This is a genomic window from Streptomyces sp. NPDC007983, from assembly GCF_042958345.1.
Lineage (GTDB): Bacteria > Actinomycetota > Actinomycetes > Streptomycetales > Streptomycetaceae > Streptomyces.
In genome coordinates this window covers 1-57,671 of the sequence record NZ_JBIBJI010000010.1, presented here as the reverse complement: position 1 = coordinate 57,671, position 57,671 = coordinate 1, and the positions used below count along the sequence as shown (strand labels likewise).

Below are 57,671 nucleotides of genomic sequence, written 5' to 3'. Positions count from 1 at the left end.
GTCGTACGAGGCTCCGCGCATTCCGATCGTGTCGAATCTGACCGGGGATGTCGTCTCCGCGCAGGAGATCACCAGCCCGGAGTTCTGGGTGCGGCATGTCCGTGAGGCCGTGCGGTTCCTCGATGGTGTGCGGGTGTTGGAGGCCAAGGGTGTCTCGACGTTCATCGAGCTGGGTCCGGACGGTGTCCTCACCGCCATGGCCCAGGAGTGCGTGACCGGTGACGACGCCGCCTTCGTATCCGCCCTCCGCAAGGACCGGCCCGAGGCCGAGGCGCTGACGGCCGCCATCGCGCGGGCGCACGTCCGTGGCGTGGCGGTGGACTGGGCGGCCTACTACGCCCACACCCATGCCACGGCCATCGACCCCGCCGAGTTGCCGACGTACCCCTTCCAGCGGCAGCGCTACTGGCCGAAGGTCTCGTCGCTGTTCCTCGGCGACGTGGCCGCGGTGGGTCTGGGCGAGGCCGAGCACCCGCTGCTCGGCGCGAGCGCCGAACTGCCCAGTGCGGACGGGGTGTTGTTCACCGGCCGCCTGGCGCTGTCGACGCACCCGTGGCTCGCCGACCACACGATCATGGACACCGTGCTGCTGCCGGGTACCGCCTTCGTGGAGCTGGCGGTCCGCGCCGGTGACCACGTCGGCTGTGACGTGCTGGAGGAGCTGACCCTCGAAGCGCCGCTGGTCCTGCCTGCGGAGGGCGGCGTACAGCTGCGGCTGTGGGTCGGCGCGGCCGACGACACGGCCCGTCGCCCGCTGGAACTGCACTCGCGCGCCGAGAGCGCGTCGGCCGAGGAGCCGTGGACCCGGCACGCGGCCGGTGTGCTGGCGTCCGGTGGCCCGGCGGAGGCGTCGTTCGAGCTGAGCGCCTGGCCTCCGGCGGACGCGGCCGAGGTGGAGGTCGGCGACCGTTACGCCGACCTGCGTGATGTCGGATTCGCGTACGGGCCCTCGTTCCAGGGGCTGCGCAGGGCGTGGCGGCGCGGCGGCGAGGTGTTCGCCGAAGTGGCGCTGGACGAGGGGGCGGCCGAGGACGCCGCCGCGTTTGCCCTGCACCCTGCGCTGCTGGACTCCGCCCTGCACGCGCTCGGCCTCGCCGGGCTCGGCGGCACCGAGACCGAGGGGCGGCTGCCGTTCGCGTGGACCGGGACGTCGCTGTACGCGAGCGGCGCGGCCGGCCTGCGCGTACGGATGGCCGCTGCGAGCGGCGACGGCGTACGGCTGGAGATCGCGGACACGACAGGTGCGCCGGTCGCGGCCGTGGAGTCGCTGGTGCTGCGCCCGGTTTCGGCCGAGCAGTTGCGGAGCGCGCGTACGGCGTACCACGAGTCGCTGTACCGCGTGGAGTGGACGACGGCCGCCCCTGCGGATGTGGCCGACGGCCGCTGGGCAGTGCTGGGCGCGGACGGGTTCGGGCTGGGCGCCAAGGCGTACCCGGACCTGGCCACGCTGGGCGAGGCTGTCGATTCCGGAACGCCACTGCCGGAGTACGTAGTGGTGTCCTTGGCATCCGACGGCGCGGTACTTGAAGGCCCGGGTGCGGTATCTCCAGCCCGTCCGGCGTTTGAGGACACGCCCGAAGGGCGTCCGGAGCCGCACCCGGACGGTGCGGCACTTGCAGCCCGTCCGGCGTTTGAGGACCGGGGCCTTGGGGCGGAGCCCCAAGTTGCGGGAAGGGGCGGGCTAGGGGAAAACCCCACCCAAGCCGCACACGGCGCCATCACCCAAGCCCTCCACCTCCTCCAGACCTGGCTGGCCGACGACCGTTTCGCGAACTCCCGTCTCGTCCTGCTGACCTCGGGGGCCGTGGCCACCGAGGCCGGTGAGCCGGTGGCGGACCTGGCGGGCGCCGCCGTACGCGGTCTGCTGCGCTCCGCGCAGGCCGAGAACCCGGACCGCTTCTTCCTGATCGACCTCGACGGCGATGAGGACTCGCGGGCCGCGCTGCCCGCCGCCCTCGCGAGCGGCGAGGCCGAGGTCGCGGTGCGGCAGGGCGTCGTCAAGACGCCACGGCTGGCGCGCGCGGCGTCCACCGCCGACGGCGCGGCCCCGGAGTGGAACCCGGACGGGACGGTGCTGGTGACCGGTGCGTCCGGTTCGCTGGGCGGCCTGTTCGCCCGCCATCTGGTGGCGGAGCGTGGCGTACGGCATCTGCTGCTGGTGAGCCGCCGTGGCGATCAGGCGCCGGGTGCCGTCGAACTAGGCGCTGAGCTGCGCGAGTTGGGTGCTCAGGTGCGCTGGGCGGCCTGCGATGTGGCCGACCGGGACGCGCTCGCCGCGACCCTCGCCGCCGTCCCCGCCGAACACCCCCTGACGGCCGTGGTGCACACGGCGGGCGTCCTGGACGACGGTGTGATCGGCTCGCTGACGCCCGAGCGCATCGACCACGTCCTGCGCCCGAAGGCGGACGCGGCGTGGAACCTGCACGAGCTGACTCGCGAGCTGGACCTGTCCGCGTTCGTGCTCTTCTCCTCGGCCGCTGGTGTCTTCGGCGGTCCAGGGCAGGGCAACTACGCCGCCGCCAACGTCTTCCTGGATGCGCTCGCCCAGCACCGTACGGCCAAGGGTCTGCCCGCCACCTCGCTGGCGTGGGGCCTGTGGGCCGGTGGCGGCATGGGCGACACCCTGGACGAGGCCGACATCACCCGGATGCGACGGGCCGGAGTGCCCCCGCTGCCGGTGGCGGAAGGACTGCGGCTCTTCGACGCCGCGCTGACCGTCGACGAGGCATCGCTGGTGCCGATGCGGCTGGACCTGACGGCGCTGCGCAACCAGCCCGCCATCTCGCCGCTGCTGCGCGGCCTGGTGCGCATCCCGGTGCGGCGCGCGGTGGACGCGGTCGCGGCCGGGGGCGATGCGGGGCCGGCCGGTCGGCTGGCGGGGTTGAGCGTGGCGGAGCAGGAACGGCTGCTGCTGGACCTGGTCCGTGCGCAGGTGGCGACCGTGCTCGGCTACGCGGGTGCGGACACCATTGGCACCGGGCGGGCGTTCAAGGATCTGGGCTTCGACTCGTTGACGGCGGTTGAGCTGCGTAATCAGCTCAATTCCGTGACCGGTCTGCGGCTGCCCGCGACGCTCATCTTCGACTACCCGGACCCGCAGGTCCTGGCCCGCCATCTGCGGACCGAGCTGGTGGGCGAGGACACGGCGGAGGTGCACACGCCGGTGCCGATGGCGGCCGCCGCCACCGACGACGATCCGATCGTCATCGTCGGCATGAGCTGCCGCTACCCCGGCGGGGTCACCACCCCCGAGGAGCTGTGGCAGCTCGTCACGGGCGCCACCGACGCCATCTCCCCGTTCCCCGCCGACCGTGGCTGGGACCTCGACGCGCTCTACAGCGACGACCCCGACCAGGTGGGCACCAGCTACACCCGCGAGGGCGGCTTCCTGCACGACGCGGCCGAGTTCGACCCGGACTTCTTCGGCATCAACCCGCGCGAGGCCCTGGCGATGGACCCGCAGCAGCGGCTGCTGCTGGAGACGTCCTGGGAGGCGTTCGAGCGGGCGGGCATCGACCCGTCGTCGGTACGCGGCAGCCGGACCGGTGTGTTCGCGGGCGTCATGTACCACGACTACCTGACGCGGCTGACCGCCGTCCCCGAGGGGCTTGAGGGCTACCTCGGCACGGGTGGCGCGGGCAGCATCGCGTCGGGCCGGGTCGCGTACACCTTCGGCCTGGAGGGCCCGGCGGTCACCATCGACACGGCGTGCTCGTCGTCGCTGGTGGCGCTGCACCTGGCCGCGCAGGCGCTGCGCAACGGCGAGTGCTCGCTCGCGCTGGCCGGTGGTGTCACCGTCATGGCCACCCCGGACACGTTCGTCGACTTCAGCCGCCAGCAGGGCCTGTCCAGCGATGGCCGCTGCAAGTCGTTCGCCGCGTCGGCGGACGGCACGGGCTGGGCCGAGGGCGCGGGCATGCTGCTCGTCGAGCGGCTGTCGGACGCCCGGAAGAACGGCCACCAGGTGCTGGCGGTCGTACGCGGTTCCGCCATCAACCAGGACGGCGCGTCGAACGGTCTGACGGCGCCGAACGGCCCGTCCCAGCAGCGCGTCATCCGCGAAGCGCTCAGCAGCGCACGGCTCACCACCGCCGACGTCGACGTGGTGGAGGCGCACGGTACCGGTACGACGCTGGGCGACCCGATCGAGGCGCAGGCGCTGCTCGCCACGTACGGCCGCGAACGGCCGGAGGGGCAGCCGCTGTGGCTCGGCTCCCTCAAGTCGAACATCGGCCACACGCAGGCCGCCGCCGGTGTCGCGGGCATCATCAAGATGATCATGGCGATGCGCCACGGGGTGCTGCCGCAGACGCTGCACGTGGACGAGCCCACCCCGCACGTCGACTGGGCGTCGGGCGACCTCGAGCTGCTGGCCGACGCCCGGCCCTGGCCGGAACTCGGCCGACCGCGCCGGGCGGCCGTGTCGTCGTTCGGCGTGAGCGGGACGAACGCGCACACCATCCTGGAGCAGCCCCCGGCTCCGGTCCCGGCCCCGGCCCCCGCCCCGCAGACTCCCGGTGTGGAGCTGCCGACGGTGCCGTGGGTGCTCTCGGGCAAGACCGAGGCCGCCCTGCGCGGCCAGGCCGAACGGCTCCTGGCCCACCTCGGCACCCACCCCGACTTGGACGCCACGGACGTCGGCTACGCGCTGGCGACCGGCAGGGCGGCCCTGGACCACCGCGCCGTGGTGGTCGGCGAGGACCGCGCCGGGCTGGTGACGGCCCTGGAGGCGCTGGCGCGCGGCGAGTCCGCCGCTGGGCTGGTCGAGGGCTCGGTGGCGAGCGGCAAGGTGGCGTTCCTGTTCACGGGTCAGGGCAGCCAGCGGCTGGAGATGGGCCGTGAGCTGTACGGCGCGTACCCGGTGTTCGCGGAGGCGCTGGACACGGTGTGCGATGCGCTGGACCAGCACCTTGAGCAGCCGCTCAAGACGGTGCTGTTCGGGGATGACGCCTCGGTGCTCGACCAGACGGCGTTTACTCAGCCTGCGCTGTTCGCGGTTGAGGTGGCGCTGTTCCGGCTGGTGGAGGCGTGGGGTCTGCGTGCGGACTTCCTGTCCGGGCACTCCATTGGTGAGTTGGCTGCTGCCCATGTGGCGGGTGTGTTGTCGCTCGCGGACGCGGCGAAGTTGGTGGCGGCGCGTGGGCGTTTGATGCAGGAGCTGCCTGCCGGTGGCGCGATGATCGCCGTCCAGGCCGCCGAGGACGAGGTGCTGCCGCTGCTCACCGAGCGCGTCAGCATCGCCGCCCTCAACGGTCCGATGTCCGTGGTCGTCGCGGGTGATGAGGATGCGGCTCTGGAGATCGCCGCCGGTTTCGAGGCGCAGGGTCGTAAGACCAAGCGGCTCACCGTCAGCCACGCCTTCCACTCGCCGCGCATGGACGGGATGCTGGACGCGTTCCGTGAGGTGGCGCAGGGGCTGTCGTACGAGGCGCCTCGCATCCCGATCGTCTCCGACCTGACCGGTGCCGTGGTGTCCGCTGAGGAGATCACGACTGCCGACTTCTGGGTGCGCCACGTCCGCGAGGCGGTCCGCTTCCTCGACGGTGTGCGCACCCTGGAGGCTCAGGGCGTTACGACGTACGTCGAGCTGGGCCCGGACGGTGTGCTCACCGCCATGGCCCAGGAGTGCGTGACCGGCGATGACGACACCACCGCCTTCGTCCCGGCCCTGCGCAAGGGCCGTACCGAGCCGGAGTCGCTGACCGGTGCGCTGGCCGCGCTGCACACCCGGGGCGTCGCCCCGGACTGGCGGGCCTTCTTCGCCGGTACGGGCGCCGCGCAGGTCGAACTGCCGACGTACGCCTTCCAGCGGCAGCGCTTCTGGGTGGAGAACCCGGAGGAGGTGCGCGAGGCGGTGGCGGCCATGGATTCCGTGGACGCCCGGTTCTGGGAGGCCGTGGAGCGCGAGGACGTGGCGGCGCTCGCCGGGGCGCTGCAGTCGGAGGACGCGGACGAGCTGTCCTCGCTGAGCGCCGTCCTGCCGATGCTGTCGTCGTGGCGGCGCAGGCAGAGCGAGCTGTCGACCGTCGACGCGTGGCGCTACCAGGTGACGTGGAAGCCGGTGACCGCCCGTGGCGCGGGGACGCTGAGCGGCCGGTGGCTGGTCGTCACACCCGCCGCACCCGCCGCACCCGCCGACGGAACAACCGACGCGTGGGCCGAGGGGATCGTACGGACGCTGTCCGCGCGTGGCGCCGAGGCCCGGCGGGTCGAGCTGGCCGCCGAGGACCGCGCGGGCATGGCCGAGGAGCTGCGCGAGACGGTCGCGGAGAAAGGTCCGGTGGCGGGTGTGTTCGCGCTGCCGTCCGTCGCCGCGGGCGCCGATGGCTTGCTCCGTACGGCCGCCCTGACGCAGGCGCTGGTCGACCTGAGCGTGGACGCGCCGCTGTGGGTCGCCACGCGCGGCGCGGTCTCCACCGGCCGGTCCGACGGTCTGGTGGACGCGTGGCAGGCGCGGGTGTGGGGCCTGGGGCGGGTTGCCGCCCTGGAGCTTCCCGAGCAGTGGGGCGGTCTCGTCGATCTGCCGGAGACGGTGGACGACCGGGCGCTGTCCCGTCTGGTGAATGTGCTCGCCGGGGGCGGCGGCGAGGACCAGGTGGCGGTGCGCGCCTCCGGTGCCTTCGGCCGCCGCCTGACCCGCGCCGCCGTGTCCTCGCGCGGCCGCACCTGGCAGCCGGGCGCGGGATCCGTGCTGGTCACCGGCGGTACGGGTGCGCTGGGCGCGCACGTGGCCCGTTGGCTGGCCGACAACGGCGCGCAGCATGTGGTGCTCACGAGCCGCCGTGGCCTCGACGCGCCCGGCGCGGCCGAGCTGCGGGACGAACTCGCCGCCTCCGGGGCCCGGATCACGGTCGCGGCCTGCGACGCCGCCGACCGTGACGCGCTGGCCGCCCTGGTGGCCGGGCTTCCGGCCGAGCTGCCGCTGACGGCCGTCATCCACGCGGCCGGAGTGCTGGACGACGGCGTACTGGAGTCGCTGACCCCCGAGCGTTTCGCCACCGTGCTGCGCGCGAAGGCCGACGCCGCCGCCAATCTGCACGAGGTGACGCGGGACCTGGACCTCACGGCGTTCGTCCTCTTCTCCTCGTTCGCCGGTTCCATGGGCGCCGCGGGCCAGGCCAACTACGCCGCCGCGAACGCCTTCCTGGACGCGCTGGCCGAGCGGCGCCGGGCCGAGGGCCTGCCCGCCACCTCCGTGGCGTGGGGCCCGTGGGCCGAGGGCGGCATGGCCGCGGACGACGCGCTGGAGCAGCGCATGCGCCGCGCCGGTGTGCCGCCGATGGCGGCCGACCTGGCCGTCGCCGCGCTGCAGCGGGCCCTGGACCTGGACGAGACGGCCGTGATGGTCGCGGACATCGACTGGGAGCGGCTGGCCCCCGGCTTCGCCGCGTCCCGGCCGAGCCCGCTGCTGCGGGATCTGCCCGAGGCCCGTACGGCGCTGGAGGCCGAGGCCGGGCAGACGGCCCGTACGGCGGCCGGTGGCGGCGGCGCGGACGAGTCGTCGCTCGCGCAGCGGCTCGCGGGCGTTCCGGCGGCGGAGCGCGAACGCGTCCTGCTGGACCTGGTGCGTTCCGCCGTGGCGGACGTACTCGGCCACGCCGACGCGGAGGCGGTGGAGGCGAGCCGGGCGTTCAGCGAGCTGGGCTTCGACTCGCTGACCGCCGTCGAACTGCGCAACCGGCTGAACACCGTGACCGGGCTGCGGCTGCCGCCCACCCTGGTCTACGACTACCCGACGGCCTCGGCGCTCGCCGGCCACCTCCGTACGGAGTTCCTGGGCGACGAGGCCGCCACCACGGCCTCGACCGTGGACGTGGCCGTGGCCGCCGACGACGATCCGATCGCGATCGTGGGCATGAGCTGCCGCTTCCCGGGCGGGGTGGACTCGCCCGAGGAGCTGTGGCGGCTGCTGTCCTCCGGGCAGGACGCGGTGACGGACTTCCCGGCCGACCGTGGCTGGGACGTCGAGTCGCTGTACGACCCGGAGCCCGGCGCGGAGAACACCACCTACGTCCGCGAGGGCGGATTCCTGGCGGACGCCGGGGACTTCGACGCGGCGTTCTTCGGGATCTCGCCGCGTGAGGCGATGGCGATGGACCCGCAGCAGCGGCTGCTGCTGGAGACCTCCTGGGAGGCGTTCGAGCGGGCGGGCATCGACCCGACGACGCTGCGCGGCCGGCAGGTCGGCGTGTTCGCCGGTACCAACGGCCAGGACTACATGTCCCTCGTCCTCCACTCGCACGACGGCGGCGACGGGTTCATGGGGACGGGCAACGCGGCCAGTGTGATGTCCGGTCGGGTGTCGTACGCGCTGGGTCTTGAGGGTCCGGCGGTGACGGTGGACACGGCGTGCTCGTCGTCGCTGGTGGCGTTGCACTGGGCGATTCAGGCGTTGCGGGCGGGTGAGTGCTCGTTGGCGCTGGCCGGTGGTGTGACGGTGATGTCGACGCCGGGTTCGTTCGTGGACTTCAGTCGTCAGCGTGGGCTGGCGGCGGATGGCCGTATCAAGGCGTTCGCGGCCGGTGCGGATGGCACCGGTTGGGGTGAGGGCGTGGGCATGCTGCTGGTGGAGCGGCTGTCGGACGCGCGGCGCAACGGGCACACCGTGCTGGCGACCGTGCGTGGCAGCGCGATCAACCAGGATGGCGCGTCGAACGGCCTGACGGCGCCGAACGGTCCGTCGCAGCAGCGGGTGATCCGCCAGGCGCTGGCCGGTGCCGGTCTCTCCGCGTCCGAGGTGGACGCGGTCGAGGCCCATGGCACCGGTACGACGCTGGGCGACCCGATCGAGGCGCAGGCGCTGCTCGCCACGTACGGCCGGGACCGCGACGCGGACCGGCCCCTGCTGCTCGGCTCCATCAAGTCCAACATCGGCCACACCCAGGCGGCCGCCGGTGTGGCGGGCGTGATGAAGATGGTGCTGGCGCTGCAGCACGGTGTGCTGCCGCAGACGCTGCACGTGGACGAGCCGACGCCGCACGTCGACTGGTCCGCCGGTGAGCTGGAGCTGCTGACCGAGGCGCGGAAGTGGCCGGAGACCGGCCGTCCGCGCCGGGCCGCCGTGTCGGCGTTCGGCATCAGCGGTACGAACGCGCACACCGTGCTGGAGCAGGCCCCGGTCCCGGCCCCGGCCCTGGAGGAGACACCTGCCACCGATGTGGCGGAGCTGCCGACCGTGCCGTGGGTGCTGTCCGGCAAGTCCCGGGCCGCCGTGCGCGGTCAGGCCGAACGGCTGCTGGCCCACCTCGGCGGCGACCCCGCATCGGACGCCACCGACGTGCCCCACACCGATGTAGCTTTCTCGCTGGCCACGACCCGCACCGCCATGGACCACCGGGCCGTGCTCACCGCGGACGGCGCCGACGGGCTGCTGGCCGGTCTCGCGGCGCTGGCGCGTGGCGAGTCCGAGGTGCCGGGCGTGGTCGAGGGCTCGGTGGCGAGCGGCAAGGTGGCGTTCCTGTTCACGGGCCAGGGCAGCCAGCGGCTGGGGATGGGCCGTGAGCTGTACGAGGCGTACCCGGTGTTCGCGGAGGCGCTGGACGAGGTATGCGATGCGCTGGATGCGCACCTGGAACGGCCGCTGAAGTCGGTGCTGTTCGGGGATGACGCCTCGGTGCTGGACCGGACCGCTTTCACCCAGCCTGCGTTGTTCGCGGTTGAGGTGGCGCTGTTCCGGCTGGTCGAGGCGTGGGGTCTGCGCCCGGACTTCCTGTCCGGGCACTCCATCGGTGAGCTGGTCGCCGCGCATGTGTCTGGCGTGCTCTCGCTCGCGGACGCCGCGAAGTTGGTGGCGGCGCGTGGGCGTCTGATGCAGGAGCTGCCCGCCGGTGGCGCGATGATCGCCGTCCAGGCCGCCGAGGACGAGGTGTTGCCGCTGCTCACCGAGCGCGTCAGCATCGCCGCCCTCAACGGGCCCACCTCCGTGGTCATCGCGGGCGACGAGGACGCCGCCGTGCAGATCGCGGCGTTCTTCGAGGCGCAGGGTCGTAAGACCAAGCGGCTCACGGTGAGCCATGCGTTCCACTCGCCGCGCATGGACGGGATGCTGGAGGCGTTCCGTGAGGTGGCGCAGGGGCTGTCGTACGAGGCGCCTCGCATTCCGATCGTGTCGAACCTGACCGGCGAGCTGGTCTCCGCCGAAGACATCACCAGCCCGGACTTCTGGGTGCGCCACGTCCGCGAAGCCGTCCGCTTCCTCGATGGCGTACGCACCCTCCAAGCCCAGGGCGTCACCACCTACGTCGAGCTGGGCCCGGACGGTGTGCTCACCGCCATGGCACAGGACTGCGTGACCGGTGACGACATCGCCTTCGCCGCGACCTGCCGCAAGGACCGTCCCGAGGCCGAGACGCTGACGACGGCCCTCGCGCGGGCGCACGTCCGTGGCGTGGCGGTGGACTGGGAGGCGTTCTTCGCCGGTACGGGCGCGCGGAAGGTCGGCCTGCCGACGTACGCGTTCCAGCGCAGCCGCTACTGGGTCGACGCGCTGCTCACCCTGGACGAGGTGGCCTCGGCCGGGCTCGGCTCGGCCGGTCACCCGCTGCTGGGTGCGGCGGTGGAGCTGCCCGACGCGGACGCGTTCCTCTTCTCCGGGCGCCTTGCGCTCTCCTCGCACTCCTGGCTGGCGGACCACACGGTCGCCGATACGGCCGTGCTGCCGGGCTCCGCGTTCGTGGAGCTGGCGGTGCGCGCCGGGGACCATGTGGGCTGTGCGCTGCTGGAGGAGCTGGCTCTCGAGGAGCCGCTGATCCTGCCGGAGCGCGGCGGGGTTCAGCTGCGGGTGTCGGTCGGTGAGCCCGACGGCGAGGGCCGCCGCCCGCTGGCGGTGTACTCGCGCCCGGAGGGTGCGGAGGCCGGCCGGCCGTGGACGCGGCACGCCGGTGGCGTCCTCGCGTCCGCCGGGGCCCGGGCGCCCGCCGCTGCCGACGAGTTCGCCGTATGGCCGCCCGCCGGCGCGGAGCCGGTGGACACCGGCGCGCTGTACGCGGGCATGGCCCGCGCCGGGCTGCTGCACGGTCCGGCGTTCCAGAGCCTGCGCCACGTCTGGCGGCGTGGCGAGGAGCTGTACGCGGAGGTCCGTATCGGCGAGGCGCAGCAGGCGGACGCCGCCCGCTTCGCGCTGCATCCGGCCCTGCTGGACGGTGCGCTCCAGCCGCTGGGGCTCGGCGTGGACGGTGCCGCGGTGGCGGCCTCGTGGCGGGGGCTGAGCCTGTACGGGGCGGGCGCCGAGGCGCTGCGCGTCAGCCTCAAGCCGGCCGCGGACGGCACGGTGTCGCTGGTGGCGGCCGATGAGGCGGGTGCGCTCGTCGCGTCGGTGGACGCGCTGGCCGTCGAGCCGCTGGACGCGGACCGGATCGCCGGAGCGGCGGCGACTTCCGGGCGGCGGGACACGCTGTTCCGGGTCGACTGGGCCCCGGTGACGGCGCCTTCGGAAGCGGCTTCGGCGGGCTTCGCCGTGGTCGGCGGCGACGACCTCAAGCTGAGCGTGGGCCTCGACGCGGCCGGGCACACCGCCACGGTCCACGACGATCTGGCGGCGCTGGGATTGGCCGTCGCGGTGGACGGGACGGCGCCGGACACGGTGCTCGTGCCCTTCCTGCCCGAGCCCGGCACCGACGGCGGTGACGGCCTTGCCGCGGACGTACACGCGGCCACCCACCGGGCCCTGGGCCTGGTGCAGGAGTGGCTGAACGGCGGCAGGCCCGGCAGCGCCCGGCTGGTGCTGGTCACGCGCGGCGCGGTCGCCGCGGCCGGGGACACCGAGGTCGCGGACCTGGTGAACGCGCCCGTGTGGGGGCTGCTGCGGTCCGCGCAGACGGAGAACCCGGGCCAGTTCGTGCTGCTCGACGTCGACGGCGAGGTGTCGTACCCGGCGATCGCCGCCGCGCTGGACTCGGGCGAGCCCGAACTCGCGCTGCGCGCGGGGACGGCGTACGCACCGAGGCTGGCCCGGGTCGAGGCCCCGGCCGCCGAGCCGGTACGCGACACCCTCGACCCCGGGGGGACCGTCCTGATCACCGGCGCCACCGGTGGTCTGGGCAGGCTGGTCGCCCGCCATCTGGCCACCGCGCACGGCGTCCGCCATCTGCTGCTGACCAGCCGGAGCGGCCCCGCCGCCGAGGGCATGGCCGAACTGACCGCCGAGCTGGCCCAGTTGGGCGCCGAGGCCGCCGTCGTCGCGTGCGACGCGGCCGACCGGGAGGCGCTGGTCGGGCTGCTGGCCGGGATTCCGGCGGACCGTCCGCTGACGGCCGTGGTGCACACCGCGGGCGTCCTCGACGACGGTGTGATCGACATGCTGACGCCGGAGCGGGTGGACCGCGTCCTGCGGCCGAAGGTCGACGCGGCGGTCAATCTGCACGAGCTGACCCGCGATCTGGACCTGTCCGCGTTCGTGCTCTTCTCGGCCGCGGCCGGCACGATCGGCGGCGCGGGCCAGGGCGGTTACGCGGCGGCGAACGTGTTCCTCGACGCGCTCGCCGGACACCGCCGCGCCACCGGCCGCACCGCGCGGTCCCTCGTGTGGGGCATGTGGGCCGAGGAGCGGGGCATGGGCGGCCGGATCGGCGAGGCCGACCTGAAGCGGGCGGCGCGCGGCGGTGTGCTGCCGCTGTCCGCCGAGGAGGGCCTGGCCCTGTTCGACGCGGCCCGCACCGTGCCCGACGAGGCGGTGCTGGTGCCCGTACGGCTGGACCTGGCGGCGCTGCGCGGCGCCGCCTCCGCCGGGGAGCTGCTGCCGCTCTACCGCGGCCTGGTGCGCACCCCGGTGCGCCGTGCCGGCGACAGCGGCGGCCCGGCCGTGTCCGAAACGGCGGAAGGGGCGGACACCCTGGCGCAGCAGCTGGCGCGGCAGTCGGAGGCCCAGCAGGAGCGGACCGTGCTCGACCTGGTGCGCCGCCAGGTGGCCGCCGTCCTGGGCTACGCGTCGAAGGACCAGGTGGGCGCCGAGCAGGCGTTCAAGGAGCTGGGCTTCGACTCGCTGACGGCCGTGGAACTGCGGAACCGGCTGAACGCGGCCACCGGGCTGAAGCTGACGGCGACGCTGGTGTACGACTACCCGACGCCGGTGGCGCTCGCCCGGCAGCTCCGCCACGAGGTGGCGCCGGAGGCCGCGGACAGCGGAATGTCCGTACTGGAGGAGCTGGAGCGGTTGGAGAACAGCCTGTCCTCGCTGGCGCCGGAGGAGCTGGCGGTGGTCGCGGCGGACGAGGCCGCGCACGCGAACGTCACGGTGCGCCTGCAGACGCTGCTGGCGAAGTGGCACGACGTGCGTCGCACCGCGGACGACGACGGGGCGGACGCCGAGGCGGACGCGTTCGAAGAGGTCAGCGATGACGAACTCTTCGACTTCATCGACAAGAGGTTCGGCAACGGCTGAGCGCGAACGGCACCCACTCCCGGACCCCCGACGAACCAGAGCACTGCGAATAGGTGAACGTCCATGGCGACTGCGAACGAAGCCAAGCTCCGCGAATATCTGAAGAAGGTCACCACCGACCTCACCGCCGCCCATCGGCGTCTGCAGGAGGTCGACGAACAGGCCCATGAGCCCATCGCGATCGTGGGCATGAGCTGTCGCTTCCCCGGCGGTGTGCACACGCCCGAGGAGCTGTGGCAGCTCATGGCCTCCGGTGGCGAGGCGCAGACGGCGTTCCCGGCCGACCGGGGCTGGGACCTGCGGAACCTGTTCGACCCGGACCCGGACACCCCCGACACCACGTACACCCGCGAGGGCGGATTCCTCAGCGACGCCACCCGGTTCGACGCGGCGTTCTTCGGGATCTCGCCGCGTGAGGCGATGGCGATGGACCCGCAGCAGCGGCTGCTGCTGGAGACGTCGTGGGAGGCGTTCGAGCGGGCGGGCATCGACCCGGCCACCCTGCGCGGCAGCCGTACCGGTGTGTTCGCGGGCATGAACGCCTCCGACTATCTGACGGTCGCGCTCGACGCCGACGACGACTTCGGCGGGCACCTGGGCACGGGCAACGCCGGCAGCGTCGTCTCCGGCCGCCTCAGTTACGCCTTCGGCCTGGAGGGCCCGGCCGTCACCGTGGACACGGCCTGCTCCGCGTCCCTGGTGGCGCTGCATCTGGCCGTGCAGTCGCTGCGGCTCGACGAGTGCTCGCTCGCGCTGGCGGGCGGCGTCCACGTGATGTCCACGCCCGGTCTGTTCATCGAGTTCAGCCGTCAGCGCGGGCTGTCCCGGGACGGCCGCTGCAAGGCGTTCTCGGCCGACGCCGACGGCTTCGGCCCGGCCGAGGGCGTGGGCGTCCTGCTGCTGGAGCGGCTGTCGGACGCGCGGAAGAACGGCCACCAGGTGCTCGCGGTCGTCCGCGGTTCCGCCGTCAACCAGGACGGCGCGTCCAACGGCCTGACGGCGCCCAACGGCCCCTCCCAAAGGCGCGTCATCCAGCAGGCGCTGGCCAACGCGCGGCTGTCCGGCGCCGATGTGGACGTGGTCGAGGCGCACGGCACGGGGACGTCGCTGGGCGATCCGATCGAGGCGCAGGCGCTGCTCGCCACCTACGGCGCGGACCGCCCCGGGGAACTGCCGCTGCTGCTGGGGTCGGTGAAGTCCAACATCGGCCACACCCAGGGCGCAGCGGGCATCGCGGGCGTGATGAAGATGGTGCTGGCCATGCGGTACGGCGTGGTGCCGGAGTCGCTGCACATCGCCGAGCCGTCCCCGCACATCGACTGGTCCTCGGGCGCGGTCTCGCTGGTCACCTCGGCCACGCCGTGGCCCGAGACGGGCCGCCCGCGCCGCGCGGGCATCTCCTCGTTCGGCTTCAGCGGCACCAACGCCCACACCATCATCGAGCAGGCGCCCGCCGAGGAGCGGGAGCCCGCCGAGCTGGTGTCCAAGCAGCCGGGCGTGGTGCCGTGGGTGGTGTCCGGCAAGAGCGAGGCCGCGCTGCGCGCCCAGGCCCGGCGGCTGCTGGACCGCTTCCACGACGAACCGGCGCTGCGCCTGGTGGACGTGGGCCTGTCGCTGGCCACGACCCGCGCCGCGCTGGACGTACGCGGCGTGGTCCAGGGCCGGGACCGCGACGAACTGGTGGCCGGGCTGACCGCCCTCGCTGACGGCGGCATGGCGGCGGGCGTGGAGCGGGGCTCCGTGGTCGCGGGGCAGACGGCGTTCGTCTTCCCCGGCCAGGGGTCCCAGTGGGTGCGGATGGGCGTGGGGCTCATGGACGCCTCACCGGTGTTCGCCGCCCGCATCGAGGAGTGCGCCGCCGCGCTCGCGGAGTTCACCGACTGGTCGCTGGTCGATGTGCTGCGCGGGGTGGACGGGGCGCCGTCGCTGGACCGGGTGGATGTGGTCCAGCCGGCGCTGTTCGCGGTGATGGTGTCCCTGGCGGAGGTGTGGCGTTCGCTCGGCGTCGAACCGTCCGCCGTGGTCGGCCACTCGCAGGGCGAGATCGCCGCCGCGTGCGTGGCGGGCGCCCTGTCGCTGCGGGACGCGGCCCGAGTGGTGGCGCTGCGCAGCCAGGCGATCGGCCGGGTGCTGGCGGGCAAGGGCGCCATGGTGTCCGTGGCCCTGCCGGTGTCCCAGGTACGGCAGCGGATCGCACCCTGGGGCGAGGAGCGCATCTCGGTGGCCGCCGTCAACGGGCCCTCGGCCGTGGTGGTCTCGGGCGAACCCGCCGCGCTGGATGAGCTGCTGGCGTCCTGCGAGGCGGACGAGGTCCGGGCGCGCCGGGTGCCGGTGGACTACGCCTCGCACTCCGCGCAGGTCGAGCTGTTGCGCGATGAACTCCTCACGCTGCTGGCCCCCGTACAGCCCAGGACCGCGCAGGTGCCGTTCCTGTCCACCGTGACGGGAGAGTGGGCCGAGGGGCCGGAGCTGGACGCCGAGTACTGGTTCACCAACCTGCGCCGCACCGTCGAACTCGAAGGCGCCGTCCGGCGTCTGCTGGACGAGGGCTTCGGCGTGTTCATCGAGTCCAGCGCGCATCCGGTGCTGACGATGGCCGTGCAGGAGACCGCCGAGGACGCCGGGGTGGACGCGGCCGCGATCGGGTCGCTGCGCCGCGACGAGGGCGGCCTCGACCGCTTCTGGGCCTCCGTCGGCGAGGCGTGGTCGCGCGGTGTCGCCGTGGACTGGCACGCGGTGTTCGACGGCACCGGAGCCCGCCGTGTCGAGCTGCCCACGTACGCCTTCCAGCACCAGCGCTACTGGCCCGAGGCCGGGCCCGGGCGCGCGGCGGGGGAGACCCGGCACGACGCCGTGGAGGCCACGTTCTGGGCGGCGGTGGAGGCCGAGGACTGGCAGGCCCTGGCCGCCGAGCTGACCGTCGACGGCGACCAGCCGATGAGCGCCGTCCTGCCCGCCCTCGCGTCCTGGCGCAAGCAGGCCCGCGAGCAGTCCACGGTGGACGGCTGGCGCTACCGCGTGACGTGGCGGCCGCTCGCCGAGGCGCGGTCAGCGCGCCCGGACGGGCGCTGGCTCGTCATCGCGGCCGGCACCGACGACGCCTGGACGGCCGCCGTGACCGGCGCGCTGACCGGGCGCGGCGCCGACGTCCAGCAGATCGTGGCGGACCCCGGCGCGGACGGCCGTGAGCAGCTGGCCGATTGGCTGCGCACCGCGCACACCGAGGCGGGCGGGGACTTCGCCGGGGTGCTGTCGCTGCTGCCCCCGGCCGGGGACGCGCACCCCGGGCACCCCTCGCTGCCCGCCGGAGCCGCCGCCCAGCTCGCGCTGATCCAGGCGCTCGGCGACGCCGGAATCGGCGCCCCGCTGTGGTGCCTGACGCGGGGCGCGGTCTCCACCGGCGACGGCGACCGGCCGGAGCACCCCGAACAGGCCCTCGTGTGGGGCCTGGGCCGGGTGGCCGCGCTGGAGCACCTGGAGCGCTGGGGCGGTCTGATCGACCTGCCCCGGGCGCCCGACGAGCAGGCGCTGTCCCGGCTCATGGGCGTCCTCGCCGCCGACCACGACGAGGACCAGGTCGCGATCCGCGAGGCGGGCGTCTTCGGGCCCCGCCTGGTGCGCGCCCCGCTCGCCGACACGCCCCCCGTACGGTCCTGGAAGCCGTCCGGCACCACGCTGGTCACCGGCGGTACGGGACGCCTCGGCGCGGAGGTCGCCCGCTGGCTGGCTCGTAGTGGCGCCGAACACCTGGTGCTGGCGAGCCGCCGGGGCGCGGACGCCCCCGGCGCGGTGGAGCTGGAGGCCGAACTGACCGGGCTCGGTGCCAAGGTCACCCTCGCCGCGTGCGATGTGACCGACCGGGCGGCGCTCGCCGAAACCCTCGCGGCCATCCCGGCCGACCAGCCGCTGACGGCCGTCATGCACACCGCCGCCGTCATCGAGGACGGGGTGATCGAGGGGCTGACCCCGGACCGGGCGGAGCGTGTGCTGCGGCTCAAGGTGGACGCCACGCGCCATCTGCACGAGCTGACGCGGGAGCTGGACCTGACCGCGTTCGTGCTGTTCTCGCACTTCTCCGCGACGTTCGGCGCACCGGGCCAGGGCAACCAGGCGCCCGGCAACGCGTTCCTGCACACCTTCGCCGAGCAGCGCCGTGCGGACGGGCTGCCCGCCACCACCGTGTCCTGGGGCCCGTGGGGCGACGGCGGCACGGTGGACGGCGCCACCGGCGACCGGATGCGCCGCCACGGCATCAACGAGATGGCGCCCGCACCGGCCACCGCGGCGCTCCAGCACGCCCTGGACCGGGACGAGACGGCGCTCACCGTCATCGACATGGACTGGCGCCGCTTCACGCTCGCCTTCACCGCCGACCGGCCGCGTCCGCTGCTCGACGAACTGCCCGAGGCCCGCGAGGTCGTCGAGGAGGCGCGGGCCGACGCCACCGGGGACACCTCCGCGGGGGAGGCGCTGGCCGGGCAGCTGGCGACGCTGCCCGAGACCGAACGGGAGCGGGTGCTGCTGGAGCTGGTGCGTAGCGCGGTCGCCGCCGTGCTGGGACACTCCGGGGCCGAGGCGATCGAGGCGGGCCGGGCGTTCAAGGACCTGGGCTTCGACTCGCTCACCGCCGTCGAACTCCGCAACCGGCTGGGCGCGGCCAGCGGGCTCAAGCTGCCGCCGACCCTGATCTTCGACCACCCGACCCCGGCCGCCGTGGCGGCCCACATGCGGGCCGAGATCGCGCCCGACGCGGCGGCCACCGGCGCCCCGGTGCTCGAAGAACTCGACAGGCTGGAGACCGTGCTCGCGGGCAGCGCGCCCGACAACATCACCCGGGCGCGCATCACCATGCGCCTCCAGTCGCTGCTGGCGAAGTGGAACGAGTCGGACGACACCGCCGCCCCGGCCGAGCCCGCGGCGGCCCCGTCCGAAGCCCTCGCGCAGGGCGCGGCCGACGCCGATCAGCTCCAGTCGGCCAGTGACGAAGAGCTGTTCGCATTCATCAACAAGGGACTCGGAAGGGCGTGAAGCGAATTCTGCTATTGACGTCGTTCTCGATGTCGGACAGGATTTTCCCCACCCTTGAATAGAGTTCTCCAATACCGGCTGCCCCCTATCGAGTCCCTGGGTCACCAGGGGGTCGTAGGGGGCAGCTAGGGGTTGTCGGAAGGGTTAACGCGGACATAGCCTCTCGTGGAGAAGTCGACTAATTGGTTGTTGGTTACCGGCTCCCCTGTTGAGGATCTGTGGAGCATTTCCGATGCCGTCTGCCGTAAATGGATTGCGTAAATGGCGAATGAAGAGACGCTGCGGGACTACCTCAAGCTGGTAACGGCGGATCTGCATCAGACTCGCCTCCGCCTGCAAGAGGCCGAGGCGAAGAACCACGACCCCATCGCCATCGTGGGGATCGGCTGCCGTTATCCCGGAGGCGTCCGGTCGCCCGAGGACCTGTGGCGCATCGTCAGCGAAGGCGTCGACGCGGTCAGCGACTTCCCCGTGGACCGCGGGTGGAATGTCGACAGGATGTACCACCCGGACCCGGACCACCCCGGCACCAGTTATGTGCACGAGGGTGGATTCGTCGACGGAATCGCCGATTTCGACCCGTCGCTCTTCGGCATCAGCCCCCGTGAAGCGCTCGGCATGGACCCCCAGCAGCGCATGCTGCTGGAAACCTCCTGGGAAGCCTTCGAACGGGCCGGAATCGACCCGCTTTCGGCGCGCGGCAAGCAGGTCGGCGTCTTCGTCGGCACCAGCAATCACGACTACCTCGGGGCGATCCTCAGCTCCAACGAGAACTTCGAGGGTTATTTCGGTACCGGCAACGCCGCGAGCGTCGCCTCCGGCCGCCTCTCGTACACCTTCGGCTTCGAGGGCCCGGCGGTCACCGTCGACACCGCCTGCTCCTCCTCGCTGGTGGCGCTCCACCTCGCCGTGCAGGCGCTGCGGCAGGGCGAATGCTCGCTCGCCCTGGCCGGCGGCGCGACCCTGATGTGCGCGCCCGGCGTGTTCGTCGACTACAGCAAGATGCGCGGACTGGCCCTCGACGGCCGCTCCAAGCCGTTCGCCCCGGAGGCCGACGGCTTCTGCCTCGGCGAGGGCGTCGGCATCCTGCTGGTCGAGCGGCTGTCGGACGCCCAGCGCAAGGGCCACCCGGTGCTCGCCGTGGTCCGCGGCTCCGCCGTCAACCAGGACGGCGCCAGCAACGGCCTCACCTCCCCCAACGGCCCCTCCCAGCAGCGCGTCATCCTCCAGGCGCTCGCCAACGCCCGGCTCTCCCCCGACCAGGTCGACGCCGTCGAAGCCCACGGCACCGGCACCGCCCTGGGCGACCCGATCGAGGCGCAGGCGCTGCTCGCCACCTACGGCCAGGACCGGCCCGCGGGCAAGCCGCTGCTGATCGGCTCCATCAAGTCCAACATCGGCCACGCGCAGGCGGGCGCCGGTGTCGGCGGCGTCATCAAGATGGTCATGGCCATGCGCCACGGGGCGCTGCCCAAGACCCTCCACCTCACCGAGCCCACCCCGCACGTCGACTGGACCGCCGGGGACGTCGAACTGCTCACCGCCACCCGCGCCTGGCCGCACGACCCCGAGGGCGCCGAGCCGCGCCGCGCGGGCGTGTCGTCGTTCGGCATGAGTGGCACCAATGTGCACACCATCCTGGAGGAGGCCCCCGCCCCGGCCGCCCCCACGGACCTCGTGGCCGAGCCCGTGGCAGCCCGGGAAACGCTGACGCCCGTCGCGCTGTCCGGCAAGAACCAGGACGCGCTGCGCGCCCAGGCCGCCCAACTGCACGCCCACCTCACCGCGCACCCCGGCCACCGGCCCGCCGACGTCGCCTACTCACAGGCCGTCACCCGCGCCGCCCTCGACCGCCGCGCCGTGGTCGCCGCCGCCGACCGGGACGAACTCCTCGCGGGCCTCGCGGCGCTCGCCGAAGGCCGCCACCACCCCGAGGTCACCGAGGGCCTGGCCGTCGAGGGCAACATCGCGTTCCTCTTCACCGGCCAGGGCAGCCAGCGGCTCGGCATGGGCCGCGAACTGTACGAGAGCCACCCGGTGTTCGCCGAGGCGCTCGACGCGGTCTGCGCCCAGCTCGACCGCTTCCTCGACCGGCCGCTGAAGGACGTGCTGTTCGGCGACGACGCCGCGGCGCTCGACCGGACCGGCTACACCCAGCCCGCCCTGTTCGCCGTCGAGGTGGCGCTGTTCCGCCTCGTCGAGTCGTGGGGCCTGCTGCCCGACTTCCTGTCCGGCCACTCCATCGGCGAGATCGCCGCCGCCCACGTGGCCGGGGTGCTGTCCCTCACCCACGCGTCCGCGCTGGTCGCCGCGCGCAGCCAGCTGATGGAGCAACTCCCCGGCGGCGGCGCGATGATCGCCGTACAGGCCGCCGAGGACGAGGTGCTGCCGCTGCTGACCGACCGCGTGAGCATTGCCGCCGTGAACGGCCCGACGTCGGTCGTCATCGCGGGCGACGAGGACGCGGCTGTCGCCATCGCGGCGTCGTTCGAGGAGCGGGGCCGCAAGACCAAGCGGCTCAACGTCAGCCACGCGTTCCACTCCCCGCACATGGACGCGATGCTGGACAACTTCCGCCAGGTCGCGCAGCGCCTCACCTACGAGGCCCCGCAGATCCCGATCGTCTCCAACCTCACCGGCGATCTGGTGAGCGCCGACGAGATCACCACGCCCGAGTTCTGGGTCCGCCACGTCCGCGAGGCCGTCCGCTTCCTCGACGGCGTGCGCCGCATGGAAGACCTCGGCGTGACCACCTTCGTCGAACTCGGCCCCGACGGCGTGCTCTCGGCCATGGCCCAGGAGTGCGTAACCGAGGGCAGGACCAGGACGTTCGCGTTCCTGCCCGCCCTGCGCCCCGGCCGCCCCGAGACCCGCACCGTCCACCAGGCGCTCGCCCACGCCCACGTCCGCGGCGTACCCGTCGACTGGAACACGTACTACGCGGGCACCGGCGCCCGCCGCGTCGACCTGCCCACGTACGCCTTCCAGCGGCAGCGCTACTGGCCCGCCAACCCCTTCTCGTACGGGGACGAATCCGCCGCCGAGACGAGCGCACCGGCCCTCGCCGACGCCCGGTTCTGGGAGGTCGTCCACAGCGAGGACCTGGCCGCCCTCGTCGACACCCTCGGGCTCGACGGCGACCAGCCGCTCAGCGAGGTGCTGCCCGCGCTGTCCGCGTGGCGCCACCGCAACCACGTCGACACCACCGTCAACGGCTCGCGCTACCGCACCACCTGGAAGCCGCTGCCGCCGTATCCGGCCACGCCGCTCACCGGCACCTGGCTCGTCGCCACCCCCGCCGCACACGCCGACCACCCCTGGGTCGCGGGACCGCTGCGGACCCTGGCCGAACGCGGCATACGCGTCCACCACCTCACCGTCGACGGCACCACCGACGACCGCGCCACGGTCACCGAACAGCTCCGCGCCACCCTGAATTCGGGCGACGCGGCGGGCGTCGACGGCGTGCTGTCCCTCCTCGGCCTCGACGAGCGCCCCCACACCGCACACCCCTCGCTCACCGCCGGACTCGCGGGCACCCTCGCCCTCGTCCAGGCCCTCGGCGACGCCGGTACGGACGCCCCCCTGTGGTCCGCCACCCGCGGCGCCGTCTCCGTCAGCCGCTCCGACCGGCTCACCAGCGCCCACCAGGCCCAGATCTGGGGCCTCGGCCGCACCGTCGCCCTCGAACAGCCCGACCGCTGGGCCGGGTCGATCGACCTCCCCGAGACCGCCGACGACCGCGCCCTCGCCCGGCTCGCCGACATCCTCGCCGGACCCGACGCGCTCCGCGACGAGGACCACCTCGCGATCCGCCCGCAGGGCGTCCACGCCCGCAGGCTCGCCCGCGCACCGCACCACGAGACCACCGGCGACGGCTGGACCACCCACGGCACCGCACTGATCACCGGCGGCACCGGCGCCCTCGGCGCACACGTCGCCCGCTGGCTGGTCGCCCACGGCACCGACCATGTGCTGCTCGCCGGGCGCCGCGGCCCCGACGCCCCCGGCGCGGCCGAACTGGCCAACGAACTCACCGCCCAGGGCGCCGAGGTGACCATTGCCGCCTGCGACGTCGCCGACCGCGACGGCCTCGCCGCGCTCCTCGCGACCGTACCGGCGGAACACCCGCTGACCACCGTCGTCCACGCCGCCGGTGTGCTCGACGACGGGGTGCTCGACGCCCAGACCCCGCAGCGGATGGCCGACGTACTGCGCGCCAAGGCCGACGCGGCACGCCACCTGGACGAACTGACCCGTGGACACGACCTGTCCGCCTTCGTGCTGTTCTCCTCCATGTCCGCCACCTTCGGCGCCGCCGGCCAGGCCAACTACGTGGCCGCCAACGCCTACCTCGACGCGCTCGCCGAACAGCGCCGCGCCGAGGGCCTGCCCGCCACCTCCGTCGCCTGGGGCGCCTGGGCCGAGGGCGGCATGGCCACCGACGAACTCGTCGCCGAACGCCTCCGGCAGTCCGGGCTGCCCGCCCTCGACCCCGAGGCCGCGACCACCGCCCTGGGCGCCGCGCTCGACCTCGACGAGACCTTCTCCCTCGTCGTGGACATCGACTGGGACCGCTTCGCGCCCGGCCTCACCGCCAACCGCCCGAACCCGCTGATCGCCGACCTCCCCGACGCCCGCCGCGCCCTCGACGCGGCCCGCGCCGCCGGTGCCCCTGCCGCGGCCACCCCCGGCGACCCGTCGTCGCTGGCGCGGCAGCTGGCCGGCGCCGCGACCGACGAGGAACGCGACCAGCTCACCCTGGACTTCGTCCGCACCCAGGTGGCCGTCGTCCTCGGCCACCCCGGGCCGGACTCGGTGGAACCCAGCCGCGCCTTCCGGGACCTCGGCTTCGACTCGCTCACCGCCGTCGAAATCCGCAACCTGCTCGGCACGCTCACCGGGCTCAAGCTGCCCGCCACCATCATCTTCGACTACCCGACCCCGCTCGCCCTCGCCGACCACCTCCAGGCCGAACTCCTCGGCTCGCGCCCGGTCGTCACCGGCGCGTCGTCCGTGGGCGTGGCCGTCGATGACGACCCGATCGCGATCGTCGGCATGAGCTGCCGCTTCCCGGGCGGTGTCCGCACCCCCGAGGAGCTGTGGCGGCTGCTCGCGTCCGGGCAGGACGCGGTGACGGACTTCCCGGCCGACCGTGGCTGGGACGTCGAGTCGCTGTACGACCCCGAGTCCGGCGCCGAGAACACCAGCTATGTGCGGGAGGGCGGATTCCTCGCGGACGCCGCCGAGTTCGACCCCGTCTTCTTCGGGATCTCGCCGCGCGAGGCCCTTGCCATGGACCCGCAGCAGCGGCTGCTGCTCGAGACGTCGTGGGAAGCCTTCGAGCGGGCGGGCATCGACCCGACGACGCTGCGCGGCCGGCAGGTCGGCGTGTTCGCCGGGACGAACGGCCAGGACTACCTGCCCGTGATCCTTTCCGCCCCCGACGGGTCGGAAGGCTTCATGGGGACGGGCAACGCGGCCAGTGTGATGTCCGGTCGGGTGTCGTATGCGCTGGGTCTTGAGGGTCCGGCGGTGACGGTGGACACGGCGTGTTCGTCGTCGCTGGTGGCGTTGCACTGGGCGATTCAGGCGCTCCGTGCGGGTGAGTGCTCGTTGGCGTTGGCCGGTGGTGTGACGGTGATGTCGACGCCGGGTTCGTTCGTGGACTTCAGCCGTCAGCGTGGGCTGGCCGCCGATGGCCGTATCAAGGCGTTCGCGGCCGGGGCCGATGGCACCGGTTGGGGTGAGGGCGTGGGCATGCTGCTCGTGGAGCGGCTGTCGGACGCGCGGCGCAACGGGCACCCGGTGCTCGCCGTCGTCCGCGGTTCGGCCATCAACCAGGACGGCGCGAGCAATGGCCTGACCGCGCCGAACGGCCCGTCGCAGCAGCGCGTCATCCGGCAGGCACTGGCCGGGGCGGGTCTCTCCGCCGCCGAAGTCGACGCCGTCGAGGCGCACGGTACGGGCACCCGGCTGGGCGACCCGATCGAGGCGCAGGCCCTGCTCGCCACGTACGGCCAGGAGCGCGACGCGGACCAGCCGCTGTGGCTGGGGTCCATCAAGTCCAACTTCGGCCACACGCAGGCCGCCGCCGGTGTGGCGGGCGTGATGAAGATGGTGCTGGCGCTGCAGCACGGCGTGCTGCCGCAGACGCTGCACGTGGACGAGCCCACACCCGAGGTCGACTGGTCGGCGGGCGCCGTCGCGCTGCTGACCGAGGCGCGGGAGTGGCCCGAGAACGGCCGTCCGCGCCGCGCCGCGGTGTCCTCGTTCGGCATCAGCGGCACCAACGCCCACACCATCATCGAGCAGGCCCCGGCAAGCGAAGCCGAGGAAGCCGAGGAGCCCTCGCAGGTCAACGGCCCCGCCGCCTGGGTGCTGTCGGCCAAGACCCCCGAGGCGCTGCGCGGCCAGGCCGCTCAGCTGCGCGCACACCTCGACTCCCGCCCCGAGCTGGACGTGGCCGACGTGGCGTTCACGCTCGCCACGCGGCGTACGGCGTTCGAGGAGCGGGCCGCACTGGTCGCCGCCGACCGCGCCGGACTGCTGACCGCCCTGGACGCGCTCGCCGACGGCAACACCGCACCGGGCCTGGTCGAGGGCTCGGTGGCGAGCGGCAAGGTGGCGTTCCTGTTCACGGGTCAGGGGAGCCAGCGGCTGGGGATGGGCCGTGAGCTGTACGAGGCGTATCCGGTGTTCGCGGACGCGCTGGACGAGGTGTGCGCGCACCTGGATGTTCATCTGGAACGGCCGTTGCGGGATGTCCTGTTCGGGGATGACGCCTCGGTGCTGGACCAGACGGCGTTTACTCAGCCTGCGCTGTTCGCGGTCGAGGTGGCGCTGTTCCGGCTGGTCGAGGCATGGGGTGTGAAGGCGGACTTCCTGTCCGGCCACTCCATCGGTGAGCTGGCCGCCGCGCATGTGGCGGGTGTGCTGTCGCTCGCGGACGCGTGCACGCTGGTGGCCGCTCGTGGGCGTCTGATGCAGGAGCTTCCGGCCGGTGGCGCGATGATCGCCGTCCAGGCCGCCGAGGACGAGGTGGCGCCGCTCCTCACCGAGCGTGTCTCGATCGCCGCTGTCAATGGCCCGACGTCGGTCGTGATCGCGGGTGATGAGGACGCGGTTCTGGAGGTTGCGGCGGGTTTCGAGGCGCAGGGTCGTAAGACGAAGCGGCTCACGGTCAGCCACGCGTTCCACTCGCCGCGCATGGACGGGATGCTGGAGGCATTCCGTGAGGTGGCGCAGGGGCTGTCGTACGAGGCTCCGCGCATCCCGATCGTCTCCAACCTCACCGGCGAGCTGGTCTCCGCCGAAGACATCACCAGCCCGGACTTCTGGGTGCGCCACGTCCGCGAAGCCGTCCGCTTCCTGGATGGCGTACGCACCCTCCAAGCCCAGGGCGTCACCACCTACGTCGAGCTGGGCCCGGACGGTGTGCTCACCGCCATGGCTCAGGAGTGCGTGACCGGCGACGATGCCGCGTTCGCGTCCGTCTGCCGCAAGGACCGTCCCGAGGCCGAGGCGCTGCTGTCGGCCCTCGCGCGGGCGCACGTCCGTGGCATGGCGGTGGACTGGACGGCGTTCCACGCCGGTACGGGCGCCGCGCAGGTCGAGCTGCCCACGTACGCCTTCCAGCGCCAGCGCTACTGGCCGAAGGTGTCGTCGCTGTTCCTCGGCGACGTGGCCGCGGTGGGTCTGGGCGAGGCCGAGCACCCGCTGCTCGGCGCGAGTGCCGAACTGCCCGACTCGGACGGGATGCTGTTCACCGGCCGGCTGGCGCTGTCCACCCACCCTTGGCTCGCGGGCCACACGATCCTGGACAGCGTGCTGCTGCCGGGCACCGCGTTCGTGGAGCTGGCGATCCGCGCCGGTGACCAGGTCGGCTGCGACTACCTCGAAGAGCTGACCCTCGAAGCGCCGCTGGTCCTGCCCGAGCAGGGCGGCGTACAGCTGCGGCTTTCGGTGGGCGCGGCCGACGAGCTGGGCCGCCGTCCGCTGACGCTGCACTCGCGCGTGGAGAACCTGCCCGCCGAGGAGCCGTGGACCCGGCACGCGACCGGTGTGCTCGCGTCGGGCGGTCGCCCGGAGGCGATGTTCGAGCTGGGCGCGTGGCCGCCCGCCGATGCCACCGAGATCGACCTCGACGGCCGCTACGAGTCCCTGCTGACCATCGGTTTCGCGTACGGCCCGGCGTTCCGGGGGCTGCGCAGGGCGTGGCAGCGCAACGGCGAGGTGTACGCCGAGGTGGCGCTGCCCGATGACGTGGCCGAGGAGGCCGCCGCGTTCGGCCTGCACCCGGCGCTGCTGGACTCCGCCCTGCACGCCATCGGGCTCGACGGGCTGGGCAACACAGGCGGCGAGGGGCGGCTGCCGTTCGCGTGGACCGGGGTGTCGCTGTACGCGAGCGGCGCGTCGGCGCTGCGCGTCCACCTGGTGCCCGCGGGCAACGACGGGGTGCGGCTGGAGATCGCCGACACCACCGGTGCGCCGGTCGGCGCCGTCGAGACGCTGGGGCTGCGCCCGGTCTCGGCCGAGCAGCTGCGGAGCGCGCGTACGGCGTACCACGAGTCGCTGTTCCGCCTGGAGTGGATGGCGTCCGGGCCCGTGGCCCTGACGGACGCCCCGGCGGACGGCCGCTGGGCTGCTCTGGGCACGGACACCCTGGGCCTCGGTGGCACGGCGTACGCGGACCTCGCGGCGCTGGCCGAGGCGGTCGCCTCGGGTACGGCTCCGTCGCCCGAGTACGTCGTCGTGGCGCCGTCCACGAGCGCGGACGGCGATGACGTGGCCGCGGGTGCGCACCGGGCCGCCGCCGAGGCGCTTGCCACCGTCCAGCAGTGGCTGGGCGAGGAGCGGTTCGGGGACGCGCCGCTGGTGGTCGTGACCCGTGGCGCGGTGGCCGCCGACGCCGGTGAGCCGGTGGCGGACCCGGCCGGTGCGGCCGTATGGGGTCTGCTGCGCTCGGCGCAGTCGGAGAACCCGGGCCGTTTCGTCCTGGTGGATGTGGACGGCCGGGACGAGTCGGCGCAGGCGCTGCCCGCCGCCGTGGCATCGGGCGAGCCGCAGCTCGCGATCCGCGCGGGTGTGGTGTCGACGCCACGGCTGTCGCGGGTGGCCGTCGAGCCGGTGGAGCCGGAGGCGGAGACCGCCCGCGGCCTGGACCCCGAGGGCACCGTGCTGGTGACCGGTGCGTCCGGTTCGCTGGGCGGGCTGGTGGCGCGTCACCTGGTCGCGGAGCGTGGCGTACGGCATCTGCTGCTGGTGAGCCGCCGTGGTGACCAGGCGCCGGGTGCCGCCGAACTCGGTGCCGGGCTGGTCGAGTTGGGTGCTCAGGTGCGCTGGGCGGCCTGCGATGTGGCCGACCGGGACGCGCTCGCCGCGACCCTCGCCGCCGTCCCCGCCGAACGCCCCCTGACGGCCGTGGTGCACACGGCGGGTGTGCTGGACGACGGTGTGATCGGCTCGCTGACGCCCGAGCGCATCGACCACGTCCTGCGCCCGAAGGTGGACGCGGCCTGGAACCTGCACGAGCTGACGGCGGACCTCGACCTCGCGGCGTTCGTCCTGTTCTCGTCCTCCTCCGGCGTCTTCGGTGGCCCTGGGCAGGGCAACTACGCCGCCGCCAACGCCTTCCTGGACGCGCTCGCCCAGCACCGTACGGCCCAGGGTCTGCCCGCCACCTCGCTGGCGTGGGGCCTGTGGGCCGGGGCCGGTATGGGCACCACCCTGGACGAAGCGGACATCAACCGCATGCGGCGGGCCGGGCTTCCGCCGCTGCCGGTGGCGGACGGCCTCGCGCTGCTCGACACCGCGCTGACCATGGACGCGCCCTCGCTGGTGCCGATGCGGGTGGACCTCGCGGCGCTGCGCAACCAGCCCGCGATCTCGCCCCTCTTCCGTGGCCTGGTGCGCATCCCGGTGCGGCGCGTGGTGGACGCGGTCGCGGCGGGTGGCGATGCGGGGCCGGCCGGTCGGCTGGCGGGGTTGAGCGTGGCGGAGCAGGAGCGGCTGCTGCTGGACCTGGTCCGTGCGCAGGTGGCGACCGTGCTGGGTTACGCGGGTGCGGACACCATTGGCACCGGGCGGGCGTTCAAGGATCTGGGCTTCGACTCGCTGACGGCGGTTGAGCTGCGTAATCAGCTCAATTCCGTGACCGGTCTGCGGCTGCCCGCGACGCTGATCTTCGACTACCCGGACCCGCAGGTCCTGGCCCGCCATCTGCGGACCGAGCTGGTGGGCGAGGACACGGCGGAGGTGCACACGCCGGTACCGGTCACCGCCGCCGCCGCCACCGACGACGATCCGATCGCGATCGTGGCGATGAGCTGCCGCTACCCCGGCGGGGTCACCACCCCCGAGGAGCTGTGGCAGATGCTCTCCGCGGGGGAGGACGGCATCACGCGCTTCCCGGACAACCGTGGCTGGGATCTCGACGCCCTGTACGACCCGGACCCGGAGACCCCGGGCACCTCGTACGCCCGCGACGGCGGCTTCCTGCACGACGCCGCCGAGTTCGACCCGGCGTTCTTCGGCATCTCCCCGCGCGAGGCCCTGGCGATGGACCCGCAGCAGCGGTTGCTGCTGGAGACGTCCTGGGAGGCGTTCGAGCGGGCGGGCATCGACCCGTCGTCGGTACGCGGCAGCCGGACCGGTGTGTTCGCGGGCGTCATGTACCACGACTACGGGTCCCGGCTGCACGCCGTGCCCGACGGCGTCGAGGGCTACCTCGGCACCGGCAGTTCCAGCAGCGTGGTCTCCGGCCGCGTCGCGTACACCTTCGGCCTGGAGGGCCCGGCCGTCACGGTCGACACGGCCTGCTCGTCGTCACTGGTGGCGCTGCACCTGGCGGCGCAGGCGCTGCGCAACGGCGAGTGCTCGCTGGCGCTGGCCGGTGGTGTCACGGTGATGTTCACCCCGGGTACCTTCATCGATTTCAGCCGCCAGCGCGGGCTGGCCAGGGACGGCCGCTGCAAGTCCTTCGCCGCCGCCGCCGATGGCACCGGCTGGGGCGAAGGCGCGGGCATGCTGCTGCTGGAGCGGCTGTCGGACGCCCGGAAGAACGGCCACGAGGTGCTGGCCATCGTGCGGGGCAGCGCCGTCAACCAGGACGGTGCGTCGAACGGTCTGACGGCGCCGAACGGCCCGTCCCAGCAGCGCGTCATCCGGCAGGCCCTCGCCAACGCCCGCCTGGCCACCGGCGAGGTCGACGTCGTCGAGGCGCACGGCACCGGGACGACGCTGGGCGACCCGATCGAGGCGCAGGCCCTGCTCGCCACCTACGGCCGGGAGCGGGACGCGGAACGGCCGCTGTGGCTGGGCTCCGTCAAGTCCAACCTGGGCCATACCCAGGCCGCCTCCGGTGTCGCCGGTGTCATCAAGATGGTGCTGTCCATGCGGCACGGTGTGCTGCCGCGCACCCTGCATGTGGACGAGCCGTCGCCGCACGTCGACTGGTCGGCGGGCGCGGTGTCGCTGCTCACCGAACAGCAGACGTGGCCGGAGACCGGCCGCCCGCGCCGCGCCGCCGTGTCGTCGTTCGGCATCAGCGGCACCAACGCGCACGCCATCATCGAGCAGCCGCCCACCCCCGCGCGGGAGGCGAGCGGCGCCCCGGCGGACACCGAGGCCCTGCCGTACGTCCCTGTGCTGCTCTCGGCGCGCGGCGAGGACGCCCTGCGCGCCCAGGCGCGGCGGCTGCGCTCGCGGATCGCCGCCGGGACCGACCTCACGGACCTCGGCTTCTCCCTCGCGACCACCCGCGCCGCACTCGAACACCGCGTCGCCCTGGTCGCCGACGGCCACGACGAGGTGCTGGGCGCGCTGGACGCGCTGGCGCGCGGTGAGCACCCGGCGGCAGAGCTGCGCGGGGTCGCCGCCGACGGCGGCAAGGTGGCGTTCCTGTTCACCGGTCAGGGCAGCCAGCGGCTCGGGATGGGCCGCGAGCTGTACGCGGATTTCCCGGTGTTCGCGCAGGCCCTGGACGAGGTGTGCGACGCGCTGGACCAGCATCTCGAACGGCCGCTGAAGACGGTGCTGTTCGGGGAGGACGCCGAGGCGCTGGACCGGACCGGCTTCACCCAGCCCGCGTTGTTCGCGGTCGAGGTGGCGTTGTTCCGGCTGGTGGAGGCGTGGGGTCTGCGTGCGGACTTCCTGTCCGGTCACTCGATCGGTGAGTTGGCCGCTGCCCATGTGGCGGGTGTGCTGTCGCTCGCGGATGCGGCGACGTTGGTGGCGGCGCGTGGGCGTCTGATGCAGGAGCTTCCGGCCGGTGGCGCGATGATCGCGGTGCAGGCGTCGGAGGACGAGGTGGCGCCGCTGCTCACCGAGCGCGTCAGCATCGCCGCCCTCAACGGGCCCACGTCGGTCGTGATCGCGGGCGACGAGGACGCCGCTGCGCAGATCGCGGCGTTCTTCGAGGCGCAGGGTCGTAAGACCAAGCGGCTCACGGTCAGCCACGCCTTCCACTCGCCGCGCATGGACGCCATGCTCGCGGACTTCCGCAAGGTCGCGGAGGGCCTGACGTTCAACGCCCCGACGATCCCGCTGGTCTCCTGCCTCACCGGCACCGTGGCCACGGCCGACGAGATCCGGCTGCCGGACTTCTGGGTCCGCCACGTCCGTGAGTCCGTCCGCTTCGTCGACGGTGTGCGCACCCTGCGCGACAACGGTGTGACCACCTTCGTGGAACTCGGCCCCGACGGGGTGCTCTCCGCGATGGGCGAGAACTGCCTCGCCGAGACTCAGGAGACTCGGGACGAGGTTGAGAACGACGACGTCCAGGCGGTGTTCGTCCCCGCCCTGCGCAACGGCCGTCCCGAGGCCCGGGCGCTGGTCACCGCCCTCGCCCAGCTCCATGTGCGCGGCGTGGCCCTGGACTGGGCGGCCGTCTACGCCGGGCGCGGCGCGCGCCGCGTCGAGCTGCCGACGTACCCCTTCCAGCGGCAGCGCTACTGGCTCGACGTGGGCATCTCCGCCGAGGACGTGGCCTCCGCGGGCCTCGGCACGGCGGGCCACCCGCTGCTGGGCGCGGCGGTGGAACTCCCCGACACCGGCGGCTTCGTGTTCACCGGGCGGCTGTCGCTGCTGACCCACCCCTGGCTGGCCGACCACGCCGTCATGGACACCGTCCTGCTGCCCGGCACGGCCTTCGTCGAGCTGGCCCTGCGGGCCGGTGAGGAGGCGGGCTGCGACACGGTCGAGGAGCTGACCCTCCAGGCGCCGCTGGTCGTGCCCGAACAGGGCGCCGTGCAGCTGCGGCTGGAGCTGGCGGCGGGCGACGAGAGCGGGCGGCGCCAGCTGACCCTGCACTCCCGCCGGGAGGACGTCCCCGCCGACGAGCCGTGGACCCGGCACGCCACCGGCTTCCTCACCCCGTCGTCCGGGACCGCCGACCAGGCCGACCAGGCCGACCTGTCCGTCTGGCCGCCGGCCGACGCGACCGCCCTCGAAACCGACGCGTTCTACGAGCACGCGGCCGCCGCCGGGCTCGGCTACGGCCCCGTCTTCCAGGGCCTGCACGACGCCTGGCGGCGAGGCGACGACCTGTTCGCGACCATCCGGCTGCCGCGCGGCCACGAGCCCGAGGCCGCCTCGTACGGGGTGCATCCCGCCCTGCTGGACGCCGTCCTGCACACCCTCGGCCTCGCCACGCCGGACGGCGCGGAGACCGAAGGCGCGCGGCTGCCGTTCGCCTGGACCGGCGTACGGCTGTACGCCGGGGGCGCCGCGTCGCTGCGGGTACGGCTGCGCCCGGCCGCCGAAGGAGTGTCGCTGCACCTCGCGGACGGCACCGGCGCCCCCGTCGCCACCATCGACGGGCTGGTGCTGCGCCCGCTGTCGGCCGACCAGGTCAACGCCTCGCGCGCCGCGTACCACGAGGCGCTGTTCCGCCCGGAGTGGACGGCCCTGCCCGTCCCCGCGTCCGCCGCCGGTGTCCCGGTCGGCGAACGCTGGGTGACCCTCGGCGCCGATGCCGCCTTCACGGCCGCGGGGGAGCGGCTGGACGACTACCCGCACCTGACGGCGCTCACCGACGCACTCGACGGCACCGCGCCCGACGTGGTGCTCGTCCCGCTCACCGGTGGGGGTGCGTCGCTGCCGGAGGCGGCCAAGGCCGCCGCCCGGGACGCCCTGGACCTCGTCCAGAAGTGGCTGGCCGACCAGCGGTTCGCAGACACCCGCCTGGTGTTCGTGACCCGCGGCGCGGTCGCGGCACACCCCGGCGAGGACATCGCCGACCTGACCCACACCACGGTGTGGGGCCTGGTCAAGTCCGCCCAGTCGGAGAACCCGGGCCGGTTCGTCCTGGTCGACATCGACGGCACCGACGCCTCCCAGCGGGCGCTGCCGACGGCGCTCGCCACCGACGAACCGCAGCTCGCGCTGCGCTCCGGCACCGCACACGCCTACCGGCTCGCCCGCGTCCCGGCCGACCCGGACACCCCGTCGGCGGCCGGATTCGGCGACCCGAACGGCACCGTACTGCTCAGCGGTGCGAGCGGCGCACTGGGCGGCCTGTTCGCCCGCCACCTGGTCGCCGAGCGCGGCGTACGGCAGCTCCTGCTGCTCACCAGGCGCGGCGGCGACGCGCCCGGCGCGGCCGAACTGGCCGCCGAGCTGAGCGGGTTGGGAGCCACGGTGACCTGGGCGGCCTGCGACACCGCCGACCGGGACGCCCTGGCCACCGTCCTCTCCGCGATCCCCGCAGAGCACCCGCTCACCGCCGTTGTGCACACCGCGGGCGTCCTGGACGACGGTGTGATCAGCTCGCTGACCGGCGAGCGCGTCGACGCGGTGCTGCGCCCCAAGGTGGACGCCGCCTGGCATCTGCACGAGCTGACCCGCGAGCTGGACCTGTCCGCGTTCGTGCTCTTCTCCTCCGCCGCCGGAGCCTTCGGCAGCTCGGGGCAGGGCAACTACGCCGCGGCGAACACCTTCCTCGACGCGCTCGCCCAGCACCGTGCCGCGCGGGGCCTGCCCGCGAGTTCGCTGGCCTGGGGCCTGTGGGCGGCGGCCGACGGCATGGCGGGCAGCCTGGAGTCCACCGACGTGAACCGAATCTCGCGCGGCGGCTACGAGGCGCTGCCGCAGGACGAGGGCCTGGCCCTGTTCGACGTGACGGACACGCTCTCGGGTGGCGATGCCGGCGCCGCGGTGTTCGTCCCCATCGGCATCGACACCGGCGCCCTGCGCGGTCAGGCCGCAGCCGGGCTGCTGCCGCCGCTGCTGCGCGGCCTGGTCCGTACCCCCGTACGGCGCTCCGCCGACACCGGAGCCACCGGTACCGCCGGGACGGCGGCCGGATCGGTGGCCGACTCCGGGTCGCTCACCGAGCGGCTGGCGGGGCTCTCGGCCACCGAACGCGACCGCGAACTGCTGGACCTCGTACGGACGCATGTGGCGGCCGTCCTCGGACACGCCACCCCCGACGACGTCGACGCCGGGCGCGGCTTCCTCGACCTGGGCTTCGACTCGCTCACCGCTGTGGATCTGCGCAACCGACTGGGTGCCGCCGCCGGACTGCGGCTGCCGGTCACGCTGATCTTCGACTACCCGACGCCCACCGCCCTCGCCGGGTATCTGCGCGAGGAACTCGGCCTGGACACCACGGCCGCACACCAGCCCGTGCACGCGGAACTCGACAAGCTGGAAGCGATCCTCGCCACGATCGCCCCCGACGACGTCGAGAGCCCCGGCATCACCACCCGCCTGCGCGACCTCCTGTCGAAGTGGAATGAAACGCACAGTGCTACGGACAGCACCGCACAAGACCGTGAAATCCAGTCCGCGACAGCAGACGAGATCTTCGATCTCCTCGACGACGAGCTCGGGCTCTCCTGACCTGCTCCACAAGAGCTCATCGACTCATCTCAGCACCGCGGGGACGGCGTAATGGCGACGGCGAACGAAGAGAAGTACCTCGACTACCTCAAGCGGGCCACCACCGACCTGCGCGAGGCGCGGCGGCGGCTGCGCGAGGTCGAGGAGCGCGAGCAGGAGCCCATCGCCATCGTGGCGATGAGCTGCCGCTACCCGGGCGGGGTGCGGACGCCCGAGGAGCTGTGGGAGCTGGTCGCCCGCGGCGGTGACGCGGCCTCGCCGTACCCCACCGACCGCGGCTGGGGCACGGACGTCCTCTTCGACCCCGAGCCGGACAGCGGCCAGGAGCCGTACGTCCGCGAGGGCGGCTTCCTGCACGACGCCGCCGACTTCGACCCGGAGTTCTTCGGCATCTCGCCGAGGGAAGCCCTCGCGATGGACCCCCAGCAGCGGCTGCTGCTGGAAACCTCGTGGGAGGCGTTCGAGCGCGCGGGCATCGACCCGACCACGCTCCAGGGCAGCCGGACCGGCGTGTTCGCGGGCGTCATGTACCACGACTACGCGTCCCGGCTGTTCTCGGCGCCCCAGGACGTCGAGGGCTTCCTCGGCAACGGCAGCTCCGGCTCCATCGCCTCCGGCCGCGTCGCCTACACCTTCGGCCTGGAGGGCCCGGCCGTCACCATCGACACGGCGTGCTCGTCGTCGCTGGTGGCGCTGCACTTCGCCGCGCAGGCGCTGCGCCGGGGGGAGTGCTCGCTGGCGCTGGCCGGTGGCGTCACGGTCATGGCCACTCCCGGCACGTTCACCGAGTTCAGCCGCCAGCGCGGGCTGGCCACCGACGGCCGCTGCAAGTCCTTCGCCGCTGCCGCCGACGGCACCGGCTGGGGCGAGGGCGCGGGCATGCTCCTGCTGGAGCGGTTGTCCGACGCCCGCGCCAACGGCCACCAGGTGCTCGCCCTCGTCCGTGGCAGCGCCATCAACCAGGACGGCGCCAGCAGCGGCCTCACCGCCCCCAACGGCCCGTCCCAGCAGCGCGTCATCCGCCAGGCCCTGTCCGGGGCCCGGCTCTCCGCCGGACAGATCGACGTCGTCGAGGCGCACGGCACGGGGACGACGCTGGGCGACCCCATCGAGGCGCAGGCGCTGCTCGCCACCTACGGACGCAACCACAGCGACGAACAGCCGCTGTGGCTGGGGTCGGTGAAGTCCAACATCGGCCACACCCAGGCCGCCGCCGGTGTCGCGGGCATCATCAAGATGGTCATGGCGATGCGCCACGGGGTCCTCCCGCAGACCCTGCACGTCGACCAGCCCACTCCCAACGTCGACTGGTCCGCCGGAGCCGTCTCACTGCTCACCGAGACCCGCGCCTGGCCCGACACCGGACAGCCGCGCCGCGCCGCCGTGTCCTCGTTCGGCATCAGCGGCACCAACGCCCACACCATCCTGGAGCAGGCGCCCGACCCGGCCGCCTCCGCCACCGAGGAGCCGCAGGCCACTGAAGACGGCACTCCGGCCGCGGCCCCCGCCGCCGCGCTGCCGTTGTGGACCGTCGCGGCCAAGTCCCGGTCCGCGCTGACCGCCCAGGCCGCGAACCTCCGCGCCCACCTGGACGGCCACCCCGGACTCCGGCTCGCCGACGCCGCGTTCTCCCTGGCCACGGGCCGGGCGGCCTTCGAACATCGCGCGGCGATCGTCGCCGACGACCGCGACGGCCTGGTAAGCGCCCTCGACGCGCTGACCCGCGAGGAGCCCGCACCCGGGCTGTTCGACGGCAAGGTGGCGGGCGGCAAGGTGGCGTTCCTGTTCACGGGGCAGGGCAGCCAGCGCCTCGGGATGGGACGGGAGCTGTACGACGCGTACCCGGTGTTCGCGCAGGCCCTGGACGAGGTGTGCGCCGAGCTGGACGCCCATCTGGAGCGGCCGTTGCGCGATGTCCTGTTCGGGGACGATGCCTCGGTGCTCGACCGGACCGGCTTCACCCAGCCCGCGCTGTTCGCGGTCGAGGTGGCGCTGTTCCGGCTGGTCGAGGCGTGGGGCCTGCGGTCGGACTTCCTCTCCGGCCACTCGATCGGTGAGCTGGCCGCCGCGCATGTGGCCGGCGTGCTGTCGCTGGCCGACGCCTGCCGGTTGGTGGCGGCGCGTGGCCGTCTGATGCAGGAGCTTCCGGCCGGTGGCGCGATGGTCGCGGTGCAGGCGTCGGAGGACGAGGTGGCGCCGCTGCTGACCGAGCGCGTCAGCATCGCCGCAGTGAACGGGCCCACGTCGGTGGTCGTCGCGGGCGATGAGGACGCCGCTGTCGAGATCGCGGCTTCGTTTGAGGCGCAGGGCCGTAAGACCAAGCGGCTCACGGTCAGCCACGCCTTCCACTCCCCGCGCATGGACGGGATGCTGGACGCGTTCCGCGAGGTCGCGCGGGGGCTGACGTACGAGGCCCCGAAGATCCCCATCGTGTCCAACCTGACCGGTGCCGTGGTCTCCGCCGAGGAGATCACCAGCCCCGACTTCTGGGTGCGCCACGTCCGCGAGGCCGTGCGCTTCCTCGACGGCGTGCGCGCGCTTGAGGACCGTAACGTCACGACGTTCGTGGAACTGGGCCCGGACGGCGTCCTCACCGCCATGGCACAGGACTGCCTGACCCGCGACGACGCCACCCTTGTCTCCGCGCTGCGCACCGGCCGCCCGGAGGTCCGCAGCCTGGCCACCGCCCTCGCGCAGACACACGTACGCGGCGTCTCGCCCGACTGGAACGCGGTGTTCGCCGGTACGGACACCAAGCGCGCCGACCTTCCGCTGTACGCCTTCCAGCGCGAAACGTACTGGCTGGACGCCGGTTACCCGATGGGCGACGTGGCGTCCGCCGGGCTCGGCGCCGCCGACCACCCCCTGCTGGGCGCCGCGGTGGCGCTCGCCGACACCGACGGCTTCCTCTACACCGGCCGCCTCGCCCTCGACACCCACGCTTGGCTGGCGGACCACACGGTGGCCGGTTCGGTGCTGCTGCCCGGGACCGCGTTCGTGGAACTGGCGGTGCGCGCCGGTGACCAGGTGGGATGCGATCTGCTGGAGGAGCTGACCCTCGAGGCGCCGCTGGTACTGCCCGAGGTGGGCGGGGTCCAGCTGCAGCTGTCCGTGGGCGCCCCCGACGAGGCGGGGCGGCGCTCGCTGACGGTGTACTCGCGGTCCGAGGACGCGGCCGTGGACGAGGTATGGGAGCGCCACGCCTCGGGCGTGCTGGGGTCGGGCGCGCCGTCCGCCTCCTTCGACCTGGGCGCATGGCCCCCGGCGGGCGCGGAGGAGCTGCCCGTCGACGGCGTGTACGAGGGACTGGCCGACGCCGGGCTCGCCTACGGTCCGGTGTTCCGCGGGCTGACGTCCGCGTGGCGGCTGGGCGATGAGGTCTACGCCGAGCTGGAGTTGCCGGAGGACGCACGGGCCCAGGCGGGTTCGTACGGTCTGCACCCGGCACTGCTGGACTCTGCCCTGCATGCGGTGGGTCTGGGCGGCCTGATCGACGGTGAGGACGGTGCGAGGTTGCCGTTCTCGTGGTCGGGTGTGTCGCTGCACGCGGTGGGTGCGTCGGTGCTGCGGGTGCGTCTGTCGGCTGCTGGTACGGATGCGGTGTCGTTGGCGGTGGCCGATGGTGCGGGTCGTGCCGTGCTGTCGGTGGACTCGCTGGTGCTGCGGCCCGTGGCCGTCGAGCAGATACGCGGCGCGCGGGGCGCGCGCCAGGAATCGCTGTACCGGCTCGACTGGGCCGAGGTGTCGGGCGCGGGCGCGGCGGGGCAGTGCGCGCTGCTGGGGCCCGATGTTCTGGGGCTGGCGCAGCCGTTCGACACCTACGCGGACCTGGACGCGCTGACCACGGCGGTCACCTCCGGTGCCGCCACCATGCCGGACGATGTGCTGGTCACCGTTGCCCCGGAGGGCGATGGCGATCCCGCTGCCGTACGCCGGGCCACGGCCGAGGCGCTGGAGCTGGTCCAGGCGTGGCTGAACGACGAGCGGTTCGCGGACGCCCGTCTTGCGGTGGTGACCTCGGGCGCCGTGGCCGCCGGTACGGACGAGCCGGTGACCGATCTGGCGCACGCCGCCGTGTGGGGCCTGGTGCGTTCCGCCGAGTCGGAGAATCCGGGCCGGTTCGTGCTGGTCGACGTCGTTGGCGCGGCTGATTCGCGTGCGGCGGTGTCGGGTGCGTTGGCGTCGGGTGAGCCGCAGGTGGCGGTGCGGGGTGGTGTGCTGCGGGCGCCGCGTCTGGCGCGGGCCGTGGTGGACGCCGAGCAGGCGATTGATCTCGGTGGTGCCGAGGGCACGGTGTTGGTGACCGGTGCGAGTGGCACGCTGGGTGGTCTGCTGGCGCGGCACTTGGTGGCGGAGCGTGGGGTTCGGCGGCTGCTGCTGGTGAGCCGTCGTGGTGCGGATGCGCCGGGGGCTGCCGGACTTGGTGCTGAGCTGGCCGGGTTGGGTGCCGAGGTGCGGTGGGCTGCGTGTGATGTGGCTGACCGGGACGCGCTCGCCGCGACCCTGGCGACCGTCCCCGCCGAGCATCCGCTGACGGCTGTGGTGCACACGGCGGGTGTGCTGGATGACGGTGTGATCGGCTCGCTGACGCCGGAGAGGCTGGCGCGAGTGCTGCGGCCCAAGGTGGACGCTGCCTGGAACCTGCATGAGCTGACCGCGGACCTGGACCTGTCGGCGTTCGTTCTGTTCTCGTCGGCCTCCGGTGTCTTCGGCGGCGCGGGGCAGGGCAACTACGCGGCGGCCAACGCCTACGTGGATGCGTTGGCGCAGCACCGTAGGGCGCGTGGTCTGGCCGGTACGTCCCTCGCCTGGGGGTTGTGGGCCGATGCCAGCGGGATGACCGGTGAGCTGGATGAGACCGGTGTGTCGCGGATGAGCCGGGGTGGCGTTGCGGCGCTGTCGGCTGCTGAGGGGTTGGAGCTGTTCGACGCGGCCGGCGGTGCGGGTGAGGCGTTGCTGGTGCCGGTGCGGCTGGACTTGGCGGCGGTGCGGGCTGAGGCCGCGTCGTCGGGTGTGGTGGCGCCGTTGATGCGTGGGCTGGTGCGGGTGCCGGCGCGGCGTACGGCGGAGGGTTCGTCCGCCGGGGCGGGTGCGCTGGCGCAGCGGCTGGCCGGGCTGGGCGAGGCCGAACAGCTCGACGTCCTGCTCGGGGTGGTCCGTACGCAGGTCGCCGCCGTCCTGGGCTACGGCTCAGCCGACTCCGTGGACCCCGATCGCGCCTTCCGCGACCTGGGCTTCGACTCGCTCACGGCTGTCGAACTGCGCAACCGGATGAACGCGGCCACCGGGATGCGGCTCCCCGCCACACTGGTCTTCGACTACCCGACCTCCCTCGTCCTGGCCGAGCACCTGCGGGACGAATTGGCGGGAACGCGAGGCCAGTTGGCCGTACCGGCGTCGACCGTCGGCGCCGTCGACGACGAGCCGATCGCCATCGTCGCCATGAGCTGCCGCTTCCCGGGCGGGGTACGCACCCCCGAGGAGCTGTGGCAGCTACTGGCCTCCGGCCAGGACGCGATCTCCGGCTTCCCCGTCGACCGCGGCTGGGACCTGGACACGATCTACCACCCGGACCCCGAGCACCCGGGCACCTCGTACACCCGCGAGGGCGGCTTCCTGCACGACGCCGCCGACTTCGACCCCACCTTCTTCGGGATCTCGCCGCGCGAGGCCCTGGCCACCGACCCGCAGCAGCGACTGCTGCTGGAGACGTCCTGGGAGGCGTTCGAGCGCGCGGGCATCGACCCGACGACCCTGCGCGGCAGCCGGACCGGTGTCTTCGCGGGCGTCATGTACCACGACTACGCCACGCTCGTGGAACAGTCGCCCGACGGCGGTGGTGAGGGCGCGATCGGCTCCGGTAGCACCGGCTCCATCGCCTCCGGGCGCGTCGCGTACGCCCTTGGCCTGGAAGGCCCGGCGGTCACGGTCGACACGGCCTGCTCGTCGTCGCTCGTCGCCCTGCACTGGGCCATGCAGGCCCTGCGGGCCGGCGAATGCTCGCTCGCGCTGGCCGGTGGCGTCACGGTGATGGCCACCCCCGCCACCTTCATCGGCTTCAGCCGCCAGGGCGGCCTGTCCGCCGACGGCCGCTGCAAGGCGTTCTCGGCGGACGCGGACGGCACCGGCTGGGCTGAGGGCGCGGGCATGCTGCTCGTGGAACGGCTGTCCGACGCGCGGAAGAACGGCCACCCCGTGCTGGCGGTCGTACGCGGCAGCTCCGTCAACCAGGACGGTGCGAGCAACGGCCTGACGGCGCCGAACGGCCCGTCGCAGCAGCGCGTCATCCGCCAGGCGCTGGCCGGTGCCGGGCTCTCCGCTGCGGATGTGGACGCGGTCGAGGCGCACGGTACGGGGACGACCCTGGGCGACCCGATCGAGGCGCAGGCGCTGCTCGCCACGTACGGTCGCGACCGGTCCGAGGACCAGCCGCTGCTGCTCGGCTCCATCAAGTCCAACATGGGCCACACGCAGGCGGCCGCTGGTGTCGCGGGCGTGATGAAGATGGTCCTCGCCATGCGGCACGGGGTGCTGCCGCAGACCCTGCACGCGGGCGAGGCGTCGCCGCACGTCGACTGGTCGGCGGGCGCGGTGTCGCTGCTGACGGAGCAGACGCGGTGGCCGGACACCGGGCGTCCGCGCCGGGCGGGTGTGTCGTCGTTCGGCATCAGCGGCACCAATGTGCACACGATCATCGAGCAGGCCCCGGTCGAGGCGGCTGGCTCGACGGATACGGAAACCGCTCCCGACGCCGCGCCTGCGCTCGCCTGGCTGGTCTCCGGCCGCAGCGCGGCCGCACTGCGCGCCCAGGCCGAGCGCCTGGCCGCGCACGTGCACGACCACCCCGACCTGCGCCCCGTCGACCTCGGCTACTCCCTCGCGACCACCCGATCCGCCTTCGACCACAGCGCGGCGGTCGTCGCCGAGGACCGCGCCGCGCTGCTGGCCGGTCTGGAGGCGCTGGCGAGGGGCGAGTCGGCATCGGGGCTCGTCGAGGGCTCCGTGGCCGGTGGGCGGGTGGCGTTCCTGTTCACTGGGCAGGGTAGCCAGCGGCTCGGGATGGGTCGTGAGCTGTATGACGCCTATCCGGTGTTCGCGGAGGCGCTGGATGCGGTGTGCGATGCGCTGGATGCGCATCTTGAGCAGCCGCTGAAAACGGTGCTGTTCGGGGACGACGCCTCGGCGCTGGACGAAACTGATTACACCCAGCCTGCGCTGTTCGCGGTTGAGGTGGCGCTGTTCCGGCTGGTCGAGGCGTGGGGTGTGAAGGCGGACTTCCTGTCCGGCCACTCCATTGGTGAGCTGGCTGCGGCGCATGTGGCGGGTGTGTTGTCGCTTGCGGACGCGGCGAAATTGGTGGCGGCGCGTGGGCGGTTGATGCAGGAGCTTCCGGCCGGTGGCGCGATGGTCGCGGTCCAGGCGTCGGAGGACGAGGTGTTGCCGCGGCTCACCGACCGGGTGAGCATCGCCGCCCTCAACGGGCCGACGTCGGTCGTGATCGCGGGTGACGAGGATGCGGCTCTGGAGATCGCGGCGGGCTTTGAGGCGCAGGGTCGTAAGACGAAGCGGCTTACGGTCAGCCATGCGTTCCACTCGCCGCGCATGGACGGGATGCTGGACGCGTTCCGTGCGGTGGCCGAGGGGCTTTCGTACGAGGCACCCCGCATCCCGATCGTCTCCAACCTGACCGGTGATGTCGTCTCCGCCGAGGAGATCACGACGCCTGACTTCTGGGTGCGGCACGTCCGCGAGGCGGTCCGCTTCCTCGACGGTGTGCGCACCCTGGAGGCCCAGGGCGTCACCACGTACGTCGAGCTGGGCCCCGACGGGGTGCTCACCGCCATGGCGCAGGAGTGCGTGACCGGGGACGGTGCCGCGTTCGCGTCCGTCTGCCGCAAGGGCCGTCCCGAGGCCGAGGCGTTGCTGTCGGCCCTCGCGCGGGCGCATGTGCGGGGCGTGGCGGTGGACTGGGATGCCGTCTTCGCCGGTACGGGCGCCGCTCGGGTCGACCTGCCGACGTACGCGTTCCAGTACGAGCGCTACTGGCCGCAGGTCTCGGCCGCCGCATTGGGCGGTACGGCCGGGCTGGGGCTGGCGGCCGTGGATCATCCGCTGGTGGGGGCTGCGGTTCCGCTCGCGGGTGGTGATGGGCTGCTGTTGACCGGGCGGTTGTCGGTGCAGACGCATCCGTGGCTGCTCGATCACGTGGTGATGGGTTCGGTGCTGCTGCCGGGCACGGCCTTTGTTGAGCTGGCGGTGCATGCTGGTGATCAGGTCGGTTGTGATCTGGTGGAGGAGCTGACACTGGAGGCGCCGTTGGTGCTTCCCGAGGTGGGTGGCGTTCAGCTTCAGGTGTCGGTGGGTGCGGCCGATGGTGCTGGGCGTCGTTCGGTCGAGGTGTATTCGCGGCTCGAGGATGAGCCGTGGGTGCGGCATGCCTCGGGTGCGTTGGTGGAGGGAGCGTCGTCCGGGTCGTTTGATCTGGGCGTGTGGCCTCCGGCGGGTGCGACGCCGGTTGAGCTGGGTGGTCTGTATGAGGGCATGGCGGAGCTTGGCCTTGCCTACGGCCCGGTGTTCCAGGGGTTGAAGTCCGCCTGGCGGCTGGGTGATGAGGTCTTCGCCGAGCTGGAGCTTGCCGAAGAGGCGGGTGCTTTCGGTCTGCACCCGGCGCTGCTGGACTCTGCCCTGCATGCGGTGGGTCTAGGTGGCCTGATCGACGGTGAGGACGGTGCGAGGTTGCCGTTCTCGTGGTCGGGTGTGTCGCTGCACGCGGTGGGTGCGTCGGTGCTGCGGGTGCGTCTGTCGGCTGCTGGTACGGATGCGGTGTCGTTGGCGGTGGCCGATGGTGCGGGTCGTGCCGTGCTGTCGGTGGACTCGCTGGTGCTGCGGCCGGTGGCCGCTGAGCAGATCAGCGGTGCGCGGGGCGGGCGTCAGGAGTCGTTGTTCCGCCTGGACTGGGCTGGCCTGCCCGCCACCGTGTCCTCCGCGCCCGTACCGACCTCCCGCTGGGCTGTGCTCGGCTCGGACGACCTCGGGCTCGGGGCGGCCGGTGCCGACATCGTCACGTACCCGGATCTCGCCTCGCTGACCGGGACGCCGGAACTCGTCTTCGTGTCGCCTTCCGTGGACGGCGGCGAGGACGTGGCCGGGGCGACGCACCGGGCCACGGCCGAGGCGCTGGAGCTGGTCCAGGCATGGCTGGGCGACGAGCGGTTCGCGGATGCGCGGCTGGTCGTCCTCACCTCGGGCGCCGTAGCCGCCGGGGCCGACGAGACGGTGGCCGATCTGGCGCAGGCCGCCGTGTGGGGTCTGCTGCGTTCGGCGCAGGCCGAAAACCCGGATCGCTTCGTGCTCGTCGACATCGACGGCCAGGACGCGTCGTTCCGCGCGCTGTCCGCCGCGCTCGCCTGCGGCGAGGCGCAGCTCGCGCTGCGTGCCGGGGCGGTGCGCGTGCCGCGTCTGGCGCGGGCGGTCGCGGATGTCGAGCAGGCGGCTGATCTCGGTGGTGCCGAGGGCACGGTGTTGGTGACCGGTGCGAGTGGCACGCTGGGTGGTCTGCTGGCGCGGCATTTGGTGGCGGAGCGTGGCGTACGGCAACTGCTGCTGGTGAGCCGTCGCGGTGCGGATGCGCCGGGGGCTGCCGGACTCGGTGCCGAGCTGGCCGGGTTGGGTGCCGAGGTGCGGTGGGCCGCGTGTGATGTGGCGGACCGGGACGCGCTGGCCGAGGTGCTGGCGGCGGTTCCGGCTGAGCATCCGCTGACGGCCGTCGTCCACACGGCGGGTGTGCTGGACGACGGTGTGATCGGCTCGCTGACCGCTGAGCGGCTGACCGCCGTACTGCGCCCGAAGGTGGACGCGGCCTGGAACCTGCACGAGCTGACCGCGGACCTGGACTTGTCGGCGTTCGTTCTGTTCTCGTCGGCTGCTGGTGTCTTCGGCAACGCCGGGCAGGGCAACTACGCCGCTGCCAACGCCTTCCTGGACGCGCTGGCGCAGCACCGTAGGGCGTCCGGTCTGGCCGGTACGTCCCTGGCCTGGGGCCTGTGGGCGGACTCCAGCGCGATGACCAGCGCCTTGGATGAGGCGGACGTGTCCCGGATGAGCCGGGGTGGTGTGCTCGCCCTGTCGGCCGCCGAAGGGCTGGAGCTGTTCGACGCCGCGGGCCGCTTCGGCGAACCGCTGCTCGTACCGATGTCGCTGGACATGGCCGCGCTCCGGGCGCAGGCGGCCGGCGGCGCGCTGCCGTCGCTGTTCCGTGGGCTGGTGCGTGCGCCGGCGCGGCGTACGGCGGAGGGTTCGTCCGCCGGGGCGGGTGCGTTGGCGCAGCGGCTGGCCGGGCTGGGCGAGGCCGAACAGCTCGACCTGCTGCTCGACCTGGTCCGCACGAACGTCGCGGCGGTGCTCGGATACGCCGGTCCGGAGACCGTCGAACCCGGTCGCTCCTTCCGTGAACTGGGCTTCGATTCGCTGACGGCGGTGGAGCTGCGGAATGCGCTGGGTGCGGCGAGTGAGCTGCGGTTGCCTGCGACGTTGGTCTTCGATTATCCGACGCCGGTGGTGTTGGCGGAGTTCTTGCGTGCGGAGCTTGGTGGTACGGCGGCTGCGGTGGCCGGGCCGGTGGTGGTGTCGGCCGCTGATGATGAGCCGATTGCCATTGTGGGGCTTGGCTGTCGTTATCCGGGTGGGGTGGAGACTCCGGAGGATCTGTGGCGGCTGGTCATGGAGGGCCGGGACGCGATTTCGGAGTTCCCGGCCGACCGTGGCTGGGACCTGAGCGGCCTCTTCCACGAGGACCCCGACCACAGCGGTACGAGCTATGCCCGCGAGGGTGGCTTCGTGGAGGAAGCGGGCCACTTCGATCCGGCCTTCTTCGGGATTTCGCCGCGTGAGGCGCTGGCGATGGATCCGCAGCAGCGGTTGTTGCTGGAGACGTCGTGGGAGGCGTTCGAGCGCGCGGGTATCGACCCGGGTGTGCTGCGCGGCAGCCGCACCGGTGTGTTCGCGGGCGTGATGTACCACGACTACGCCTCGCTGCTGGAGCGCGTACCGGAAGGCGTCGAAGGCTTCCTCGGTACGGGCAACGCGGCGAGTGTGATTTCGGGGCGGTTGGCGTACACGTTTGGGCTTGAGGGTCCGACGATCACGGTGGATACGGCGTGTTCGTCGTCGTTGGTGGCGTTGCATCTGGCGGTGCAGGCGTTGCGGAACGGTGAGTGTTCGCTGGCGTTGGCCGGTGGTGTGACGGTGATGGCGACTCCGGCGCCGTTTGTGGAGTTCAGTCGTCAGCGTGGGCTTGCGGGCGATGGCCGGTGCAAGGCGTTCTCGGCGGACGCGGACGGCACGGGGTGGTCCGAGGGTGCGGGCATGCTGCTGGTGGAGCGGCTGTCCGATGCGCGGAAGAACGGCCATCCGGTGTTGGCGGTGGTGCGGGGTTCTGCGATCAACCAGGACGGTGCGTCGAATGGTCTGACGGCGCCGAATGGTCCGTCGCAGCAGCGCGTCATCCGGCAGGCGCTGGCGAATGCTGGTGTGTCGGCGTCCGAGGTGGATGCTGTCGAGGCGCATGGCACGGGTACGTCGTTGGGCGACCCGATCGAGGCGCAGGCGCTGCTGGCCACGTACGGCCAGGAGCGCGACGGCGACGGACCGCTGTGGCTGGGGTCCATCAAGTCGAACATGGGCCACACGCAGGCCGCCGCCGGTGTCGCGGGCATCATCAAGATGGTCATGGCGATGCGGCATGGAGTGCTGCCGCGGACGCTGCACGTGGATGAGCCGTCGCCGCATATCGATTGGTCTGCGGGTGCGGTGTCGCTGCTCGGTGAGGCGCGGGAGTGGCCGGACTCGGGACGTCCGCGGCGTGCGGCGGTCTCGTCGTTCGGGTTCAGCGGTACCAATGCGCACACGATCATTGAGCAGGCGCCGGTCGTTGACGAGGGCGAGACGCCGCGCGAGGTAGCGGTGACGCCTGAGGTGACGCCCTGGGCCCTGTCCGGCAGGTCCGCCGACGCGCTGCGTGCGCAGGCCGTGCGGTTGCTCGCCCACGTGGAGGAGCGGCCCGAGCTGCCGCTGACCGACCTCGGCTACTCGCTCGCGGTGACGCGCGCCGCGCTGGACCACCGTGCGGTGGTGGTCGGTGAGGACCGGGCCGCGCTGGTCGCGGGCCTGGAGGCGCTGGCGAGGGGCGAGTCCGCTGCGGGGCTCGTGGAGGGCTCGGTGGCGGACGGCAAGGTGGCGTTCCTGTTCACGGGTCAGGGGAGCCAGCGGCTGGGGATGGGGCGTGAGCTGTATGACGTCTATCCGGTGTTCGCGGAGGCGCTGGATGTGGTGTGCGATGCGCTGGATGCGCACCTTGAGCGGCCGTTGAAGACGGTGCTGTTCGGGGATGACGCGGCGGTGCTCGACCAGACGGCGTTTACTCAGCCTGCGTTGTTCGCGGTTGAGGTGGCGCTGTTCCGGCTGGTCGAGGCGTGGAGTGTGAAGCCGGACTTCCTGTCCGGGCATTCGATCGGTGAGCTGGCCGCTGCCCATGTGGCGGGTGTGCTCTCGCTCGCGGACGCGGCGAAGTTGGTGGCGGCGCGTGGGCGGTTGATGCAGGAGCTTCCGGCCGGTGGCGCGATGATCGCGGTGCAGGCGTCGGAGGACGAGGTGGCGCCGCTCCTCACCGAGCGTGTCTCGATCGCTGCCCTCAACGGTCCGATGTCCGTCGTGATCGCGGGCGACGAGGATGCGGCTCTGGAGGTCGCGGCGGGCTTTGAGGCGCAGGGTCGTAAGACGAAGCGGCTTAGGGTCAGCCATGCGTTCCATTCGCCGCGTATGGACGGGATGCTGGACGCGTTTCGGGAGGTGGCGCAGGGGCTGTCGTACGAGGCGCCGCGTATCCCGATCGTGTCGAACCTGACCGGTGACGTCGTTTCCGCTGAGGAGATCGCGACTGCCGACTTCTGGGTGCGGCACGTCCGCGAGGCGGTTCGCTTCCTCGACGGTGTGCGCATCTTGGAGGCTCAGGGCGTTACGACGTACGTCGAGCTGGGTCCGGACGGTGTGCTCACCGCCATGGCCCAGGAGTGCGTGACCGGTGACGGTGCCGCGTTCGCGTCCGTCTGCCGTAAGGGCCGTCCCGAGGCCGAGGCGTTGCTGTCGGCTGTCGCGCGGGCGCATGTGCGGGGCGTGGCGGTGGACTGGGATGCCGTCTTCGCCGGTACGGGCGGGGCTCGGGTCGAGCTGCCGACGTACGCCTTCCAGCGCCGCCGGTACTGGCCCCAGGCGTCGGCGTACGGCGTCTCGGGCACGGCGGGGCTCGGACTGGCCGCCGTGGATCACCCGCTGGTGGGGGCCGCTGTGCCGCTCGCGGGTGGTGATGGGCTGCTGCTGACGGGACGGCTGTCGGTGCAGACGCATCCGTGGCTGCTCGATCACGTGGTGATGGGTTCGGTGCTGCTGCCGGGCACGGCCTTTGTTGAGCTGGCGGTGCATGCTGGCGATCAGGTCGGTTGTGGCCTGGTGGAGGAGCTGACGTTGGAGGCGCCGTTGGCGCTTCCTGAGGTGGGTGGCGTTCAGCTTCAGGTGTCGGTGGGTGCGGCCGATGGTGCTGGGCGTCGTTCGGTCGAGGTGTATTCGCGGCTCGAGGATGCGGCTGCGGATGAGCCGTGGGCGCGGCATGCCTTGGGTGCGTTGGCAGAGGCCGCCTCGGCTGCGCCGTCCGATCTGGGTGTGTGGCCTCCGGCGGGTGCGACGCCGGTCGGGCTCGACGGCCTGTATGAGGGCATGGCGGGTCTGGGGCTGGCGTATGGTCCGGTGTTCCAGGGGTTGAAGTCTGCCTGGCGGCTGGGTGATGAGGTCTTCGCCGAGCTGGAGTTGGCGGAGGACGCGCGGTCCGAGGCGGGTGCGTTCGGTCTGCATCCGGCATTGCTGGATTCGGCGTTGCATGCGGTGGGTCTGGGTGGCCTGATCGACGGTGAGGGCGGGGCTCGGTTGCCGTTCTCGTGGTCGGGTGTGTCGTTGCATGCGGTGGGTGCGTCGGTGCTGCGGGTGCGTCTGTCGGCCGCTGGTACGGATGCCGTATCGCTGGCGGTGGCTGATGGTGCGGGTCGTGCCGTGCTGTCGGTGGACTCGCTGGTGTTGCGGCCGGTGGTGGCCGAGCAGATCAGCGGTGCGCGGGGCGGGCGTCAGGAATCGCTGTTCCGCCTGGAGTGGACCGAGGTTGCCTCTCCGGCAGCTGCGAACGCGCAGGTGGGCGATGGTTGGGCGGTGCTTGGCTCCGAGGGTCTGTTCGGTACTGGAGTGGCCGCGTACGCGGATCTGGACGCCCTGGGCGCGGCGATCGAGTCGGTCGATGAGGCGATCGTCGACTTCACATCGCTCGATGGGGATGGCGGCCCGGCCGCCGTTCACCAGGCCACTGCCAGGGCGCTGGAGCTGATCCAGGCGTGGCTGAACGATGAGCGCTTCGCAGCCGCCCGCCTTGTGGTGCTGACCTCGGGCGCGGTGGCCACCCAGGCCGGTGAGCCGGTGGCGGACCTGGCAGGCGCTGCGGTGTGGGGTCTGCTGCGCTCGGCGCAGTCGGAGAATCCGGGCCGGTTCGTGCTGGTCGACGTCGTTGGCGCGGCTGATTCGCGTGCGGCGGTGTCGGGTGCGTTGGCGTCGGGTGAGCCGCAGGTGGCGGTGCGGGATGGTGTGCTGCGGGCGCCGCGTCTGGCGCGGGCCGTGGTGGACGCCGAGCAGGCGATTGATCTCGGTGGTGCCGAGGGCACGGTGTTGGTGACCGGTGCGAGTGGCACGCTGGGTGGTCTGCTGGCGCGGCATCTGGTGGCGGAGCGTGGGGTTCGGCGGCTGCTGCTGGTGAGCCGTCGCGGTGCGGATGCGCCGGGGGCTGCCGGACTTGGTGCTGAGCTGGCCGGGTTGGGTGCCGAGGTGCGGTGGGCCGCGTGTGATGTGGCGGACCGGGATGTGCTGGCCGAGGTGCTGGCGGCGGTTCCGGCTGAGCATCCGTTGACGGCTGTGGTGCACACGGCGGGTGTGCTGGATGACGGTGTGATCGGCTCGCTGACGCCGGAGAGGCTGGCGCGAGTGCTGCGGCCCAAGGTGGACGCGGCCTGGAACCTGCATGAGCTGACGGCGACTGCCGATCTGTCGGCATTTGTGGTGTTCTCGTCGGCTGCCGGTGTCTTCGGTAACCCTGGGCAGGGCAACTACGCGGCGGCCAACGCCTACGTGGATGCGTTGGCGCAGCACCGTAGGGCGTCTGGTCTGGCCGGTACGTCCTTGGCGTGGGGTCTGTGGGCCGATGCCAGCGGGATGACCGGTGAGCTGGATGAGACCGGTGTGTCGCGGATGAGCCGGGGTGGCGTTGCGGCGCTGTCGGCTGCTGAGGGGTTGGAGCTGTTCGACGCGGCCGGCGGTGCGGGTGAGGCGTTGCTGGTGCCGGTGCGGCTGGACTTGGCGGCGGTGCGGGCTGAGGCCGCGTCGTCGGGTGTGGTGGCGCCGTTGATGCGTGGGCTGGTGCGGGTGCCGGCGCGGCGTACGGCGGAGGGTTCGTCCGCCGGGGCGGGTGCGCTGGCGCAGCGGCTGGCCGGGCTGGGCGAGGCCGAACAGCTCGACGTCCTGCTCGGGGTGGTCCGTAGCCAGGTCGCCGTCGTGCTCGGCCACGACTCGACGGACACTGTGGAGCCGCACCAGTCCTTCCGCGATCTGGGCTTCGATTCGCTGACGGCGGTGGAGCTGCGGAATGCGCTGGGTGCGGCGAGTGAGCTGCGGTTGCCTGCGACGTTGGTCTTCGATTATCCGACGCCGGTGGTGTTGGCGGAGTTCTTGCGTGCGGAGCTTGGTGGTACGGCGGCTGCGGTGGCCGGGCCGGTGGTGGTGTCGGCCGCTGATGATGAGCCGATCGCGATCGTCGGGCTTGGTTGCCGTTATCCGGGTGGGGTGGAGACTCCGGAGGATCTGTGGCGGCTGGTCATGGAGGGCCGGGACGCGATTTCCGAGTTCCCGACCGACCGTGGCTGGGATCTCGACGGCCTGTACCACCCGGACCCGGATCACCCCGGCACCTCGTACTCCCGCGAGGGCGGCTTCGTCGATCGCGCGGGCCACTTCGACCCGACGTTCTTCGGGATTTCGCCGCGTGAGGCGCTGGCGATGGATCCGCAGCAGCGGTTGCTGCTGGAGACGTCGTGGGAGGCGTTCGAGCGCGCGGGTATCGACCCGGGTGTGCTGCGCGGCAGCCGTACGGGTGTGTTCGCCGGAGTCATGTACCACGACTACGCGTCCTCGCTCCCGGCGCTGCCGGAAGGCGTTGAGGGATTCGTCGGCACCGGTAATGCGGCGAGTGTGATTTCGGGGCGGTTGGCGTACACGTTTGGGCTTGAGGGTCCGACGATCACGGTGGATACGGCGTGTTCGTCGTCGTTGGTGGCGTTGCATCTGGCGGTGCAGGCGCTGCGGAACGGTGAGTGTTCGCTGGCGTTGGCCGGTGGTGTGACGGTGATGGCGACTCCGGCGCCGTTTGTGGAGTTCAGCCGTCAGCGTGGGCTTGCGGGCGATGGCCGGTGCAAGGCGTTCTCGGCGGACGCGGACGGTACGGGGTGGTCCGAGGGTGCGGGCATGCTGCTGGTGGAGCGGCTGTCCGATGCGCGGAAGAACGGTCACCCGGTGTTGGCGGTGGTGCGGGGTTCTGCGATCAACCAGGACGGTGCGTCGAATGGTCTGACGGCGCCCAACGGCCCGTCGCAGCAGCGCGTCATCCGGCAGGCGCTCGCCAACGCCGGGCTTTCCGCCGCCGAGGTGGACGCCGTAGAAGCGCACGGCACGGGTACGTCGTTGGGCGACCCGATCGAGGCGCAGGCGCTGCTCGCCACCTACGGTCAGGAGCGCGACGCGGACCGGCCCCTGCTGCTCGGTTCGATCAAGTCGAACATGGGCCACACGCAGGCCGCGGCCGGAGTCGCGGGCATCATCAAGATCGTGATGGGCATGCGGCACGGGACGCTGCCGCGGACGCTGCACGTGGATGAGCCGTCGCCACACATCGATTGGTCTGCGGGTGCGGTGTCGCTGCTGAGCGAGGCGCGGGAGTGGCCCGAGTCGGGTCGTCCGCGGCGTGCGGCGGTGTCGTCGTTCGGGTTCAGCGGGACGAACGCCCACACGATCATTGAGCAGGCGCCGGTCGTTGCTGATGATGAGGCACCGCGCGAGGTGGCAGTCACGCCTGGCGTGACGCCGTGGGCCCTGTCGGCGAAGACCGCCGACGCGCTGCGCGCCCAGGCCGTACGCCTCCGTTCGCACCTGGACGAGCACCCGGAGATCGCTGCGGGCGACCTCGGCTACTCCCTCACGACCACGCGTGCCGCGCTGGATCACCGTGCGGTGGTGGTCGGTGAGGACCGTGCCGGGCTGGTCGCGGGCCTGGAGGCGCTGGCGCGCGGGGAGTCCGCTGCGGCGCTGGTTGAGGGCTCGGTGTCGGACGGCAAGGTGGCGTTCCTGTTCACGGGGCAGGGGAGCCAGCGGCTCGGTATGGGCCGTGAGCTGTACGACGCCTATCCGGTGTTCGCGGAGGCGCTGGATGTGGTGGGCGATGCGCTGGATGCGCACCTTGAGCGGCCGTTGAAGACGGTGCTGTTCGGGGATGACGCGGCGATGCTCGACCAGACGGCGTTTACTCAGCCTGCGCTGTTCGCGGTTGAGGTGGCGCTGTTCCGGCTGGTGGACGCGTGGGGTGTGAAGGCGGACTTCCTGTCCGGGCACTCCATCGGTGAGCTGGCCGCTGCCCATGTGGGGGGCGTGCTCTCGCTCGCGGATGCCGCGAAGCTGGTGGCCGCTCGTGGGCGGTTGATGCAGGAGCTTCCGGCCGGTGGCGCGATGATCGCAGTCCAGGCCGCCGAGGATGAGGTGTTGCCGCTGCTCACCGAGCGGGTGAGCATTGCTGCCCTCAACGGGCCGGCGTCGGTCGTGATCGCGGGTGATGAGGACGCGGCTCTGGAGGTCGCGGCTGGTTTCGAGGCGCAGGGTCGTAAGACCAAACGGCTCACGGTCAGCCATGCGTTCCACTCGCCGCGCATGGACGGGATGCTGGAGGCGTTCCGTGAGGTGGCGCAGGGGCTTTCGTACGAGGCGCCGCGCATTCCGATCGTGTCGAACCTGACCGGTGACGTCGTTTCCGCTGAGGAGATCGCGACTGCCGACTTCTGGGTGCGGCATGTCCGTGAGGCGGTGCGGTTCCTCGATGGTGTGCGCACCCTGGAGGCTCAGGGCGTTACGACGTATGTCGAGCTGGGTCCGGACGGTGTGCTCACCGCCATGGCCCAGGAGTGCGTGACCGGTGACGGCATCGCCTTCGCCGCGACCTGCCGCAAGGACCGTCCCGAGGCCGAGACGCTGACGACGGCCCTCGCGCGGGCGCACGTCCGCGGCGTGGCGGTGGACTGGGCGGCGTTCTTCGCCGGGACCGGTGCGTCCCGCGTCGACCTGCCGACGTACGCCTTCCAGCGCGAGCGTTACTGGCTGGAGGCCCCCGCCGGGGCCGTGGGCGACGTGGCGTCGGCCGGTCTCGGCTCCGCCGATCACCCCCTGCTGGGTGCGGCGGTGGACCTGCCCGACTCCGAGGGCTTCCTCTTCACGGGTCGGCTGTCGCTCCGTACGCATCCCTGGCTGGCCGATCACGCCGTCATGGACACCGTGCTGCTGCCGGGGACGGCCCTGGTCGAGCTGGCGGTCCGGGCCGGTGACCAGGTCGGTTGCGACCAAGTCGACGAACTGACCCTCGAAGCGCCGCTGGTGCTCCCCGAGCGCGGCGCGGTGCAGCTGCGCGTCTCCGTGGACGAGCCCGACGGTGCCGACGGACGGCGTGCGCTGCACATCTACTCGCGCCCGGAGGACGCCGCCGACGAGCCGTGGACCCGGCACGCGGCCGGTGTGCTCGCCACCGGCACCGGCACCGGCACCACCACCGGCACCGGCCCGGCCGCTGCTGCGCCGAGCGGCATGGTGGAGTGGCCCCCGGCCGACACCGACGACACGGCCGTCGAGCCGATCGACGTCGACGGCCTGTACGACGGCTTCGCCGCGCTCGGCCTCGCGTACGGCCCGGTGTTCCAGGGGCTGAAGGCCGCCTGGCGGCGCGGTGACGAGGTGTTCGCCGAGGTGGCGCTCGCCGAGGGGCAGCAGGGCGAGGCCCGTGCGTACGCCTGCCATCCGGCGCTGATGGACGCCGCGCTGCACGCGGTGGGCCTGGGCGGGTTCTTCCCGGCCGAGGAGGCGGGACAGGCCCGGCTGCCGTTCTCGTGGGACTCTGTACGGCTGCACGCGGTCGGTGCGACCGCTCTGCGGGTGCGGGTTTCCCCAGCAGGGCAGAGCGCCGGGCAGGGCGCCGTGGCGCTGGAGATCACCGACGAGGCCGGTGCCCCGGTGGTGTCGGTCGGCTCGCTCGCGCTCCGGCCGCTGGACCCCGGGCAGTTCGCCGCCGGTCCGCGCGGCCACCATGAGTCGCTGTTCCGCATCGACTGGGCTGCCCTGCCCGCGTCCGACGAGGGGAACGACGGCGCCCTGTGGGCCGTCCTGGAGAACACCGGCGGCGGTGACCTGAAGATCACCGCGGCGCTGGCCGACACCGGGATCGAGGCCGAGACCTACGCGGGCCTGTCCGCCCTCGGCGAGGCGGTGGAGGCCGAGGGGATCGCGCCCGACGTAGTCCTCGTACCGTGCCTGCCCGACCTGCGCACGTCCGGGGACGGGGACACCGCAGCGGCCACCCGTACCGTGACGCTGCGGGCGCTGGCTCTGGTCCGGGAGTGGCTGGCCGACGAGCGGTTCGCCGACTCCCGGCTCGTGCTCCTCACCCGGGGCGCCGTGGCCGTCGCGGACGGGGAGAACACCGAAGGCGTGGACGACCTCACCCACGCCGCCCTCTGGGGCCTGGTGCGGTCGGCGCAGGCCGAGCACCCGGGCCGGTTCGTGCTGGCCGATGTGGACGGCGACCCGGCCGGTGGCGCCCATGGCGGCGCGCTCCCGGCGCTGCTGGCGGCGCTGCGGTCGGACGAGCCGCAGTTCGCCGTACGGGCCGGCGCCGCGTACGCACCGCGGCTGGCCCGCGTGGCGGCGCTGGACGAGGCGGCCGTGCCCGGCCTCGACCCGGCGGGCACGGTGCTGGTCACCGGCGCGTCCGGCACCCTGGGCGGGCTGCTGGCCCGCCACCTGGTGACCGAGCGCGGCGCCCGGCAACTGCTGCTGACCAGCCGCCGTGGCGCCGAGGCGGCGGGCGCCACCGAGCTGGCGGCCGAACTCATGGAGCTGGGCGCCCAGGTCACCTGGGCGGCGTGTGACGCGGCCGACCGGGACGCGCTCGCCGCCGTCCTGGCCGGCATCCCCGCCGAACACCCGCTGACCGCCGTGATCCACGCGGCGGGCGTGCTCGACGACGGGACGATCGAATCCCTCACCCCCGAGCGCGTCGAGCGGGTGCTGCGGCCGAAGGTCGACGCGGCGTGGAACCTGCACGAGCTGACCCACGGTCTCGACCTCGCCCAGTTCGTGCTGTTCTCCTCGGCGGCCGGTGTCTTCGGCAACCCGGGGCAGGGCAACTACGCGGCGGCCAACACCTTCCTGGACGCCCTCGCCCAGCACCGGCGCGGCCAGGGTCTCCCCGCCGTCTCGCTGGCCTGGGGCCTGTGGGACGACGAAGCGGGCACGGCCGATGGTGGCATGGCGTCCACCCTCGCCACCGCCGACCGGCAGCGGATGAACCGCGGCAGCATGAACGCGCTCGGCAGCGCCGAGGGCCTGGCCCTGTTCGACGTGGCCGGGCTCGCCGGACACGGGGTGCTGATCCCCGCCGCCCTGGACATCGCCGCACTGCGCGCCCAGTCCACCACTGGCGTCGCGCCGCTGCTGCGCGGGCTGATCCGTACCCCGGTGCGGCGCGCCGCGGCCGGTGGTGGCGGGGCGGACGACGCGACGGGCCTCGCCGAGAAGCTCGCGGGCATGTCCGCGGCCGAACGGGACCGCTTCCTGCTCAACCTGGTGTGCGCCCAGGTGGCCACCGTGCTCGGCTACGGCAGCGCGGCGGCCATCGAACCCGGCGCGGCCTTCAAGGACCTGGGCTTCGACTCGCTCACCGCCGTCGAACTCCGCAACCGGCTCGGCGCGGCCACCGGCCTCCGGCTCCCGGCCACGCTGATCTTCGACTATCCGACGCCCGACGCCCTCGCCGACCATCTGCGCGCGGAACTTCCGCACGGGGACGGCGGCGGTACGTCGGTGTTCGGCGAACTCGACCGGCTGGAAGCCGCCCTGGCGGGGGCCGCGGACGACAGCGTCACCCGCTCCAGGATCACCATGCGCCTCCAGGCCCTGCTGGCGAAGTGGAACGACGCGCAGGACACGGCCGCCGACGGCGCCACCGACGACAACGACCTCGAATCCGCAACCGACGATGAGCTTTTCGACCTGCTCGACGACGAACTCGGCTCCTCCTGAAAGGGAGCGTCTGGAACTCATGAGCACCACCTCCCCCTTCGCAAGGAGCCGACGCAATGGTGAATAACGAGGACAAGCTTCGCGACTACCTCAAGCGGGCCACCGCCGACCTGCGTCAGGCCCGCCGTCAGCTGCGCGAGGTCGAGGAGCGGCACCAGGAGCCCATCGCGATCGTCGCGATGAGCTGCCGCTACCCGGGTGGCGTCCGCACCCCCGAGGAGCTGTGGCGGCTCGTCGCGGGCGGTGAGGACGCCATCTCCGGCTTCCCCACGGACCGCGGCTGGGACATCGAGTCGCTGTACGACGCCGACCCCGACCAGGCGGGCGCCAGCTATGTGAGCGAGGGCGGCTTCCTCTACGACGCGGGCGGCTTCGACCCCACCCTCTTCGGCATCTCGCCGCGTGAGGCCATGGCCATGGACCCGCAGCAGCGGCTGCTGCTGGAGTCGTCGTGGGAGGCGTTCGAGCGCGCGGGCCTCGACCCGACCGCGCTGCGCGGCAGCCGCACCGGCGTGTTCGCGGGCGTCATGTACCACGACTACACCTCGCGGCTCGACTCCGTGCCCGAGGGCGTCGAAGGGTTCCTCGGCACCGGCAGCTCCGGCAGCATCGCGTCCGGCCGGGTGTCGTACACCTTCGGCCTGGAGGGCCCGGCCGTCACCGTCGACACGGCGTGCTCGTCGTCCCTGGTCACCCTGCACATGGCGGTGCAGGCGCTGCGCAACGGCGAATGCTCGCTGGCGCTCGCGGGCGGTGTGACCGTGATGGCCACGCCGTCGACGTTCACCGAGTTCAGCCGTCAGCGCGGGCTCGCCGCCGACGGCCGCTGCAAGCCGTTCGCGGCCGCCGCCGACGGCACCGGCTGGGGCGAGGGCGTCGGCATGCTGCTCGTGGAGCGGCTGTCGGACGCCCGGAGGAACGGCCACCCGGTCCTCGCCATCGTGCGCGGCTCGGCCGTCAACCAGGACGGCGCGTCGAACGGCCTGACGGCGCCCAACGGCCCGTCCCAGCAGCGCGTCATCCACCAGGCGCTCACCAACGGCCGCCTCGGCGCGGCCGACGTCGACGCCGTCGAGGCACACGGCACGGGGACGACGCTGGGCGACCCGATCGAGGCGCAGGCGCTGCTCGCCACGTACGGCCAGGACCGGCCCGAGGGGCGGCCGCTGCTGCTCGGCTCGATCAAGTCCAACGTCGGCCACACCCAGGCCGCCGCCGGTGTCGCCGGGATCATCAAGATGGTCATGGCCATCCGCCACGGCGTCCTGCCCAAGACGCTGCACCTCGACGAGCCCACCCCGCACGTGGACTGGTCGGCGGGCGCGGTGTCGCTGCTCGCCGAGACCACACCGTGGCCCGAGACCGACCGGCCGCGCCGCGCCGCCGTGTCGTCCTTCGGCTTCAGCGGCACCAACACGCACACCATCCTGGAGCAGGCCCCCGCCGAGGAGGACGCGGAGACGCCCGCCGAGGAACCCCCGTCGAAGCAGCTCGACGTGGTGCCGTGGGCGGTGTCCGGCAAGAGCGCGGCCGCGCTGCGCGCCCAGGCGCAGCGGCTGCTGAACCACCTTGAGGCCGACCCCGCGCTGCGCCCGCTGGACGTGGGCCTGTCGCTCGCCACGACGCGGGCACAGCTGGACCACCGCGCCGTCGTACGAGGCCGGGACCGCGACGAACTGCTCGCCGGGCTCGGCGCGCTGGCCGACGGCGGCATGGCGTCGGGCGTGGCGCAGGGGGCCGTCGTCGGCGGCCGCACGGCGTTCGTGTTCCCGGGGCAGGGCTCGCAGTGGGCGGGCATGGCGGTCGGGCTGATGGACGCCTCCCCGGTGTTCGCCGCCCGGATCGAGGAGTGCGCTGCGGCGCTCGCGGAGTTCACCGACTGGTCGCTGGTGGAGGTGCTGCGCGGTGCCGAGGGCGCGCCGTCGCTGGAGCGCGTCGACGTGGTCCAGCCGGT

5 protein-coding genes (1 of these 5 running past the window's edge) are annotated in these 57,671 nt (G+C 73.0%); all 5 read left to right on the top strand.

The genetic code is table 11. From position 1 onward, the window contains the following. On the top strand, positions 1-13,378 hold the 3' portion of the coding sequence (locus ACFZCY_RS28580; protein ID WP_391179332.1) for a type I polyketide synthase. It extends 12,065 nt beyond the left edge of the window; the window shows 13,378 of its 25,443 coding nt (coding positions 12,066-25,443); its start codon lies off the left edge, out of view; the stop codon is at positions 13,376-13,378. 63 nt (positions 13,379-13,441) lie between these two features. Next, the gene (locus ACFZCY_RS28575) at positions 13,442-18,406 is read left to right on the top strand and encodes a type I polyketide synthase (RefSeq protein ID WP_391179329.1); all 4,965 of its coding nucleotides are present in this window, start codon (positions 13,442-13,444) and stop codon (positions 18,404-18,406) included. A gap of 279 nt (positions 18,407-18,685) precedes the next feature. Further along, positions 18,686-34,249 (top strand): type I polyketide synthase, encoded by a 15,564-nt coding sequence (locus ACFZCY_RS28570; RefSeq protein WP_391179752.1) that lies wholly within the window; start codon positions 18,686-18,688, stop codon positions 34,247-34,249. Between the two features lie 51 nt (positions 34,250-34,300). Further along, positions 34,301-55,717, top strand: a complete 21,417-nt coding sequence (locus ACFZCY_RS28565) for an SDR family NAD(P)-dependent oxidoreductase (RefSeq protein ID WP_391179327.1) — start codon at positions 34,301-34,303, stop codon at positions 55,715-55,717. Between the two features lie 56 nt (positions 55,718-55,773). Beyond that, on the top strand, positions 55,774-57,671 hold a 1,898-nt coding region (locus tag ACFZCY_RS28560), incomplete at its 3' end, for a beta-ketoacyl synthase N-terminal-like domain-containing protein (RefSeq protein ID WP_391179325.1).

Excerpts from the sequence above, each read along its gene's own strand:
- ACFZCY_RS28575 (WP_391179329.1), top strand. The coding sequence starts at position 13,442 with ATGGCGACTGCGAACGAAGCCAAGCTCCGCGAATATCTGAAGAAGGTC.
- ACFZCY_RS28565 (WP_391179327.1), top strand. The coding sequence starts at position 34,301 with ATGGCGACGGCGAACGAAGAGAAGTACCTCGACTACCTCAAGCGGGCC.